This is a genomic window from Variovorax sp. J2P1-31, from assembly GCF_030317215.1.
Classification (GTDB): Bacteria; Pseudomonadota; Gammaproteobacteria; order Burkholderiales; family Burkholderiaceae_C; genus Variovorax.
The window spans coordinates 447767-502168 of sequence record NZ_JASZYA010000004.1 but is presented as its reverse complement, the minus strand read 5'-3'; the positions used below and the strand labels follow the sequence as shown (position 1 = coordinate 502168).

The 54402-nt window shown below is 70.6% G+C and carries 55 protein-coding genes and 2 pseudogenes (2 of these 57 only partly in view); 32 read left to right on the top strand and 25 right to left on the bottom strand.

Going from position 1 to position 54402, the window contains the following annotated elements:
- Positions 1-501, bottom strand: the beginning of a protein-coding gene (locus tag QTI20_RS27885; RefSeq protein ID WP_286555054.1) for an ATP-binding protein. It extends 1824 nt beyond the left edge of the window; only the first 501 of its 2325 coding nucleotides appear in the window; the start codon lies at positions 499-501; its stop codon lies beyond the left edge, outside the window.
- 114 nt (positions 502-615) lie between these two features.
- Here QTI20_RS27885 and QTI20_RS27880 point away from each other — a divergent pair, with 114 nt between their 5' ends.
- The 3 genes from QTI20_RS27880 to QTI20_RS27870 all read left to right on the top strand — a co-directional run bounded on the left by QTI20_RS27880 (position 616) and on the right by QTI20_RS27870 (position 4172).
- Positions 616-1815: a threonine ammonia-lyase gene (locus tag QTI20_RS27880; RefSeq protein WP_286555055.1), complete on the top strand. Its 1200-nt coding sequence runs from the start codon at positions 616-618 to the stop codon at positions 1813-1815.
- 90 nt (positions 1816-1905) lie between these two features.
- Positions 1906-2058, top strand: a complete 153-nt coding sequence (locus QTI20_RS27875) for a hypothetical protein (RefSeq protein ID WP_183028413.1) — start codon at positions 1906-1908, stop codon at positions 2056-2058.
- Positions 2059-2321: 263 nt separating this feature from the next.
- Positions 2322-4172 (top strand): phosphoenolpyruvate carboxykinase (GTP), encoded by a 1851-nt coding sequence (locus QTI20_RS27870; RefSeq protein WP_286555058.1) that lies wholly within the window; start codon positions 2322-2324, stop codon positions 4170-4172.
- Between the two features lie 72 nt (positions 4173-4244).
- Here the strand turns inward: QTI20_RS27870 and QTI20_RS27865 are convergent, their stop codons facing one another.
- The gene (locus QTI20_RS27865) at positions 4245-4790 is read right to left on the bottom strand and encodes a hypothetical protein (RefSeq protein ID WP_183028415.1); all 546 of its coding nucleotides are present in this window, start codon (positions 4788-4790) and stop codon (positions 4245-4247) included.
- 110 nt (positions 4791-4900) lie between these two features.
- Here QTI20_RS27865 and QTI20_RS27860 point away from each other — a divergent pair, with 110 nt between their 5' ends.
- Entirely contained in the window at positions 4901-5896 is a 996-nt protein-coding gene (locus QTI20_RS27860; protein WP_286555653.1) for a LysR family transcriptional regulator, read from the top strand.
- A gap of 7 nt (positions 5897-5903) precedes the next feature.
- Here QTI20_RS27860 and QTI20_RS27855 read toward each other — a convergent pair whose 3' ends face one another.
- Positions 5904-6077 (bottom strand): hypothetical protein, encoded by a 174-nt coding sequence (locus QTI20_RS27855; RefSeq protein WP_286555060.1) that lies wholly within the window; start codon positions 6075-6077, stop codon positions 5904-5906.
- A gap of 145 nt (positions 6078-6222) precedes the next feature.
- On the opposite strand from QTI20_RS27855, the gene QTI20_RS27850 reads away from it, so the two are divergent.
- The 3 genes from QTI20_RS27850 to QTI20_RS27840 all read left to right on the top strand — a co-directional run bounded on the left by QTI20_RS27850 (position 6223) and on the right by QTI20_RS27840 (position 8898).
- Positions 6223-7029 (top strand): metallophosphoesterase, encoded by an 807-nt coding sequence (locus QTI20_RS27850; protein ID WP_286555062.1) that lies wholly within the window; start codon positions 6223-6225, stop codon positions 7027-7029.
- Between the two features lie 56 nt (positions 7030-7085).
- Positions 7086-8315 carry a spore maturation protein gene (locus QTI20_RS27845; protein WP_286555064.1) on the top strand — a complete coding sequence of 410 codons (1230 nt, stop codon included), beginning with the start codon at positions 7086-7088 and terminating at the stop codon, positions 8313-8315.
- 139 nt (positions 8316-8454) lie between these two features.
- The gene (locus QTI20_RS27840) at positions 8455-8898 is read left to right on the top strand and encodes a flavin reductase family protein (RefSeq protein WP_286555655.1); all 444 of its coding nucleotides are present in this window, start codon (positions 8455-8457) and stop codon (positions 8896-8898) included.
- Here the strand turns inward: QTI20_RS27840 and QTI20_RS27835 are convergent.
- Genes QTI20_RS27835 through QTI20_RS27815 form a run of 5 tightly spaced genes read right to left on the bottom strand, consistent with a single transcriptional unit; the run spans position 8895 to position 13517 of the window.
- A complete protein-coding gene (locus QTI20_RS27835) occupies positions 8895-9809 on the bottom strand; it encodes an isopenicillin N synthase family dioxygenase (protein ID WP_286555066.1) in 915 nt (304 codons plus the stop codon). The genes QTI20_RS27840 and QTI20_RS27835 overlap by 4 nt on opposite strands.
- Before the next feature lie 13 nt (positions 9810-9822).
- Positions 9823-10650 carry an ABC transporter permease gene (locus QTI20_RS27830; RefSeq protein ID WP_286555067.1) on the bottom strand — a complete coding sequence of 276 codons (828 nt, stop codon included), beginning with the start codon at positions 10648-10650 and terminating at the stop codon, positions 9823-9825.
- Positions 10651-10660: 10 nt separating this feature from the next.
- A complete protein-coding gene (locus QTI20_RS27825) occupies positions 10661-11404 on the bottom strand; it encodes an ABC transporter ATP-binding protein (RefSeq protein WP_286555069.1) in 744 nt (247 codons plus the stop codon).
- On the bottom strand, positions 11401-12363 hold the full coding sequence (locus QTI20_RS27820) for an ABC transporter substrate-binding protein (RefSeq protein ID WP_286555070.1): 963 nt from the start codon (positions 12361-12363) through the stop codon (positions 11401-11403). The genes QTI20_RS27825 and QTI20_RS27820 overlap by 4 nt, the downstream gene beginning before the upstream one ends.
- 38 nt (positions 12364-12401) lie before the next feature.
- Positions 12402-13517, bottom strand: a complete 1116-nt coding sequence (locus tag QTI20_RS27815) for an aryl-sulfate sulfotransferase (RefSeq protein ID WP_286555071.1) — start codon at positions 13515-13517, stop codon at positions 12402-12404.
- Between the two features lie 129 nt (positions 13518-13646).
- Here QTI20_RS27815 and QTI20_RS27810 point away from each other — a divergent pair, with 129 nt between their 5' ends.
- The 5 genes from QTI20_RS27810 to QTI20_RS27790 are packed head-to-tail and all read left to right on the top strand — an operon-like array spanning position 13647 to position 18119.
- A complete protein-coding gene (locus QTI20_RS27810; RefSeq protein ID WP_286555073.1) occupies positions 13647-14600 on the top strand; it encodes a LysR family transcriptional regulator in 954 nt (317 codons plus the stop codon).
- A 49-nt stretch (positions 14601-14649) separates the two neighbouring features.
- Positions 14650-15552, top strand: a complete 903-nt coding sequence (locus tag QTI20_RS27805) for a DMT family transporter (RefSeq protein ID WP_286555074.1) — start codon at positions 14650-14652, stop codon at positions 15550-15552.
- On the top strand, positions 15552-16832 hold the full coding sequence (locus QTI20_RS27800) for an arsenic transporter (protein ID WP_286555076.1): 1281 nt from the start codon (positions 15552-15554) through the stop codon (positions 16830-16832). Before QTI20_RS27805 ends, QTI20_RS27800 begins: the two co-directional genes overlap by 1 nt.
- Positions 16829-17173 carry a hypothetical protein gene (locus QTI20_RS27795; RefSeq protein WP_286555077.1) on the top strand — a complete coding sequence of 115 codons (345 nt, stop codon included), beginning with the start codon at positions 16829-16831 and terminating at the stop codon, positions 17171-17173. The genes QTI20_RS27800 and QTI20_RS27795 overlap by 4 nt, the downstream gene beginning before the upstream one ends.
- A gap of 31 nt (positions 17174-17204) precedes the next feature.
- Entirely contained in the window at positions 17205-18119 is a 915-nt protein-coding gene (locus tag QTI20_RS27790) for a glutaminase (RefSeq protein WP_286555078.1), read from the top strand.
- A 5-nt stretch (positions 18120-18124) separates the two neighbouring features.
- Here the strand turns inward: QTI20_RS27790 and QTI20_RS27785 are convergent.
- Positions 18125-19081 (bottom strand): annotated as a pseudogene (locus QTI20_RS27785) (NAD-dependent epimerase/dehydratase family protein); the annotation flags it as partial.
- 96 nt (positions 19082-19177) lie between these two features.
- On the opposite strand from QTI20_RS27785, the gene QTI20_RS27780 reads away from it, so the two are divergent.
- From QTI20_RS27780 to QTI20_RS27770, 3 genes are all read left to right on the top strand, one after another.
- Positions 19178-20125, top strand: a complete 948-nt coding sequence (locus QTI20_RS27780; protein ID WP_286555079.1) for a LysR family transcriptional regulator — start codon at positions 19178-19180, stop codon at positions 20123-20125.
- Complete coding sequence (locus QTI20_RS27775) at positions 20122-20619, top strand: hypothetical protein (protein WP_183028429.1); 498 nt, start codon at positions 20122-20124, stop codon at positions 20617-20619. The genes QTI20_RS27780 and QTI20_RS27775 overlap by 4 nt, the downstream gene beginning before the upstream one ends.
- A 104-nt stretch (positions 20620-20723) precedes the next feature.
- Positions 20724-21308 (top strand): murein hydrolase activator EnvC family protein, encoded by a 585-nt coding sequence (locus QTI20_RS27770; RefSeq protein WP_286555081.1) that lies wholly within the window; start codon positions 20724-20726, stop codon positions 21306-21308.
- Between the two features lie 4 nt (positions 21309-21312).
- Here QTI20_RS27770 and QTI20_RS27765 read toward each other — a convergent pair whose 3' ends face one another.
- Together QTI20_RS27765 and QTI20_RS27760 are read right to left on the bottom strand one after the other, a co-directional pair.
- Positions 21313-21711 carry a hypothetical protein gene (locus tag QTI20_RS27765; RefSeq protein WP_286555083.1) on the bottom strand — a complete coding sequence of 133 codons (399 nt, stop codon included), beginning with the start codon at positions 21709-21711 and terminating at the stop codon, positions 21313-21315.
- A gap of 121 nt (positions 21712-21832) precedes the next feature.
- Positions 21833-22159 carry a hypothetical protein gene (locus QTI20_RS27760; protein ID WP_286555085.1) on the bottom strand — a complete coding sequence of 109 codons (327 nt, stop codon included), beginning with the start codon at positions 22157-22159 and terminating at the stop codon, positions 21833-21835.
- A gap of 168 nt (positions 22160-22327) precedes the next feature.
- Here QTI20_RS27760 and QTI20_RS27755 point away from each other — a divergent pair, with 168 nt between their 5' ends.
- Positions 22328-23797 (top strand): aminotransferase-like domain-containing protein, encoded by a 1470-nt coding sequence (locus QTI20_RS27755; RefSeq protein WP_286555086.1) that lies wholly within the window; start codon positions 22328-22330, stop codon positions 23795-23797.
- A gap of 15 nt (positions 23798-23812) precedes the next feature.
- Here QTI20_RS27755 and QTI20_RS27750 read toward each other — a convergent pair whose 3' ends face one another.
- Positions 23813-23938 carry a hypothetical protein gene (locus tag QTI20_RS27750; RefSeq protein ID WP_286555087.1) on the bottom strand — a complete coding sequence of 42 codons (126 nt, stop codon included), beginning with the start codon at positions 23936-23938 and terminating at the stop codon, positions 23813-23815.
- 95 nt (positions 23939-24033) lie between these two features.
- Here QTI20_RS27750 and QTI20_RS27745 point away from each other — a divergent pair, with 95 nt between their 5' ends.
- Entirely contained in the window at positions 24034-25050 is a 1017-nt protein-coding gene (locus tag QTI20_RS27745) for a M14 family zinc carboxypeptidase (RefSeq protein ID WP_286555088.1), read from the top strand.
- Complete coding sequence (locus QTI20_RS27740) at positions 25047-25850, top strand: alpha/beta fold hydrolase (protein ID WP_286555089.1); 804 nt, start codon at positions 25047-25049, stop codon at positions 25848-25850. The genes QTI20_RS27745 and QTI20_RS27740 overlap by 4 nt, the downstream gene beginning before the upstream one ends.
- On the opposite strand, the gene QTI20_RS27735 is transcribed toward QTI20_RS27740, so the two are convergent.
- Both QTI20_RS27735 and QTI20_RS27730 read right to left on the bottom strand, forming a co-directional pair.
- Positions 25810-27843 (bottom strand): alpha/beta hydrolase family protein, encoded by a 2034-nt coding sequence (locus tag QTI20_RS27735; RefSeq protein ID WP_286555090.1) that lies wholly within the window; start codon positions 27841-27843, stop codon positions 25810-25812. The genes QTI20_RS27740 and QTI20_RS27735 overlap by 41 nt on opposite strands.
- A 59-nt stretch (positions 27844-27902) precedes the next feature.
- On the bottom strand, positions 27903-28793 hold the full coding sequence (locus QTI20_RS27730; protein ID WP_286555091.1) for a LysR family transcriptional regulator: 891 nt from the start codon (positions 28791-28793) through the stop codon (positions 27903-27905).
- A gap of 36 nt (positions 28794-28829) precedes the next feature.
- On the opposite strand from QTI20_RS27730, the pseudogene QTI20_RS27725 reads away from it, so the two are divergent.
- Positions 28830-29024: pseudogene (locus QTI20_RS27725) on the top strand (hypothetical protein); the annotation flags it as partial.
- 104 nt (positions 29025-29128) lie between these two features.
- Here the strand turns inward: QTI20_RS27725 and mrdA are convergent.
- Positions 29129-31135: a penicillin-binding protein 2 gene (gene mrdA / locus QTI20_RS27720; protein ID WP_286555092.1), complete on the bottom strand. Its 2007-nt coding sequence runs from the start codon at positions 31133-31135 to the stop codon at positions 29129-29131.
- Between the two features lie 176 nt (positions 31136-31311).
- Between mrdA and QTI20_RS27715 the strand changes: the two genes are divergently transcribed.
- Positions 31312-31776 carry a CopD family protein gene (locus tag QTI20_RS27715; RefSeq protein WP_286555093.1) on the top strand — a complete coding sequence of 155 codons (465 nt, stop codon included), beginning with the start codon at positions 31312-31314 and terminating at the stop codon, positions 31774-31776.
- A 6-nt stretch (positions 31777-31782) separates the two neighbouring features.
- On the opposite strand, the gene treF is transcribed toward QTI20_RS27715, so the two are convergent.
- From treF to QTI20_RS27700, 3 genes are all read right to left on the bottom strand, one after another.
- A complete protein-coding gene (treF, locus tag QTI20_RS27710; protein ID WP_286555657.1) occupies positions 31783-33387 on the bottom strand; it encodes an alpha,alpha-trehalase TreF in 1605 nt (534 codons plus the stop codon).
- On the bottom strand, positions 33384-34616 hold the full coding sequence (locus tag QTI20_RS27705; RefSeq protein WP_286555095.1) for a CaiB/BaiF CoA transferase family protein: 1233 nt from the start codon (positions 34614-34616) through the stop codon (positions 33384-33386). The genes treF and QTI20_RS27705 overlap by 4 nt, the downstream gene beginning before the upstream one ends.
- A gap of 143 nt (positions 34617-34759) precedes the next feature.
- Positions 34760-35959 (bottom strand): acyl-CoA dehydrogenase, encoded by a 1200-nt coding sequence (locus QTI20_RS27700; RefSeq protein WP_286555097.1) that lies wholly within the window; start codon positions 35957-35959, stop codon positions 34760-34762.
- 258 nt (positions 35960-36217) lie between these two features.
- Here QTI20_RS27700 and QTI20_RS27695 point away from each other — a divergent pair, with 258 nt between their 5' ends.
- The 4 genes from QTI20_RS27695 (at position 36218) to QTI20_RS27680 (ending at position 41008) form a co-directional block, all read left to right on the top strand.
- Positions 36218-37120: a LysR substrate-binding domain-containing protein gene (locus QTI20_RS27695; protein WP_219215849.1), complete on the top strand. Its 903-nt coding sequence runs from the start codon at positions 36218-36220 to the stop codon at positions 37118-37120.
- A gap of 173 nt (positions 37121-37293) precedes the next feature.
- Positions 37294-38976: an ABC-F family ATP-binding cassette domain-containing protein gene (locus QTI20_RS27690; protein ID WP_286555099.1), complete on the top strand. Its 1683-nt coding sequence runs from the start codon at positions 37294-37296 to the stop codon at positions 38974-38976.
- Positions 38977-39007: 31 nt separating this feature from the next.
- The gene (locus tag QTI20_RS27685) at positions 39008-39661 is read left to right on the top strand and encodes an ABC transporter ATP-binding protein (RefSeq protein ID WP_286555100.1); all 654 of its coding nucleotides are present in this window, start codon (positions 39008-39010) and stop codon (positions 39659-39661) included.
- Between the two features lie 87 nt (positions 39662-39748).
- Positions 39749-41008 (top strand): MFS transporter, encoded by a 1260-nt coding sequence (locus QTI20_RS27680; protein ID WP_286555102.1) that lies wholly within the window; start codon positions 39749-39751, stop codon positions 41006-41008.
- On the opposite strand, the gene QTI20_RS27675 is transcribed toward QTI20_RS27680, so the two are convergent.
- A complete protein-coding gene (locus QTI20_RS27675; RefSeq protein ID WP_286555104.1) occupies positions 40998-41816 on the bottom strand; it encodes an aldolase/citrate lyase family protein in 819 nt (272 codons plus the stop codon). The genes QTI20_RS27680 and QTI20_RS27675 overlap by 11 nt on opposite strands.
- Before the next feature lie 151 nt (positions 41817-41967).
- Here QTI20_RS27675 and QTI20_RS27670 point away from each other — a divergent pair, with 151 nt between their 5' ends.
- The gene (locus QTI20_RS27670) at positions 41968-42369 is read left to right on the top strand and encodes a phage holin family protein (RefSeq protein WP_286555105.1); all 402 of its coding nucleotides are present in this window, start codon (positions 41968-41970) and stop codon (positions 42367-42369) included.
- Positions 42370-42375: 6 nt separating this feature from the next.
- Here QTI20_RS27670 and QTI20_RS27665 read toward each other — a convergent pair whose 3' ends face one another.
- The 3 genes from QTI20_RS27665 to QTI20_RS27655 all read right to left on the bottom strand — a co-directional run bounded on the left by QTI20_RS27665 (position 42376) and on the right by QTI20_RS27655 (position 46399).
- Entirely contained in the window at positions 42376-42852 is a 477-nt protein-coding gene (locus QTI20_RS27665; RefSeq protein ID WP_286555107.1) for a hemerythrin domain-containing protein, read from the bottom strand.
- A gap of 69 nt (positions 42853-42921) precedes the next feature.
- A complete protein-coding gene (locus QTI20_RS27660; protein ID WP_286555108.1) occupies positions 42922-45012 on the bottom strand; it encodes an acetoacetate--CoA ligase in 2091 nt (696 codons plus the stop codon).
- A 97-nt stretch (positions 45013-45109) separates the two neighbouring features.
- A complete protein-coding gene (locus tag QTI20_RS27655) occupies positions 45110-46399 on the bottom strand; it encodes an AsmA-like C-terminal region-containing protein (RefSeq protein WP_286555109.1) in 1290 nt (429 codons plus the stop codon).
- Positions 46400-46491: 92 nt separating this feature from the next.
- Between QTI20_RS27655 and QTI20_RS27650 the strand changes: the two genes are divergently transcribed.
- The 7 genes from QTI20_RS27650 to QTI20_RS27620 all read left to right on the top strand — a co-directional run bounded on the left by QTI20_RS27650 (position 46492) and on the right by QTI20_RS27620 (position 53271).
- Positions 46492-46914 (top strand): hotdog fold thioesterase, encoded by a 423-nt coding sequence (locus tag QTI20_RS27650; RefSeq protein WP_183028467.1) that lies wholly within the window; start codon positions 46492-46494, stop codon positions 46912-46914.
- Positions 46915-47017: 103 nt separating this feature from the next.
- Positions 47018-48304 (top strand): solute carrier family 23 protein, encoded by a 1287-nt coding sequence (locus QTI20_RS27645; RefSeq protein ID WP_286555111.1) that lies wholly within the window; start codon positions 47018-47020, stop codon positions 48302-48304.
- A gap of 134 nt (positions 48305-48438) precedes the next feature.
- On the top strand, positions 48439-49197 hold the full coding sequence (minC, locus tag QTI20_RS27640) for a septum site-determining protein MinC (protein WP_286555112.1): 759 nt from the start codon (positions 48439-48441) through the stop codon (positions 49195-49197).
- A gap of 53 nt (positions 49198-49250) precedes the next feature.
- On the top strand, positions 49251-50066 hold the full coding sequence (gene minD / locus QTI20_RS27635) for a septum site-determining protein MinD (protein WP_183028470.1): 816 nt from the start codon (positions 49251-49253) through the stop codon (positions 50064-50066).
- A gap of 2 nt (positions 50067-50068) precedes the next feature.
- Positions 50069-50344, top strand: coding sequence for a cell division topological specificity factor MinE (minE, locus tag QTI20_RS27630; protein WP_183028471.1), 276 nt, complete (start codon positions 50069-50071; stop codon positions 50342-50344).
- 107 nt (positions 50345-50451) lie between these two features.
- Complete coding sequence (locus QTI20_RS27625; RefSeq protein WP_286555113.1) at positions 50452-52902, top strand: GspE/PulE family protein; 2451 nt, start codon at positions 50452-50454, stop codon at positions 52900-52902.
- Between the two features lie 117 nt (positions 52903-53019).
- Complete coding sequence (locus QTI20_RS27620; RefSeq protein WP_183028473.1) at positions 53020-53271, top strand: hypothetical protein; 252 nt, start codon at positions 53020-53022, stop codon at positions 53269-53271.
- A gap of 28 nt (positions 53272-53299) precedes the next feature.
- Here QTI20_RS27620 and QTI20_RS27615 read toward each other — a convergent pair whose 3' ends face one another.
- From QTI20_RS27615 to QTI20_RS27605, 3 genes are all read right to left on the bottom strand, one after another.
- The gene (locus QTI20_RS27615; RefSeq protein ID WP_286555114.1) at positions 53300-53740 is read right to left on the bottom strand and encodes an RcnB family protein; all 441 of its coding nucleotides are present in this window, start codon (positions 53738-53740) and stop codon (positions 53300-53302) included.
- A 129-nt stretch (positions 53741-53869) separates the two neighbouring features.
- Complete coding sequence (locus tag QTI20_RS27610; RefSeq protein WP_286555115.1) at positions 53870-54247, bottom strand: hypothetical protein; 378 nt, start codon at positions 54245-54247, stop codon at positions 53870-53872.
- Between the two features lie 32 nt (positions 54248-54279).
- Positions 54280-54402, bottom strand: the final stretch of a protein-coding gene (locus QTI20_RS27605; RefSeq protein WP_286555116.1) for a cob(I)yrinic acid a,c-diamide adenosyltransferase. Its footprint extends 474 nt past the window's final position; the window shows 123 of its 597 coding nt (coding positions 475-597); its start codon lies off the right edge, out of view; its stop codon occupies positions 54280-54282.

Here is a 54402-nt window from a genome sequence, read left to right as displayed (position 1 = left end):
GAGCTGCAGCAGGCCGGCCAGCGCCTCGATGTTCTTCTCGACCAGCGTCGACTGCTTGCGCAGCGCATGGGTGAGCCAGTCGCGCGTGACCGACAGCACCGTGAGCAGGTCCTTGGGCTGGTCCTTGACGTATTCGTCGAGGTAGAAGAACAGCGTGCCTTCCTCATAGGGGCCGCGCCAGACGCCGTGGCGCTCCAGCAGCGTGCGGCCGTCGAAGGCCTCGACGCCCTTCCAGACCTCGTTGCCGGCGCAGCGGCGGCCGAGGAATTCGCGCAGGCGCTGCAGCACCGGGGCGGGCCACACCAGGTGGCGGCCGGTCAGCGAGAGCAGGCCGTTGAGGTCGCGGCGCACGTTGAAGCGCGGGCCCTGCTTGGCCGCGAGCGTGAGCACGAAGTGCGAACACATGAGCTCGAGCACCGGTGCTTCCTTGAGTCCGGGCGACGGCAGTGCCTGCCCGCGCAAGGGAGCAGTCACCGCATCGATACCCGCGCGCTTGACCATTCGACGACCTCCAGTGAAGGAATCCCAGCGCGACCATAACGCAGAGTTTTGCGTTGTGGAAGACAGCGCATCGGTAAATGTCCCGATGTTGCAATTCCCTCCACAATGCCATGCATGATCGGTATCCAAGACATCGAATGCGCCGCGGCGCGCCTGCAAGGTCAGCTGCTGGCCACGCCCTGCGTCGAATCGCGCACCCTGTCCGACATCGTCGGCGCCCAGGTGTTCCTCAAGTTCGAGAACCTGCAGTTCACCGCCTCCTTCAAGGAGCGCGGCGCCTGCAACAAGCTGGTCGACCTGTCGGAGAACGGCGTCCAGGGGGTGGTGGCCATGTCGGCCGGCAACCACGCCCAGGGCGTGGCCTACCACGCGCAGCGCCTGGGCATGCGCGCCACCATCGTGATGCCGCGCTTCACGCCGGGCGTGAAGATCGAGCGCACCCGCAGCTTCGGCGCCGAGGTGGTGCTGCACGGCGACACGCTGGACGCGGCGCGCGCCCATGCGGTGGAGCTGTCGGAACGCGACGGCCTGGCGCTGGTCCACCCCTACGACGACGAGGCCATCATGGCCGGCCAGGGCACGGTGGCGTTGGAAATGCTCGACGCCGTGCCCGACCTGGACATGCTGGTCGTGTCGGTCGGCGGCGGCGGGCTGATCGCCGGCATGGCGGTCGCGGCGCGGGCCCGCAAGCCCGGCATCGAGATCGTCGGCGTGCAGACCACGCGCTTCCCGGCCATGGTCAACGCCGTCCAGGGCACCCACCACCCGCAGGGCACCAGCACCATCGCCGAAGGCATCGCCGTGGGCACCCCCGGCGTGCTGACGCGCGCGGTGATCGAAGAGCACGTGGACGACCTGCTGCTGGTCGACGAGGGCGACATCGAGCAGGCGGTGCTGATGCTGCTGGAGATCGAGAAGACCCTGGTCGAGGGCGCGGGCGCGGCCGGCCTGGCGGCGCTGATCCGGCATCCGGCGCGCTTCCAGGGCAAGCGGGTCGGGCTGGTGCTGTCGGGCGGCAACATCGATCCGCTGCTGCTGGCCGCGATCATCGAACGCGGCATGGTCCGGGCCGGCCGGCTCGCCCGGCTGCGCGTGAGCGCGCGCGACGTGCCGGGCATGCTGGCCCGGATCACCACGACCGTGGCCGAAGCGGGCGCCAACATCGACGAGGTGCACCACCAGCGCGCCTTCACCATGCTGGCGGCCCAGAACGTGGACATCGAACTGGTGCTGCAGACCCGCGGGCGCGAGCACCTGGCTTCGGTGCTGTCCGCCTTGCGACAGGCGGGCTTCGAGGCCGAGGAGCAGCATTGACCTGCTCCGGGCAAGCCCTCGCAGGGCGGCCGGGGCCCCTTGGCTAAAATGCGGGCAGTCTTGCCTTGCCAGAATTCAAAGGAATCCCCCATGTCCAACCCTACGCCCGTCGAACCCGGCCACGCCGCCACCGTTGAAAAAGACGCGGTCGAGTCGGTAGTGCACCTGATGCCGATCGTGCTGCCGCTGGTCGGTGGCGTGCTGATGCTGTTGCTAGCCTCCATCGCCGTCTACATGGCTTGAAGGCTTGAGCTGACCTGCTGCGCGGACCGATCTCGCACCTGCGGTTCTCGCCGTACCGGAGTACGGCTGCGATCCTCGGCACAAGCTCGGACCGCTCGCGACGGTCATCTCAAGCCTTCGTGCCGTGCCTGATCTGGCTTTAGCGCAGACGCCTGCGCACCTGCGCCCCATCACCTCTCCGACGAAAACGTTTTTTCAAACGGCTCTCCCGCCGACTCCGAGCCCCGCTCGAAAAGACGAATTTTCAACTCCGGAGATTTTCGATGAACGCACCTGCAATGAATGGCCTGCCCATTCAGGCGCCCCCGCACGTCAGGAACGCCAGGCTGATCGCCTGGGTGGCCGAGATGGCCGCGCTGTGCAAACCCGACAACATCTACTGGTGCGACGGCAGCACCGCGGAATACGACCGCCTGTGCCAGCAGCTGGTCGACGCCGGCACCTTCAAGAAGCTCAACCCGGCCAAGCGCCCGAACTCCTTCCTCGCCACCTCCGACCCGACCGACGTGGCGCGCGTGGAAGACCGCACCTACATCTGCTCGGCCACCAAGGAAAACGCCGGCCCGACCAACAACTGGATGGCGCCGGCCGAGATGCGCGCCACGCTGCAGCCGTTGTTCGACGGCTGCATGAAGGGCCGCACGATGTACGTCGTGCCCTTCTCGATGGGCCCGCTGGGTTCGCCGATCGCGCACATCGGCATCGAGCTGTCCGACAGCCCCTATGTCGCGGTCAACATGAAGATCATGACCCGCATGGGCAAGGCCGTGTACGACGTGCTGGGCACCGACGGCGAATTCGTGCCCTGCGTCCACACCGTGGGCGCGCCGCTGGCCGCGGGCGAGCAGGACGTCGCCTGGCCCTGCAACAAGACCAAGTACATCGTCCACTACCCGGAAACGCGCGAGATCTGGAGCTACGGCTCGGGCTACGGCGGCAACGCGCTGCTGGGCAAGAAGTGCTTCGCGCTGCGCATCGCCTCGACCATGGGCCGCGACGAAGGCTGGCTGGCCGAGCACATGCTGATCCTGGGCGTGAGCAATCCCCAGGGCCAGAAGTACCACGTGGCGGCCGCCTTCCCCAGCGCCTGCGGCAAGACCAACTTCGCGATGCTGATCCCGCCAGCCGGCTTCGACGGCTGGAAGATCACCACCATCGGCGACGACATCGCCTGGATCAAGCCCCAGGCCGACGGTTCGCTGCGCGCCATCAACCCGGAAGCCGGCTACTTCGGCGTGGCCCCGGGCACCAACGAGCAGACCAACCCCAACTGCATGGCCAGCCTGCACCGCGACGTGATCTTCACCAACGTGGCGCTGACCGACGACGGCGACGTCTGGTGGGAAGGCATGGGCGAGGCCCCGGCCCACGCCATCGACTGGCAGGGCAAGGAATGGACGCCGGCCATCGCCAAGGAAACCGGCGCCAAGGCCGCGCACCCCAACGCCCGCTTCACCGTCGCCGCCACCAACAACCCGGCGCTCGACGAGGCCTGGGACGACCCCAAGGGCGTGAAGATCGACGCCTTCATCTTCGGCGGCCGCCGCTCGACCACCGTGCCGCTGGTGACCGAGGCGCGCAACTGGACCGAAGGCGTCTACATGGCCGCCACCATGGGCTCGGAAACCACCGCCGCCGCCACCGGCCAGGCCGGCGTGGTGCGCCGCGACCCGTTCGCGATGCTGCCCTTCATGGGCTACAACATGAGCGACTACTTCCAGCACTGGCTCGACCTGGGCAGGAAGCTCGAGGCCTCGGGCGCCACGCTGCCGAAGATCTACACCACCAACTGGTTCCGCAAGGGCGCCGACGGCAAGTTCGCCTGGCCGGGCTACGGCGAGAACATGCGCGTGCTCAAGTGGATGATCGACCGGATCGAGGACAAGGCCGCCGGCACCGAGCACGCCTTCGGCGTGTCGCCGCGCTACCAGGACCTGAACTGGACCGGCCTGGACTTCAGCACCGAACAGTTCGAGACCGTGACCAGCACCGACAAGGCCGCCTGGCTGGCCGAGCTGCAGCTGCACGGCGAGCTGTTCCAGCAGCTGGCGCACCACCTGCCCAAGGAACTGCCGGCCACCAAGGCCGAGATCGAGCAGCGCCTCGCGGCCTGAGATCGCCAGCCAGCGAGCGCCCACAAAAAAACCGCCCCTCGGGGCGGTTTTTTCATGGGGCCGGAGCCGCGATCAATAGTACTTGCCGAGGTTCACGCGGCGCATCGCTTCGTACAGCGTGGGCACCTTCACGTCGGCCGAGCGCTGGGCGACGATCGCGCGGGCCAGCTGGGCCGGCACCTTGGCGGGTTCGCCGGTCAGGGCTTCGTGACGGGTCACGGCGGCCTGGATGTCGTTCATGATGCGGGCGTCGTGCTGGGCGTAGGCCAGGAAGCGCGCATCGCTGCGGGCCGCTTCACGGCGCTGGGCATAGGCGCTCCAGCCGGCGGTGGCACGGGCGGCCAGGGTGCGGGCCGTGCCGGCGAAGAAGGCCAGCACCACGAAGGCGACGGCCCACATCACGAGCCAGGCGACGAGCAGGCCGCCTTCGTCGATGTTCGACACCAGCTTGTCGGCGACGACGAGCAGGGCCGAAACCACGGCGGCCAGCAGCAGGGCGGCGAGGCCGCGCGAGCCGTCGACGTCATGCGAGGCGGTACGGAAATGGTCAAAAACGGCTTCGGCGCGGGTGACGCCCGGGTGAGCCGCCGGTTGATCAACGTGGACAAAGCTGGTCATGAGAATTTCCCTCCAAAGGGGTGAATGGCCGAAGCCGATGGACTGAATATTAGGGGTTACCCTAGTGTTTCGCCAATTTATCTTCTTGATGTTTATCATTCACAACGATGATGAACGTCAACTTCCGCACGCTGGACCTCAACCTGCTGCGCGTCTTCGACGAGGTCATGGCCGAGCGCAACCTGACGCGCGCCGCCCGCAACCTGTCGCTGACCCAGCCGGCCGTGAGCAACGCGCTGCGGCGGCTGCGCGAGGTGCTGGGCGACGAGCTGGTGCGCCGCGCGGGCGCGGGCGTCGAGCCCACGCCGCGCGCGCTGGCGCTCTGGCCGACGGTGCGCGAGGCGCTGCTGCAGCTGCAGCACACGCTGGCGCCCAACGAGTTCGACGCCGCGGTGGCCGACACCACCTTCGTGCTGGCCATGGCCGACGCCACGGCCGCCGAGCTGATGCCGGGCCTGATGCAGATCCTGGAAGCCGAAGCGCCGGCGATCTCGGTGCGCGTGGTGCCGCTGACCACGCGCGACCCGCGGCAACTGCTGGAGAACGAGGAGGCCGACATGGCGGTCGGTTACTTTCCGGCCGTGATCGCCAGCCTCACGGCCCGCGGCCAGACCGGCGTGGCCGTGCCCTTCGAGGCCCAGCGCCTCTATGTGGGCCAGTACGTGTGCGTGATGCGGCGCGACCATCCGCTGGCGCAGAAGCCGCTGACGCTCGACGACTACTGCGCCGCGCGCCACCTGCTGGTGAGCTTCTCGGGCCGGCCCTACGGCTTCATCGACCAGACGCTGGCGGCGCTCGGGCGCGAGCGGCGCATCGTGGTCACGGTCAACCAGTTCTTCACCGCCGGCCGGGTGGTCGCGAATTCCGACCTGCTGACGGTGCTGCCGCGCCACTTCGTGAGCGTGACCGGCATCGATGCACAGCTGGTGCTGCGCGACCTGCCCTTCGACCAGCCGCTGGTCCACGTGGACGCGGTCTGGCATCGGCGCGCACAGCACGGCCATGCGCACGAATGGCTGCGCGCGGCGCTGGTACGCTCGGCGGCGGCGGCTTTCGCGCGCTCGCTGCTGGGGTCGGGCCCGGTGGCCGGGGCCGAAAAAAACTGAAGCGGGATCAGCGGACGACGCGCAGCCAGGCGCTGGCGGCTTCGCGCAGTTCCTGGGCGTGGTGGGCGTCGAGGCCGGCGCGCAGGTCGGCGCTTTCCATCAGCGTGGCGGCATAGCTGGCCGGCACCGGGGCGGTGGAGGAACGGAAGAAACTGGCCACTTGGGCGATCAGACTGGACATGGTGTTTGCGCGGCCTGCCCGCGCTGGTGTTTAAAGGATTGACTTAAGAATAAGGGTTATCCCTAGCTTTTCAACACGAACTTCATGCGCCTTGTGCATAGGGCGATCCGAAACCCGCCGCGGCCGCAGCCTCTAGACTGGGGCCATGAAGCTTCAACTGCTGTCCGACCTGCACCTGGAATCGCACCCGAACCTGCAGATCACGCCCGCGCCGGGCGCCGACCTGCTGGTGCTGGCCGGCGACGTCGGCTCCTACCAGGAGGGCTCCCGGCTGGCCGGCGACGACTTCGGCCTGGCCCGCTTCTCGCCGCGCCAAGGCTGGCCCACCCCGGTCTTCTATGTGCCGGGCAACCACGAGTACGACGGCGCGGACCTCGACGACACCCACGCCCGGCTGCGCGCGCTGTGCGCCGAACTGGACATCACCTGGCTCGAGCGCGAGACGGTGGTGCATGGCGGCGTGCGCTTCGTCGGCACCACGCTCTGGGCCGACTTCGACGCGCTGGTGGCGCCCACCGACGACCTGGGCGAGCGCCTGAAGAAGCGCGGCAAGGCAATGCGCGCGGCCGACTTCTACCTGGTCAAGGCCGCGGCCACGCGGGGCGGCCATCCCTTTCTCGCGGCCCAGCAAAGAGAGCACTCACTCGCGTGTCAGGACTGGCTGGCCAAGGCGCTGGCCGAACCCTTCGACGGCACCACCGTGGCCGTGACGCACTTCGCCCCCACCCTGGCCAGCGCCGATCCGCGCTACGGCCTGCGCCCGGGCACGGCCGGCTTCTGCAACAGCCTGGACGAACTGCTGCCCCGCGCGCAGCTGTGGTTGCACGGCCATCTGCACTGCGCCTTCGACTATGTGAAGGACGGCTGCCGCATCGTGGCCAACCCGCTGGGCTACGCGTCCAAGGGCGAACAGGAAGGCTTCCGGCCCGACCGGCTGATCGAGGTGCGCTGACGCCGCCCCCTATGATCGGCCGGCATCCGCCGAACGAAACACACGGGGAAGAACGCATGCTCAACGGCCTCTGGCTGGGCTTTTTCATGGTCGCAGCCGTGGCCGCGCTGGGGCGCTGGCTCATCGGCGGCGACCCGGCCGTGTTCGCCGCCATCGTCGAGAGCCTGTTCGCGATGGCTCGGCTGGCGGTCGAGGTCATGGTGCTGCTGTTCGGCACGCTCACGCTGTGGCTGGGCCTGCTGCGCATCGCCGAGGCGGCCGGGCTCGTGGCCTGGCTGGCCCGGCTGCTCGGGCCGCTGTTCCGGCGCCTGATGCCCGAGGTGCCGGCCGGCCATCCCGCGCTGGGCCTGATCACCATGAACTTCGCGGCCAATGCGCTGGGCCTGGACAACGCGGCCACGCCGATCGGCCTGAAGGCGATGCGCGAGCTGCAGACGCTCAACCCGCGGCCGGACACGGCCAGCAACGCCCAGATCCTGTTCCTGGTGCTCAACGCCTCCTCGCTCACGCTGCTGCCGGTGACGATCTTCATGTACCGCGCGCAGCAGGGCGCGCCGGACCCGACGATGGTCTTCCTGCCGATCCTGCTCGCGACCAGCGTGTCCACGCTGGTGGGCCTGCTGTCGGTCGCGCTGGTGCAGCGCCTGCGGCTGTGGGACCCGGTGGTGCTGGCCTACCTGCTGCCCGGCGCGCTGGTGCTGGGCGGCTTCATGGCGCTGCTGGCCACGCTGTCGTCGGCGGCGCTGGCCGCGCTCTCCTCGCTGATGGGCAACCTCGCGCTGTTCGGCCTGGTGATCCTGTTCCTGGCGGTCGGCGCCTGGAAGCGCGTGGGCGTGTACGAGCGCTTCATCGAAGGCGCCAAGGAAGGCTTCGACGTGGCGAAGAACCTGCTGCCCTACCTGGTCGCGATGCTGTGCGCGATCGGCGTGCTGCGCGCCTCGGGCGCGCTCGAGGTCGCTTTGAACGGCATCCGCTGGCTGGTGGTGCGAAGCGGCTGGGACACGCGCTTCGTCGACGCGCTGCCGACCGCGCTGGTCAAGCCCTTCTCGGGCAGCGCGGCGCGCGCGATGCTGATCGAGACCATGAAGAGCCAGGGCGTCGACAGCTTCCCGGCCCTGGCAGCGGCCGTGATCCAGGGCAGCACCGAGACCACCTTCTACGTGCTGGCCGTGTACTTCGGCGCGGTCGGCATCCAGCGCGCGCGGCATGCGGTGGGCTGTGCGCTGGCGGCCGAGTTCGCGGGCGTGGTGGCGGCCATCGGCGTGTGCTACTGGTTCTTCGGATAGCCCGTTCGCAAGTGCGGCCCGGGCGCATCGGCCAGAATAGCCTTCCGCCTCCTTCCATCTCCCCTCCTCTCTCGTGAACGCTCCCGCCCAGGCGCAGCCGCCCTCTTTCTCGGTCGATGAATTCCGCCAGGCGCTCGGCATGTTCGCCACCGGCGTCACCATCGTCACCGCGCGCGCCGCCGACGGTTCGCTGGTGGGCCTGACGGCCAACTCCTTCAACTCGGTGTCGCTGACGCCGCCGCTGGTGCTCTGGAGCCTGGCCGTCAGCGCGGGCTCGATGCCGGCGCTGAGCGCGGGCTCGCACTACGCGGTCAACATCCTGGCCGCGAACCAGAAGGAACTGGCCGAGCGCTTCGCGAAGAAGCGCGACGACCGCTGGCAGGGCGTGGAATTCACCGAAGGACTGGGCGGCGCGCCGTTGCTGGTCGGTGCCGCGGCGAGCTTCGAGTGCTTCAACCGCAGCCGCTACGACGAAGGCGACCACGTGATCTTCGTGGGCGAGGTGGAGCGCTGCAGCCACACGCCGGGCGCCTCGCCGCTGCTGTTCCACGGCGGGCGCTTCTACACCGAGCACCCGCTCTAGCTTTTCCCGTAGGTCGCGGCGAAGCGCTGCTGCAGGTAGTCGTCGGCCGTGATCGGCGCGTAGCGCGGCGCCTGGCCCGCGGGCACGCAGGACGGGATCGCGCTCACCAGCGCGTCCGGGTTCGGGTCGAGGAACACCGCGATCGAGTAGCGTTCGGCGGTCGGCGCGGCCACGCGGTGCGGCGTCGACACGTAGACGTCGTCGGTCCAGCGCATCAGGCAGTCGCCGACGTTGCAGACGAAGGCGCCGGGCAGCGCGGGCACGTCGAACCAGACGCCGTCGCGGCGCCGCACCTGCAGGCCGGCCACGCCGTCGGTCGCGAGCAGCGTGACGTTGCCGTAGTCGGTGTGGGTGCCGGCGCCGATCTGCGCGCTGGGCTCGGTGGTCGAGGGCATCGGGTAGTGCAGCAGGCGCAGCGTGGCCAGCGGGCGGTCGATCTTGTCGGCGAAGAAGTCCTCGGCCAGGCCCAGGTCGAGCGCGAAGGCGGTGTGCAGCCGCCGGCCCACCGCCAGCACCGCATCGAAGTAGGCCTGCACCGTCTCGCGGAAACCCGGCAGGTCCGGCCACGCGTTGTCGGGCCGCGTCCGGCCGTCGGTCCAGATCAGGTTGAAGGCTTCCTTGTGGTCGGCCGCGGTCTTCTCGTCCAAGGCTTCCACGCCCAGGCCGACGTAGCCGCGGTTGCTGCCCAGCTTGTCGATCGCCATCGCGCGCTTCGCCTCCGTCGGCTGTGCGAACAACCGCGCGCTCTGCGCGAAGGTGGCGGCGACCTGCGCCGGCGCCACGCCATGGCCGACGATGGCGAAGAAGCCGACCTCGCGGCAGGCGGTGCCGATGCGGCGCGCGACGGTGCGGCGCGCGGCCGCATCGTCCGAAGCCAGCGAGCTGATGTCGATGAGCGGGATGTCGTTCATGCCCGCATTGTGCTCAATGGCCGAGCGCGGACTCGTGCCAGTTCTTGAGCAGCCGGTTGCCGATCGCGCTCACCACCAGGAAGAACAGGAAGCCCAGCAGCGTCGCCGCGATCACTTCGGCGAAGAGCAGCGCGGTGTACATGCGACCCTGCGCGAACACGATCTGCACGCCGAGCCCGCCCTGCGCATTGCCCGAACCGATGATGAATTCACCCACGATCGCGCCGATGACCGACAGGCCGGCCGAGATGCGCAGCCCGCCGATGATGTGCGGCAGCGCGCCCGGCAGCTGCAGCTTCCAGAAGGCGGTGAAGCGGCTCCTGTTGTGCAGCGCGAACAGCTCGGTGAGGTTGCGCGAGGTCGAACGCAGGCCGAGCAGCGTGTTGTTGACGATCGGGAACAACGACATGATCAGGCTGATGATGACCACCGACAGATCGTTGTAGCCGAACCAGAGCACGATCAGCGGCGCGACCGCCACCACCGGCACGGTCTGCAGCAGCACCGCATACGGATAGATGCTGCGCTCGAGCAGCTTCGACTGGCTCAGCACCGCGGCCAGCGAGATGCCGCCCACGATCGCGAGCAGGTAGCCCAGGGTGGCTTCCTTGAGCGTGGTGAGCGTGGCGACGAGCAGCACGCCCGCGTTCTCGGCCACGGCCGCCGCGACCTCCTGCGGCGAAGGCACGAGATAACCCTTGCCGGCGTAGACGGTGGCGGTCAGCAGGGACCAGCCGGCCAGCGCGATCACCGCCACCAGCACCACGGGCCAGCCGTCGCGCAGCAGCGTGGCGACACGCGAAGGCACGCCCCGGGGGGCGTCGGGCAGGTTGGAAGACATGCGATTTCCTTCAGGCGTTGGGCTGGCGGCGCAGCGCGGCCGTGACCTCGCCGGTCAGGCGGGCGAACTCGGGCGTGGCGCGCAGCTCGGGCGCGCGCGGGAAGGCGAAGGGCACGTCGATCACCTCGAGGATGCGGCCGGGACGCGGCGACATCACGATCACGCGGTTCGACAGGTACACCGCCTCGTGCACGTTGTGCGTGACCAGCACGCCGGTGAAGCCGGCCTGCTGCCACATCGCCGACAGCTCTTCCTGCAGGATGTCGCGCGTGAGCTCGTCGACCGCCGCCAGCGGCTCGTCGAGCAGCAGCAGGCCGGGACGCAGAGCCAGCGCACGGGCCAGCGACAGCCGCATGCGCATGCCGCCCGAGAGCTGGTGCGGATACGACTGCTCGAAGCCGGCCAGGCCCACCAGCGCCAGCGCTTCGGCCGCGCGCGGCCGGTAGTCCTCGGGCTTGTGGCCTTCGAGCTCCATCAGCAGTTGCGCGTTGCGCTCGACGGTGCGCCAGGGCAGCAGCGCCGCTTCCTGGAACACGAAGGCGGTCTCGGTGTCGGCGGGCCGCCGGCAGGCACCGGTGCTGGTGGCGATCAGGCCCGCGACGATGCGCAGCAGCGTCGACTTGCCGCAGCCCGAGGGCCCGACGATGGACACGAACTCGCCGGCCCGCAGGTCGAAGTCGATCGCGCCCAGCGCCTGCAGGCCGCTGTCGAAGCGCTTGGAAACGCCCCTGAGCTCGACGGCGGCGCCGCTCATGATCCGCAGCCGGGCACCAGCGTGCGGTCGTAGGCCTGCTTCTCGTTGAAGTTGGCGGGCAGGAAGGCCACGCTGCGCAGCTGGGTCGCCAGCTCGGTCCAGCGCGCGTCGTTCATGCAGCCGATTTTGCCGAGGTCGTGCGAGAGCAGCTTCTCGATCATTTCCTTGTTGGCCGCGTCGTACACGGCCGGCGAGATCTGCTTGTTCATCTCCAACAGCATCGGCTTGATGCCCGAAGGGTTGCGCACGAAGTTGCTCCAGCCCTTCTGCACCGCGGCGAGGGTGGCCTTCACCAGCGCCGGGTTCTTCTGGATCATCTCGTCGGTGGTGAAGAGCACGTTGTAGGGCCGGTAGCCCAGCGACGCGAGCGAGATCGACTGCACCTTGATGCCGGCTTCTTCCATGCGCGCCGGCAGGTAGAGCGAGTAGCCCTGCTGCACCATCCTGGCGTCGTTGCGGAACAGGCTCAGGTCGCCGCTGACCGGGATCTCGCGCGTGTTCGCGAGCTTGTACTGCTTCTTGGTCCACTCCCAGTAGGCGTTGCCGATGTTGACCGCGAAGGTGCGGCCCTGCAGGTCGGCGATGCCCTTCACGGTTGGGTCGGCGTGGTAGACCAAAGCGTAGGGCACGTGGTCGAGGTGCGCGAACACCGCGCGCACCGGCGCGCCGCGCAGCCTGGCCAGCATCACGTCGTCGGCGTTGCCGATGCCGAACTCGGCCTGGCCCGAGGCGACCTGCGGGATGGTCTGGATCTTCGGGCCGCCCTGCAGCACGCTGATCCTGATGCCGGCCTCGGCGCCGAGCTTGTCCTGCTGCGCCTGCCAGTAGCCGGCCTGGTCGGGCTGCGCGAACCAGTTGGTGAGGATGCGCACGGGCTTGGCTTCCTGGGCGGCGGCGGTCAGCGAAACGGCGACCAGGGCCATCGCGAGGGCGGTGCGGCGAAAGAAGGTGGCGGTCATGGGATGTCCTGAATGAAAGAGAGAGGATCGGCGAGCCTTCAGGCCCGGAGCCAGGGCAGCTGGTCGGCCGAATAGCGCCAGGTCTGGAACACGCTGTTCAAGCGGCCGGGGCCGGTCTTGCGGGCCGCCGCATCGGGGTATTCGGCGAACCACGGCAGGATGTACTCCCACACCACTTCGCCCTCGGGGTTCACCTCGAACAGGCGGCCGGTGGCCGACTCGGTGATGTGCGTGTTGCCGTTCCACAGCCGCTGCGCATTGCCCATGAAGGCCGTGTAGAAGGCGTTGACCATCTCGTCGGCATAGGCCCAGACGATGCGGTTGTCGGCCGGGTCGATCTCGAGCACGCGCGAGAACGCGACATGCGCGCCGCTGCGGAAGTTGCCGTTGTCGAAGGCCAGGATGTGGCCGTTGGGCAGGGCCTGCGGCGCATGCTGGTGCGAGACCACGCTCGGCGGGATGTGCAGCGCGACCGCGCCGCTGGCCTTGTCGACGCCGATGATGCCGGCGGTGGTGCGCAGGCTCATCAGCACGCGGCCTTGGGCATCGACGTCGAGGCCGTTGACCAGCGGCCAGTGGTAGCGGCCGAAGCCGGGATGGATCGGGAAGTCCTCCGGCTTGAGGTGCTCCCACGACTTCCATTCCCAGACCAGCTCGCCCGCGCGGTTCACCTCGCGGATCACGTCGCCGTACATGGTTTCGTCGGCGCCATGGGCCGTGCCGCCGGGCACGCGTTCGGCGAAGCCCGCGGGCACCGGCGCGCAGGCCGCGTACAGCAGGTGGCCGTTGGCCAGCCACTTGGCGTCGTGGTGGTGGGCCGGGTCCTCGTAGTGCCAGACCACCTCGCCCGCGGGCGTGACCTCGGAGAAATCGCCGCCGTGCCACATCGACCAGGCCGCATAGAGATCGGGCGAATGCGCATGGTTGCCGTTGTAGCCCAGGTTGCCGTTCGGCAGGATCACCGCGTGGCGCCCGGCGCGCAGCGGCATCTTCCAGTGGTGGACCACCGCGCCGTCGATGCCGACCAGGTAGACGTGGCCGTCGGCCGTCTGCGGCGCGATCAGCGTGTAGCCGCCGGCCGAAGCCGCCGGGTCGTGGGCGATGAGGCCGACGCCGCGGCGGCGTTGGGTGACTTGGTCGACGGTGGTGGTCAAGGCGGCTCCTGAAGAAGGGGGCAGGCCGCGCGCTGCGGCCTGGGTCTGGAGCGGAATCTAGGCCTTTGCGCCCGTCTGGAAAATCTGATTCTTTTGAACAGCGCGTTTGGAAATTCCGTACAGTTTGGAATGGTCGCCATTTCCCAGTCCTTCCGCTGTTTCGACGAGGTCGCGCGACGCGGCTCCATCCGCAAGGCGTCCGACTCGCTGCACCTCACGCCCGCCGCGGTGCACCAGCAGATCCTCAACCTCGAGGAGCAGGTCGGCACGCCGCTGTTCGAGCGGCTGCCGCGCGGCATGCAGCTGACCAACGCGGGCGAGATCATGGTCGCCGCGGTGCGCCGCAGCCAGCGCGACTTCGACAGCGCGCTGGCCCACATCGAAGACCTGCGCGCGCTGCGGCGCGGCCACGTCAGCCTGGCGGTGTCGCATTCGTCGGCCGAGCAGTTGGTGCCCGACGTGATCGAGATCGCGATGCAGCGCTACCCCGGCGTGACCTACAGCGTGCGCTCGGGCAGCGGCGAGAACATCCTCAAGTGGGTGGCCACCGGCGAGGCCGACATCGGCTTCTGCCTGCGCCGCAAGCCGCCGCCGGGCGTGGAAGAGGTGCGCAGCTTTCCGCAGCAGCTGGGCCTGGTCACGCCGCCCGACCATGCGCTCACGCAGCTGGGCCGCGCGCCGCGGCTGCGCGACTGCCTCGACCATCCGCTGATCCTCATGACGCCCGACACCGAGCTGCGCGCCATGGTCGACCAGATCGACCACCGCGAGCACCGCAAGGCCCGGCCGCTGGTCGAGACCAGTTCGGTCGCGATGGTGCGGCGGCTGGTGCGCGGCGGCACCGGCATCGGCTTCCTGATCCCCGAGAACGTGGCCGAGGAGGTGGCCGCCGGCACGCTGGTGTGGCAGGGCCTGGCGGACGCGGCCGCCTGGTCGGCCGACTGCCTCTACCAGCGCAGCGGCCAGACCACCACCGTCGCGATGGGCATGTTCCTGGAATTCCTGGAGGTGCAGCTCACGGCCATCGGCAAGCGCTTCGAGGGCGCGGGCTCGCCGCTGGCGGCGGCCCGGTTCGCGGTCTAGGGCGGGCGGCTACGATCCCTGGCAGCCCCGCCCCTACCACCCGAGCCCCATGACCGATCGCAAGAGCCACCTCGACCCCCGTGCCACCACCCTGCTCGTGGCCTGCTGCGCCTTCTGGGGGCTGCAGCAGATCCTGATCAAGACCACGGTCACCGAGGTGCCGCCGATGTGGCAGGCTACCCTGCGCATGTGCGGTGCGGTCGCGCTGCTGTGGTTGTGGTGCCTGGCGCGCGGCGTGAAGCTGTTCGAGCGCGACGGCACCCTGTGGAGCGGGCTGCTGGTGGGCGCGCTGTTCGCGGGCGAGTTCCTCTGCATCTACACCGGGCTGCAGTACACGACGGCCTCGCGGCTCACGGTCTTCCTCTACTGCTCGCCCTTCGTGGTGGCGGTGCTGCTGCCGCGCTTCGTGCCGGCCGAGCGGCTGCACGGCGTGCAGTGGGCCGGGCTCGCGATGGCCTTCGCGGGCGTGCTGTTCGCGTTCAGCGAGAGCTTCACCCACGCCGCCAGCCCGACGCAGCTGCGCGGCGATGCGCTGGCGCTGCTGGCCGGCCTGCTCTGGGGCCTGACCACGCTCACGCTGCGCACCACGAAGATGGCCACCGCCAGCGCGGAGAAGGCGCTGTTCTATCAGATCGCGGTCACGGCCGCGGCCTCGCCGCTGATGTCGGTGCTGCTGGGCGAACAGCGCGGCTGGTCGTACTCGGGCTATGCCTGGTTCTCGATCGCGCTGCAGACCGTCATCGGCGCCTTCGCCAGCTACCTGACCTGGATGTGGCTGCTGCGGCACTACCCGGCCACGCGCATCTCCTCCTTCACCTTCCTCACGCCGCTGTTCGCGCTGGTGTTCGGCGTGGTGCTGCTGCGGGAGCCGCTGACACTGCAGCTGGTGCTGGCACTGCTCGGGGTCGGCGTGGGCATCCTGCTGGTCAACCGCAAGGCGCGCGCCGCGTGATGCCGGTGGCCATCACGGGCGCCCATCTCGCGACCTGGGCCATCGCGGCGCTGGCCACCGCCGCCGTGATCGTGCGGCCGGGCCGCTGGCCCGAGGCCGTGTGGGCCGTGGGCGGCGCGCTGGCGCTGGTGGGTGCGCAGCTGCTGCCCTGGCGCGAGGCGCTGCAGGCGGTGGGCAAGGGCCTGGACGTCTACCTGTTCCTGGCCGGGATGATGCTGATCTCCGAGCTCGCGCGGCGCGAGGGACTGTTCGATTTCCTCGCGGCACGCGCGGTGCACCATGCGCGCGGCTCGGCGCCGCGGCTGTTCTTCGGCATCTACGCGATCGGCGTGGTGGTCACGGTCTTCATGTCGAACGACGCCACCGCGGTGGTGCTCACGCCGGCCGTGTACGCGGCCGCGAAGAAGGCCGGCGCCAGGCCCCTGCCCTACCTGCTGGCCTGCGCCTTCATCGCCAACGCGGCCAGCTTCGTGCTGCCGATTTCGAACCCGGCCAACCTGGTGATCTTCGGCGAGCACCTGCCGCCGCTGGGCGCCTGGTTCGGCCAGTTCGCGCTGGCCTCGGTGGCCTCGATCGGCGTGACCTACGCGGTGCTGCGCTGGCTGCAGCGCGACGCATTGGCCGCGCCGATCGCGCAGGACATCGCACAACCCGAACTCTCGCCGGCCGGCCGCTGGGCAGGCGCGGGCATCGCCCTGGTGGCGGTGGTGCTGGTCGCGACCTCGGCACTGGGCGGCCCGCTGGGCGCGACCACGCTGGCGGCCAGCGCGCTGGCCTGCGCCGGCGTGCTGCTGCGCGAACGCAGCGCGCCCTGGGCGCTGCTGCGCGGCGTGTCGTGGAGCGTGCTGGCGCTGGTCGCCGGCCTGTTCGTGCTGGTCGAGGGGCTGGTGCATTCGGGCCTGATCCCGCTGCTGAGCCATGCCCTGCGCGAGGCCGCATCCGCCTCGCCCACCGGCACCGCCTTCGGCAGCGGCGCGCTGGTGGCCGTGCTGTGCAACCTGATGAACAACCTGCCGGCCGGGCTGATGGCCGGCTCGGTGCTGGCCAGCGCCGACGCCGCGCCGCTGCTGCGCAGCGCGGTCGCGATCGGCATCGACCTGGGGCCCAACCTCTCGCTCACCGGTTCGCTGGCCACGCTGCTGTGGCTGGTGGCGATCCGGCGCGAAGGCGAGAACGTCACGGCCTGGCAGTTCCTGCGCGTGGGCGCGCTCGCGATGCCGCTGGCGCTGGCGGCCGCGCTGGGCGCGCTGTACCTGCAGCACCGGCTCTGGGGCGGATGAACACGCTGGTCGGCCTGCTCGCCTGGTTGCTGATCGGCCTCGCCGTGGCGCCGCTGCTGGTGCTCGGTCTCTACGTGCTGGCCGACCGGCTGGGCCTGCGCATCGCCGAACGCCTGCTCGATGCGCTGCTGCCGCTGCTCACGCTGCAGTGGCTGGGCGGCGGCCTGCTGAACATCGTGGGCGGGCTCGCGATCTGTGCGCTGGGGGCCTGGGCCGTCGTGCACGACGGCGGGCTCGTGGGCTGGGGGGCAGGCGCGCTGCTGGTGCCCTTCGGGCTCTGGCGCACGCTGCGGGGCGTGGGCGTGACGCGGGCCTTCATTGCACCGCGGGACCCGCCCTGAACGGTCGCCCCGGCTCCCGCAGAATCGAGCCATGCAATTCCAGCCCATCCTCGACCAGATCAACGAAGAGATCCGCCCGCTGCTGGGCCAGGCCGGCACCGTGGCCAGCTACATCCCGGCGCTGGCGCGCGTGCCGGCCGCGCAGTTCGGCATCGCGCTGCGCACCTGCGACGGGCAGCAGGCTGCGGCGGGCGATGCAGCCGTGCCCTTCTCGATCCAGAGCGTGTCCAAGCTCTTCACGCTGACGCTGGCGATGCAGCGCATGGGCGAGGACCTGTGGCAGCGCATCGGCCGCGAGCCCTCGGGCAATCCCTTCAACTCGCTGGTGCAGCTGGAGAACGAACAGGGCAAGCCGCGCAACCCCTTCATCAATGCGGGCGCCATCGCGGTGGCCGACCGCCTGTTGAGCCACGGCGACGCGCAGCGCGACATCCTCGCGCTGATGACCAGCCTGGCCGGCGAGCCGATCGCCTTCGACGAGGAAGTGGCGGACTCGGAGGCGGCCACCGGCTATCGCAACATCGCGCTGGCCAACTTCATGAAGAGCTTCGGCAAGATCGACCACCCGGTCGATGCGGTGCTCGACGTCTACTTCCACCAGTGCGCGCTGCGCATGAGCTGCACGCAGCTCGCGCGCGCCGCGGCCTTCCTGTGCCGCGACGGCGCGCATCCGCAGGACGGCCTGCCTGCCATCACCTCGGAACGGCAGACGCGCCGCATCAACGCGCTGATGCTGACCTGCGGCACCTACGACGCGGCCGGCGACGTCGCCTTCTCGATCGGCCTGCCCTGCAAGAGCGGCGTGGGCGGCGGCATCGTCGCGGTGGTGCCGGACCGGCTCACGCTGGCCGTGTGGTCGCCCGCGCTCGACGCGACGGGCAATTCGCTGCTGGGCATGAAGGCGCTGGAACTGTTCGTGGCCAAGACGGGGCTGTCGGTGTTCTGAGCGCCCAGGCAGCCCATGCCCTCCAGCGCGGCCTCGACCGCCGCATCGAGCGGCGTGTGCGGCTCGTGGCCCAGGAAGGCGAGCAGCCTCGCGTTGTCCATGGCCACGGGCGTGCGCCACAGGTAGCGCATCTCGCGCAGCTCGCGGAAGGTGGTGACGAAGGGCGAGGCCAGCGTGAGCAGCCACCACGGGAAGGCCGACACCCGCACCGCGGTGCCCAGGCGCCGGGCCGCGACGCGGCGGATGGCTTCGGCCATGCGCGTGCCGTCGGCGTCCCAGTGGCCCGCCATGTGGAAGCGTGCGAAGGCCGGCAGCCGGTCGCGCCGCGCCAGCAGTTCGACCATGGTGCGCGCGACGTCGGGCAGGTAGGACCACTGGTGGCCGACGCCACGGCGGCCCGGATCGCTCACGGCGCGCAGCGGCCGGCCCGGCTTCACCAGCCCTTGCGAGAACCAGTTGTTGCCGGCGCGCGGCCCGAAGAAGTCGCCGGCGCGCACGATCAGCACGCGCGCGCCCTCGCGGCTCGCGGCCTCCAGGCGCCGCTCCATCTCGACGCGGATCGCGCCCTTGCGCGTGCGCGGGTGCTGCGGCGCATCCTCGGCCAGCAGCGGGAAGGCGTTGGGGCCGTAGTTGTAGACCGTGCCGGGCAGCACCAGGGTGGCGCCTTCGGCCTTCGCCGCGGCGATGCTGTGGTCGAGCATCGGCAGCACCAGGCTCGCCCAGCCGCGGTAGCCCGGCGGGTTCACCGCGTGCACGATCACCGCGCAGCCCGCGGCGGCGCGGCGCACGGCCTGCGCGTCCATCGCGTCGCCGGCGAGCCAGGCGATGCCGTCCCTCGTCCCTTCGGTCGCGCCGCGCCGCAGCGCCCGCACCTGCCAGCCCGCATCGCGCAGCTGGCGCGCCACCTCGCCGCCGATGCCGCCGCTCGCACCCAGCACCAGGACCGTGTCGTTGCTTGCCATGAAGTTCTCCTGAAAGCGTTGTCGATGGAGGAATTCTGGGCCGCCGTGGGTTCCATGGGAATTGCCGAACATGGTGCAGCAGCTATACATTTCCGTATGATCTCGAACATCGGCTGGGAGCTCTACCGCACCTTCCTGGGCGTGCTGCGCGAGGGCTCGCTCTCGGGTGCCGCGCGCGCGCTCGACATCACGCAGCCCACGGCCGGGCGCCATGTGGCGGCGCTCGAAGCCGCGCTGGGCACCGTGCTGTTCACGCGCTCGCAGGTGGGGCTGCTGCCCACCGAGGTGGCGCTGTCGCTGCGCACCCATGCCGAGGCCATGGAGAGCACGGCCGCCTCGCTGCAGCGCGCGGCCACCCCCCAGGGCGAGGGCGCGCGCGGCGTGGTGCGGATTTCGGCCAGCGAAGTGATCGGCGTCGAGGTGCTGCCGCCCATCGTGGCGCGGCTGCGCGAGACGCATCCGCTGCTCAAGGTGGAGCTGGTCGTGACCAACCGGCTGCAGGACCTGCTGCGGCGCGAGGCCGACATCGCGGTGCGCATGGTGCGGCCGAAGCAGGAACAGCTGCTGGCACGCCGCATCGGCGACATCCTGCTGGGCCTGCATGCGCACCGCGACTACCTCGCGCGCCACGGCACGCCGCGCCGGCCCGAGGACCTGGCCGGGCACACGGTCATCGGCTACGACCAGCCCACGCCCTTCATCCGCCAGGCCGGCAAGGCGCTGCCGGGCTTCCACCGCGACACCTTCTCGCTGCGCACCGACAGCGACCTGGCCCAGCTGGCGCTGATCCGCGCGGGCGCGGGCATCGGCATGTGCCAGGTCGGGCTGGCCCGGCGCAGCGAGGCGCTGGTGCGGCTGATGCCGCGCACCGTCTCGCTGCGGCTCGACACCTGGGTCACGATGCACGAGGACCTGCGCCACAGCCCGCGCTGCCGCGTGGCCTTCGATGCGCTGGTCGAAGGACTGCAACAGTACGTGGGTATGACGACGGCACCCGGCGCACAGGGGAAAATGGCCCGCACAAGAACACCCGCATCCGAATGACCGACTCGACCGACCCGACAGATTCCGACACCCTCCCCCTGCAGGAAGCCCGCCTCTGGCGCGACGACAACTGGACCGCCCGCATCGTCAAGAACGAGGAGGACGACGGCTGGGCCGTCGCCATGACCCGCCACGGCGACCCCGAACCCGCGCTGGTCGGCCCCTGGACCATGGGCCGCGACAAGAAGAACCCCAAGCCGCTCGACACGCCGGCCTTCCACACGCTGGTCAAGACCGCCAACGAGGTGCTGCGCCGGCACGAGCAGCAGCTGCACGCGCAGCTCAACAAGCAGGTCAGCGTAGGCCATGGCGCCGATCGCATCCGCGTGGCGCTGCGGATCGTGCCGGATGAGGACAATCCCTATGCCGTGTTGAGCGCGCAGGACGACACTGGCGAGACGCTCGGCGAAACCCGGGTGGCACCGAATTTCAAGCTCAGCGCCACGAGCGCCGAAGCCTGGATCGAGAGCGGCTACGCGCCGCGGCCGCGCTGAGCGGCCGCCAGCACCGCCGACACGCATTCGACGCAAGCGCCGGAACGTCCTCGCCTCGGCGAGGTCACAAGGCATTCTTCCACCCACAACGAACGGGCCTGAACATGCATCTTCTTCGTCTGACGTCCACGCGCCTTCGCTCGGGTCTGTGCCTCGCCGCCATCGCGGCCCTCGCCGCCTGCGGCACCACCACGCCGCTGCCGCCCTTGCCGCCCCTGCCCTCGGCCCCGGTGCAGCCGCCGGCACCGCCCGCGCCCGTGATCCGCCCGGCCCCGGCACCGCTCGTGCCCGCGCCGGCGCCGCAGGCCTCCAACCCGAACGCGAGCTTCGGTCGCCCCGCCCTGGGCCCGGTGCTGGCCCGCTTCGACGGCGATGCGGTCAAGGGCATCGACATCGGCGGCCGCCTGGGCGAACCGATCCAGGCCGCGCGCGACGGCCGCGTGGTGCTGATCAGCAGCGCGCTGCCGGCCTACGGCACGATGGTGATCCTCAAGCACGACGACGACTTCATCACCGCCTATGCCCATGTGAGCAAGGCCTTGGTCGCCGAAGGCGAGACGGTGACGCGCGGCCAGCCGATCGCGGAGATGGGCCAGAGCGGGACCGACCGCGTGAAGCTGCGCTTCGAGATCCGCAAGGGCGGCGCGGCGGTGGACCCCGAGCCCTACCTCAACGGCAGCGCCCACTGAGCCTCTAGCAGCGCCCCTTCTTGGCCTGGCCCGGCGGGCAGTGATCGTGCCCATGCCCGTGGTCATGCCGGTCGTACCGGCGTTCCTCCCGGCGCCGCTCCTCGCGGCGTTCGGCGCGCCGTTCGGCCCGGCGCCAATCGCCTTCACGCCAGCGCCAGCCGTCGTCCACGCGCACCCAGGCGCCCGGCGCATAGGCGTAGTCGCGGCGCGCGGCCTGCCAGTAGCCGCCGCGCCAGGCGTAGTCGCGCCCGTTCCACTGCCAGTGGCCCGGCACCCAGACCTGGCCCGCGCGCGGACCGGGCATGCGCTCGTAGCGCGGCGGCGGCGGCGCGGCCTGCACCACGCCGGGCAGGTTGATGTTGACCGAGACCTGCGCGGTGGCAGGCAGGACAGCCGCGGCCATGAGGGCGGCAAGCAGAAGGTGACAGCGTTTCATCGTGGAATTCCTTATCGCGATCGCGGGTCGTCCTACAACGTCTGACGCCCGGCGCGCGCCCTCAGGATATTCCATGAGGGCCGACCGCCTAGCGCAGCGCCGTCGCGGGGCGTGCGGCCGTCCGCCGGAACACCGCCCACCAGGGCGAAGGCGGCAGCGGCGCATGGCAGCGCCACTCGGCCGCCTCGCCTTCGGCCGCCAGCACGCACCAGCCGCCCTGCGCGAGCCGGTGGCTCTGGCCTTCGGACAGGCGCAGGGTCGGCCGCACCACGCTGCCGCCGATCCAGCGCATGGGCTCGTGCAGGGTCAGCGTGCCGGCCGCCACCTGCAGCACGGTGCCGGCGTCCAGCGCCAGCTGCAGGGACTGGCCGGGCCGCAGCCGCGGGGCCGGAGAAGAGGAAGTCGCAGAGGTCATCGAAAGCTCCTTGGATCGAGCCTCCATGTTCGGCAGCGCGGCCCTTCCGTAACAGGCACAGCGCCCGGCATTGCGACCGGAACAGCGCCGCCGAAGCCTGATCTGTTATGGTCGTTTTGGCGGAAACTGCATCTGTTTTCACCGCCACACCCAGGCCAGCATCGCCCCATGTCCCTCTCGACGACCGCGTCGGCCGCGCCGCCGCTCTACCGCCGCCTCGCCACGCACTACCGCGACGCGATCGAGGCCGGCTCGCTGCAGCCGGGCGAGCGCATGCCCTCGCTGCGCGGCCTGATGCGGCTGCACGACATCAGCCTGTCGACCGCGCTGCAGCTGTGCCGCACGCTCGAATCCGACGGCTGGGCCGAGGCGCGCGAGCGCTCGGGCTACTTCGTGCGCCGGCCGCAGCGGCTGCACATGGCGCCGATGGACGAGCCCTCGGCCCATGCGCCGCCCGATCCGGCGCGCTACGTGGGCATCCACGGCCGGGTGTCGGCCTTCGTGGCCCAGCGCCGCGCGGCCAACGTGAAACTCAACCTGTCGATCGCGCGCGCCGCGCCGCAGTTCTATCCGGCCGAGGAGCTGCGCGCCGCGATGACGCGCGCGCTGCGCCTCAAGCCGGCGCTGATCTCGGGCGTGCCGCCGCTGCAGGGCGACCCGCACTTCCGCAGCGTGCTGGCCAAGCGCGCGGTCGCGGCCGGCATGGCGCTGTCGCCCGAGGAACTGCTGATCACCAACGGCTGCATCGAGGCGCTCAACCTCGCGCTGCGCGCGGTGGCGCAGCCGGGCGACACCATCGCGGTCGAATCGCCCACCTTCTACGGCCTGCTGCAGGTGCTCGAGAGCCTGGGCCTGCGCGCGCTCGAGATCCCGACCAGCCCGCAGACCGGCCTGTCGATCGGCGCGCTCGAGCTCGCGGCCCAGACCTATGGCGACATCAAGGCGGTGGTGGTGGTGCCGCACCTGCAGAACCCGCTGGGCAGCGTGATGCCCGATGCCCACAAGGAACAGCTGGTGGCGCTGTGCGAGGCACAGCACATCGCGCTGATCGAGGACGACACCTACAGCGAGCTGCTCGACGTCGACACGCCGCCGCGCGCGATCAAGTCCTGGGACCGCAGCGGCAACGTGATCCATTGCGCGTCGATGCACAAGATCCTCGCGCCGGGCCTGCGGCTGGGCTGGATCAGCGCCGGCCGCTGGCAGGCGCGCGTGGAGATGCTCAAGTACACGCAGAGCCGCAACAACGAGGTGCTGTCGCAGCTGGGCGCGGGCCAGTTCATGGGCACGGGCGCCTACGACCGCCACCTGCGCCGTCTGCGCACCGCGCTGCGCGGGCAGCGCGAACGCACGGCCGAAGCCATCGCACGCTACTTTCCAGAGGGCACGCGGATCAACCTGCCCAACGGCGGGCTGCAGCTGTGGGTGGAACTGCCCAAGGGCTGCGCCTCGGCCGCGGTGTTCGACGCGGCGCTGCAGCAGGAAGGCATCGTGGTGGCGCCGGGCTACCTGTTCTCCAACGGTTCGCGCAGCGACCACTTCATGCGGCTGAACTGCGGCTGGCCCTACGACGAAGAGATGGATGCGGCCCTCAAGAAGCTGGGCCGGATCGTGCGCACCGTGGCCGACGCGGGCTGAATTTCAAAAGAACGCTCAGCGATGGCGCTGCCGGCGGCGCGAACGCGCGAGCGCGATCGACTCGGCCAGGCCCCAGGCCAGCGCACCCGCGATCGCGCGCAAGCCGTGGGTCGTCATCATCAGCTGGGGTGCAAAGCGCATGGAAAGCCTCGTGGAAAAGAGTGGTGACCGGGTGCCAGCCTAGGGGCCTCGTGTGACGCTTTGATGGCAGCGCGGGGGGCTATCCTGCAGGCATCTTGCGCCCTTCCGACCTGCCCGAACTGCTCGAACTCCAGGCCCTCGTCGACCTCGCCGGGCCGTCGATGGAACGCCGCGTGCTGTGCGAGGTCGAGGTCGGCGAGGAGCGCTTCGAGGTGCAGGCCTTCCTGCTCGGCAGCACGCGCAGCGACGTGCCCGCGGTCGGCATCTTCGGCGGCGTGCACGGCCTCGAGCGCATCGGCGCGCAGGTCACGATCGCCTACCTGCGCAGCATCGTGACGCGGCTGCAGTGGGACACCACGCTGCAGCGGCAACTCGAGACGCTGCGCCTGGTCTTCCTGCCGATCGTGAACCCCGGCGGCCTGTGGCTCAACACCCGCGCCAACCCGCGCGGCGTGGACCTGATGCGCAATGCGCCCGTCGATTCGCAGGAGCGCGTGCCCTGGCTGCTCGGCGGCCAGCGCCTGAGCGCCACCCTGCCCTGGTACCGCGGCGTCGAGGGCGCGGCGATGGAGGCCGAGAGCGCCGCGCTGTGCGCGCTGGTCGAGAGCGAACTGCTGAGCCGCCCCTTCAGCATCGCGCTCGATTGCCACTCGGGCTTCGGCCTGAGCGACCGGCTGTGGTTTCCCTATGCCCACACGCCGCAGCCCATGGCGCACCTGCCCGAGATGCATGCGCTGGGCGAGCTGATCGACCTGAGCCTGCTGCACCACCCCTACGTGCTCGAGCCGCAGAGCCGCCAGTACATGGCGCACGGCGACCTCTGGGACCACCTCTACCTCGCGGCCTGCGCGCGGCCCGACACGCTGTTCCTGCCGCTCACGCTGGAGATGGGTTCGTGGTTGTGGGTGAAGAAGAACCCGCGCCAGCTGTTCTCGCGCCACGGCATCTTCAACCCGGTGATCGCGCACCGCCAGCAGCGCGTGCTGCGCCGTCACATGTGGTGGATGGACTTCATCACGCGCGCGGCCAGCAGCCATGCGCAGTGGGTGCCGGTGGACGAGGCGCGGCGGCGCCACCATGCGCAGGCGCTGGCGCGCTGGTACGCCGCATGACGCCCGCGCCGACCGCCCCCACCTGGGTGCTGCTGCGCGGCCTCACGCGCGAGGCCGGCCACTGGGGCGCGCTGCCCGCGCTGCTGCCCGCCGCGCTGCCCCCCGGCGCCCGCGTGCTGACCCTCGACCTGCCGGGCGCGGGCGCGCTGCATGCACTCGCGAGCCCGGCATCGATCCGCGCCACCATGGAACACTGCCGCGCGCAGTTGCGGGCGCTGGGCATCGCGCGCTGCCACCTGCTCGCGATGTCGCTGGGCGCGATGGTGGCGGTCGAATGGGCGCACCGGCATCCGCAGGAGATCGAGAGCGCGGTGCTGGTCAACACCAGCCTGCGGCCCTTCAGCGCCTGGCACCAGCGGCTGCGGCCGCGCCACTACGCGGCCCTGCTCGGCGTGCTGTGGCCCTGGCGCGATGCGCGGGCGCGCGAGGCCACGGTGCTGCGGCTCACCAGCCGCCACCACGCCACCGGCACCGCCGCGCCCGGCATCGTGGCCGACTGGGTCGCGCTGCGCGAACGGCATCCGGTGTCGACCGCCAACGCGCTGCGCCAGCTCTTCGCGGCCGCGCGCTACCGCGCCCCGGCCGAGGCGCCACGCGTGCCGCTACAGGTGCTGGTCGGCGCGGGCGACGGCCTGGTCGACCCGGGCTGCTCGCGCCGGCTGGCGCAGGCTTGGCGCTTGCCGATCGTCGAACATCCGACGGCGGGGCACGACCTGGCGCTGGACGATCCGCGCTGGGTGGTGGCGCAGGTGGGGCGCTTCAGTCCAGGTTCTTCCGCAAGAACTGCTCCACCTCGGTGAGGAACTGCTCGCGGTCCTGCTGGCGGCTGAGCGCATGGTCGCCCAGCGGCAGTTCGACGTAGCGCACGTCGGTGCGGCCGGCCTTCTGCAGGGCGTCGGCCATGTCGCGCGACTGGGCCACCGGCACCGTGGCATCGTTGGCGCCGTGCACCAGCAGCACCGGCACGCGGATCTCGGCCGCGCGCAGCGCCGGCGAGGTCTGGCGCAGTTGCGCGCGATCGCCCCACCAGGTGCCGATCTCGGCCTCGGCGTTGACGGCGTAGCCGACGAACTTCTGCGAATGCGCGAGCAGGTCGCGCAGGTCGGCCGGGCCGGCCAGGCTCACGGCGCAGCGGTAGAGCGCGGGGTCCTTCACGACGCCCATGAGCGCCGAGTAGCCGCCGTAGCTGCTGCCCGCGATGCACACGCGAGCGGCGTCGGCGATGCCCTGGTCGACCATCCAGCGCAGGCCGTCGGCCAGGTCGTCCTGCATCTCCAGGCCCCAGCGGCGGCGGCCGGCCTCGCGGAAATCCTGGCCGTAGCCGGTCGAGCCGCGGAAGTTCAGCTGCAGCACCGCCCAGCCGCGGCTGGCCATGAACTGCGGCCAGTACGCGTAGCTGCCGTTGTCGGCCGCGGCAGGGCCGCCATGCGGCAGCAGCACCGTGGGCAAGGCGCGCGCGGGCCGAGTTTCAGGCGCGACGCCCGGCGGCAGCGTGAGGTAGCCCTCGAGCGCCAGGCCGTCGCGGCTGCGCAACGCGACCTGCCGGGGCGTGGACAGCGCCTGGCCGTCCAGCGCGGGATGGTTGCGGCCGAAAGGCTCGACCTGGCCGTTCGCCCAATCGACCATGAAGTACTCGGGCGGCCGGGCCGCCTCGCTGGCCACCACGATGCTGCGCTGGCCCGCCTCGTCGCTGCCGAGCACCTTGAGGGCGCGTCCCGGCAAGGCGGCCGACAGCAGTTCGCCGCGTCGGCGGGCCTCCGGGTCCCAGTACAGGACATGGGCGGCGTCGGTGACGTACTCGGCACCGACGACGCGCCCCGTGGCGGGGTCGCGCAGCAGCGTGGCGCGCACGTCGAGCCGGGGATCGGCCTGCAGGGTCTCGCGCGCGAAGGCCGGGTCGTGCAGGTCGATGCGCACCAGCGCATCGCGGCCATCGACCGGTGCCAGCGCATAGAGAAAGCGCGGATCGGCATCGAAGCCCAGCGGCGTCAGCGCATGCACGCGCGTCTGGGCCGCATCGGTGGCGTCGTAGCGCGTCAGCGCGGTCCATTCGGCGGGGCGCGCGGGCGAGGCCGTCGGCCTGACCATCACGCGCGCGATGGTGCCGCTCGTGCCGTAGCCCAGCCGCACTTCGCCCTCCCGGTCGGTGAGCCAGGCATGGATGCCGCCGAGGTTGCGCTGCGCGAGCCGCGATCGCCCGCTGCGCACGTCCAGGCGGTAGACATCGGGTTGGCCCGGCTCCCGGGTGTCCAGGGCCAGCAGCACGGTCTCGGGTTCGCCGCGCAGCCCGGTGAGGACGCTGTCGTGGACCTGCGGCATGCGCCGCATCCGATTGGAGAAGCCGTCGTCCAGTATCGAACGCGTGAGGTCGGCCTTGAGGTTGCCACCGTCGGCGTCCATCGCGATCAGCCGCGTCTCCTGCGTACGCACGCCGCGCAGGTCCTCCGAGAAATGCGCGCCGACGAGCAGGCGCTGGTTGCCGGCCCAGCGCAGCGACCAGAAGGTGTACTTGGCGTTGTCGGTCTTGAACAGCACCTTCGGTTTCTCGCCGAAGCGGGTCACGACCACATAGCTCATGCCGTCGACGTTCTGGACCATGGCGGCCGCCCGGCCGTCGGGCGACAGGCTGGGATGCCGGATCGCGGGCAGCGCGGCGAAGGCCGCCAGCGGCACGCTCGCGCGGGCCATGGCGGCATCGGCCACGGTCGTCGGCCCCTCGGCCGCGCAGGCCGCGCCCAGGCCGCAGGCCCAGGAGACCGCAAGGGAAAGAAGGCGCTGACGCAAGACGGGCATGGTGATTTTCTGGACCGGAAAAAAGAGCCGGGGGCAGTGTATCGAGCCGGCGCGCGCGCTCAGCGCTGGCGGAAGCGCGTCAAGGTCTCGACCACCCGTTCGGTCGCGCCGTCCATCGCCCCCTTGTCGCGGTGCGCGATGCCCAGCCGCCGCGTGAGCGGCGGGCTCAGCGGCAGGATCTGCACGCGCTCGTGCCACGAGGCGTCGGTGCTGGGCGTCAGGGGCAGCATCGCGGCGCCGTAGCCCGCGGCCACCAGGCCGCGGATGGCGACGTCGTAGTTGAGTTCGATGCGTGCACGCGGCGCGTGGCCCGCGTTCGCGAACCACTCCATGGCCAGCCGGTACATGTGGGTGCGCGCGTCGTTGAAGATCAGCGGCTGCGCGGCCAGCCAGGCCGGGCTCACGCGCCGGGGCGCCTTCCATCTGGGCGGCACGAAGGCCATCATCGGCTGGCTGCGCCAGGGCGTGACGACCAGGCCGCGCAGCGGTGGCTGCGGCACCGCCACCAGGCCGATGTCCAGCGTGCCCTGCGCCAGCCGCGCCATCGCGTCGGCCGAGCCCAGGATGCTCACCTCGACGTCGATGCCCGGATGGCTGGCCTGCAGCGCCTCGAGCACCTGCGGCAGCAGGTCGATCACCACGCCGGTGGAGGTGCCCAGGCGCACGCGGCCGAGCCGGCCTTCGGCCTGGCGGTGCACGGCTTCGACGGCTTCGTCCGCATCGCGCAGCAGCCGGCGCCCGCGTTCGACCAGCGCCGCGCCCGCGGGCGTCACGGTCACGCTGCGGCTGCCGCGCGCGACCAGCGTCGCGCCCAGCCGCGACTCGAGCTCGCTGATGTGCAGGCTCACGGTGGGCTGCGCGAGGTGCAGCGCCTGCGCGGCGGCCGAGAAGGTGCCGAGGTCGGCGATGGCGATCAGCGTGCGCAGCTGGTCGAGGTTGAGTTGGCGCATGGGGGTCCTTTGTCGCTCGATCAGGAAAGCTGATTGATGGCCTCAGAAATCTCAACTTCCACAATAGCACCTGGAAGCAGAAGATCGCGGCTCACCCCACCCTGGAGCCTTTCGATGACCCGCCCGTCCGCCGCCCGCCCCTCGTCCGCCCTGCTCGCCGGGCTGCGCCGCTGGGTGGCGCGCCGGCGCGCCGCCGCCATCGAACGGCGCGACGTGCTGGCGCTGCGCGGCATGAGCGACCGCGAGCTCAACGACCTGGGCATCGGCCGCAGCGAGATCCAGGAATGGTCGCGCGGCCGGCCGCCGAGCGCGCGGCCCGGCACCGAGGCCGCGCCTCAGGCCGGTCGCGTGGCTTCGGACGGCGAGCCCTCGACTTCGTCGGCCGGCGCTGCATCGGCGTCGTCGAATGGCCAGACCTCTTGGACCGGCAAGGGCGTGCCGATCGGCGCGCCGGCCTTGCCTTCCCTGACCGCCGCCATGTCGGCCTCGTTGGGGTACAGGCCCGAGATCCAGTAGTCGAACACGCGACGCACCATCGGTGCGGCATGCGCCGCGCCGAAGCCCGCGTTCTCGACGATGACCGCCACCGCGATCGTCGGGTCGGCGGCCGGCGCGAAGGACATGTAGAGCGAATGATCGCGCTGGCGCGGGTCGAGCGCCTTGCCGCTCGCGCGCGCGGCCGCGCTGAGCGTCACCGCCTGCGCGGTGCCGGTCTTGCCGGCCGAGGCATAGGCCGCCCCGGCGAAGACGCGGGTGCCGGTGCCGCCCTGGGTCACGGCCACCATGGCGTTGCGCACCACCTCGACATGCGCGCGTGCGTAGCCCAGGTCTTCGCCGGGTGGCTGGATCTTCTTCACCACCGCGCCGGTGATCGGGTCCTGGATGGCGCGCACCAGGTGCGGCGTGTACTTCACGCCGCCGTTGGCGAGCGTGGCGTTGGCCGAGGCCAGCTGCAGCATGGTGAAGCTGTTGTAGCCCTGCCCGATGCCCAGCGAGATGGTCTCGCCCGGGAACCAGGTCTTCATCGAGGCCTTCCGGTAGGCGTTGCGCTTCCATGCGGTGCTCGGCAGCACGCCGCGGCTCTCGCCCGCGAGGTCGATGCCGGTCACCTGCCCGAAGCCCAGCGGCTTCATGAAGTCGTGGATCCTGTCGACACCCATCTCGTTCGCCAGCGAATAGAAGTAGGTGTTGCTGGAACGCTGGATCGCCCGGTGCATGTCGACGCCGCCGAGCCCGCCCTCGTGGCTGCGGAAGTTGCGGCCACCGAAGGTGTAGAAGCCCGGGTCGTTCTGCACCACGTGGGCCGCGCGTGTGCCGGTCTCGAGCGCGCCCAGGGCCATGAAGGGCTTGTAGGTCGAGCCGGGCGGATAGGTGCCGCGCAGCGCGCGGTTGAGCAGCGGCTTGTCGAGCGATTCGTTGAGCGCCTTCCAGTTCTCGACGTCGATCCCCTCGACGAAGAGGTTGGGGTCGAAGCTGGGCTTGCTGACGAAGGCCAGGACCTCGCCCGTGCCCGGGTCGATCGCGACCAGCGCGCCGCGGCGTTCGCCGAACATGTCCTCCACCAGCTTCTGCAGCTTGATGTCGAGCGACAGCATCACGGTGCGCCCCGCGGCCGACGGGTGGCTGGACAAGCGCCGCACCGCATAGCCGCCCGCGGAGGTCTCCATCAGCTCGGCGCCGGTCTGGCCGTGCAGTTCCTTCTCGTAGCTCTGTTCGATGCCCAGCTTGCCGATGTGGTCGGTGCCGCGGTAGTTGGCCTTCTCTTCATCGTCCCAGTCGTCCATCGCGGTCTTCTCGCGCTGGTTGATGCGCCCGATGTAGCCGATGACATGCGCGCCGGTCTCGCCGTGCGGGTAGGTGCGCAGCAGGCGTGCCTTGATCTCGATGCCTGGAAAGCGGTAGCGCTGCGCGGCGAAGCGGGCCATTTCCTCCTCGCTGAGCCGGCTGCGCAGCAGTACGGCGTCGAAGCGGCGCGACTCGCCGAGCTGGCGCCTGAACTGGCGCAGCTCGCGCGGCGACAGCGGCACGAACGCCTGCAGGTCGGCCAGGGCCGCATCGATGTCGCCGGCCTTGGAAGGTGTCAGTTCGAGCGTGTAGGCCGCCTCGTTCGAGGCCAGCACGATCCCGTTGCGGTCGACGATCAGGCCGCGGTTCGGCACCACCGGCACGATGGCCGTGCGGTTGCTTTCGGCTTGCCGGGACAGGTCCTCGTGCTGCGTGACCTGCAGGTAGACGAGCCGGGAGGAGAGCAAGCCGAAGCCGAACAGCACGACGCCGGCGATCACGAAGACGCGGCGACGGAAGCGCATTTGATCGGCAACGGCGTTGCGGATTTCTGTCATGGAAGCGGGGGGAGAAAGAAGAAAAAGGCGCCGAGGCGCGCAAGTGCTGCGCCCGGCCTGAGGGGCATAGGAGCGCGAGGCCGCACTGTGGTTCCCCGGTCTCTGCATCCTTCTGCGCTTCGGCCGGCTCTAAGGGCATTGCACACGCCGGCCATCGCGATGGTCTACGCTGCGCCATGTTCCTCACGACCTCACTCTTCCTCCTGCTGCACCTGCTCGCCGTGACCTTCTGGGTCGGCGGCATGGCAGTGATGCATTTCGCGGTGCGTCCCGCGGCCGTCGCCACGCTCGAGCCGCCGCAGCGCCTGCCCTTCATGGCCGCGGCGCTCTCGCGCTTCTTCGTCGGCGTTTCCATCGCGGTGGCCACCGCGCTCGCCAGCGGCCTCGCGCTGGTGATGGCGGCCGGCGGCTTCGCACGCGTGCACTGGAGCGTGCACGGCATGTTCACGCTGGGGCTGGTGATGATGGCGCTGTTCCTGCACATCCGCTTTGCGCCCTACCCGCGCCTGCAACGCGCGGTGGCGGCCAGGGAATGGCCGGTGGCCGCGGCGCAGCTGAACACCATCCGCAAGCTGGTGGCGGTCAACCTGTCGATCGGTGTCGCGGTGTTCGTGCTCGCGATCGTGGGCCGCGCACTCTGAAACGCGTCATCGGTGCAGCGGCTCCGCCGCATGCGCCACGCAGCCATGCGCTGTGTGCTGCGGATGGGCCGCCAGCAGCGTGCGCGTGACGCCGTTGGTCCAGCCGAAGCCGTCCTGCAGCGGGTACTCGCCGCCACCCCCGCCGGCCGAGCGCTGGTGTTCCTGCTGGCGCAGCGCGTACTTCTCGACCAGCTTGCCCTCGCGCTCGTAGACGGCGGCCACCGTGGCCAGCCAGCGCTTGCCGATGGTGCCGGCCAGCGCGTGGTGGCCATGGCGCGCGAAGCCGTCGATCGCCATCCACTGCAGTGCCGCCCAGCCGTTGGGCTGGTCCCACTGCTGGTCGCTGAAGCGTTCGGTGGTCGACAGGCCGCCGGGCGCGAGCAGGCGCTGCCGCACCGTCTGCGCCAGCGCGTCGGCCTGCGGGCCATCGACCAGGTCCGCGAACAGCGGCGCGACGCAGGCCGCGGTCAGGCCCTGGCGTTGCCGGCCCCGGCGCCAGTCGTGGTCGAAGAAGGCGCCCTGTTCCACGTTCCACAGCCAGCGCGTGACCGCATCGCGGCGGCGCTGCGCCTGCTGCGTGAAGGCCTGCGCGGTCGCCGTGTCGCCGGCCTGCGCGGACAGCGCGGCGATGGTGGTCTCGAGCTTGAACAAAAAGGCGTTGAGGTCGACCGGCACGATGTCGGTGGTGCGGATGCTGGCCAGCACCGGCGCCTCGCCTTCGTCGAGCCAGCGCGTGCTGAAGTCCCAGCCCGATTCGGCCGCGGCGCGCAGGTGGCGGTAGACCTCGGCCGGCTCGCGGCCGCTGGCCTGGGCGGTCGCCACGTCCTCGGCCCAGGCCTCTTCGCGCGGCGTGTCGCGCGCGTCCCAGTAGCGGTTGAGCAGCGCGCCGTCGGGCAGCCGCACCACGCGCGCCTGCGCGCCGCCGGGCGCGAGGCCCTCGCCGCCGCGCATCCACCAGGCATGTTCGAGGCGCAGCTGCGGCAGCTGCTCGAGCGGATCGGTCACGCCCAGCCGCGCCGCGAGTTCGACCATGCAGGCGAACAGCGGCGGCTGCGAACGGCTCAGGTAGTAGGTGCGCGTGCCGTTGGGCACATGGCCATGGTCGTCGATCAGGTGCGCGAAATTGCGCACCATGTCGCCGACCAGATCGTGTCGCCCGCTGGCCGCGAGCCCGAGCATCGTGAAGTACGAATCCCAGTAGTAGAGCTCGCCGAAGCGCCCGCCCGGCACCACGTAGGGGTGCGGCACCTGCAGCAGCGAACCGTGGGCCGGATGCTGGTGCGGATGGCGCGTGAGCACCGGCCACAGGTCGTCGATGTGGGCCGCGATCGGCTGGCCGGGCACCGAGACGTAGTCGCTCGGTGCCGGATGCTGCTCCTCGAAATGCGCGGCCACGAAGGCCCGCAGATCGAAGCCCGACGTGCCGCATTGCGCGCGGTAGGCCGCGAGGATGGCGGCCGGCTCGCCGCGCGGCGCGCAGTCGACGAAGGTCTTGCTGTCGGGGAACACGCGCGCACCCTGCACCGCGGTGAAGAGCTCCGCGTAGCGGTCCGCGGGCGTCAGCGCATCGGGCGCCGGCGCCGCGGACGCGAGGCGGGCGGACGCCGTCAGAGCACCCCGCCGGCGCGCAGCGCCGCGATCTTTTCCGCACCGAGGCCGAACTCGGCCAGCACCTCGTCGGTGTGCTGGCCCAGCGCGGGCGGCGCATGGCGCAGCACCGGCGGCGTGGCCGACAGGCGCAGCGGGCTCGCCACGCCGGTGATGCTGGCGATGCCGTCGCCCGCATCGCGCGGCAGCGTCACGGCCAGGCCACGCGCCTTGACCTGTTCGTCGTCGAAGGCCTGCGCGATGTTGTTGATCGGGCCGCAGGGCACGGCCTTGTCTTCCAGCAGCGCGATCCAGTCGGCGGTGCTGCGCGTGCGCGTGACCGCCTGCATCTGCGGGATCAGCACCTCGCGGTGCGTGACGCGCAGCGTGTTGCTCGCGAAGCGCGGATCGGCGGCCCACTCGGCATGGCCGGCGGCTTCGCAGAAGCGCGCGAACTGGCCGTTGTTGCCGATGGCCAGCAGCATCGAGCCGTCCTGCGTCTGGAAGTCCTGATAGGGCGCGAGGCTCGGATGGCTGTTGCCCTGGCGCTGCGGCACCACGCCCGCGTTGAGGAAGGCGCTGGCCTGGTTGGCCAGGATCGCCATGCCCACGTCGAGCAGCGCCATGTCGATGTGCTGGCCTTCGCCGGTGCGATGGCGCACCTCGAGCGCGGCCAGGATGGCCGTGCTGGCGTAGACGCCGGTGAACAGGTCGGTCAGCGCCACGCCCACGCGCAGCGGGCCGCCGCCGGGCACCTCGTCGGGCCGGCCGGTGATGCTCATCATGCCGCTGGTGGCCTGGATCATCAGGTCGTAGCCGGCGCGCTGCGCGTGCGGGCCGTCGTGGCCGAAGCCGGTCACGCTGCAGTAGATCAGCCGCGGGTTGGCCGCGCGCAGGGTCTCGTGGTCGAGCCCGTACTGCTTCAAGCCGCCGGTCTTGAAGTTCTCCACCACGATGTCGCTCTGCGCGGCCATCTGCTGCAGCAGGGCCTGGCCCTCGGGCGTGGCCATGTCGACCGTGACCGAGCGCTTGTTGCGGTTGCAGGCGGTGAAGTAGGTGGCCTGGTCGGTGTCCTTGCCGTCCGCGTCCTTGAGGAAGGGCGGGCCCCAGCCGCGCGTGTCGTCACCGACGCCGGGGCGTTCGATCTTCACGACATCGGCGCCGAGGTCGGCCAGGATCTGCGTGCACCAGGGGCCCGCGAGCACGCGGGAGAGGTCGAGGACTTTGAGGCCGTCGAGGGCTGCGGGGGTCATGGAGATTCAGGAATGCGGGGACAGGACGCAGAGCTCGCAAAGGTTGCGCAGAGGTCGCAGAAGGGAAACCGGAAAAATTTCTTCGGCTTCTTCCGCGACTTCTGCGTCGCCTTGGTATTTCTTCTGCGTCCGGCTGTCCGGTTTCAGTTCGCGAAAGCGGCGATGCCGGTGATCGCGCGGCCCAGGATCAGCGCATGGATGTCGTGCGTGCCTTCGTAGGTGTTCACGACTTCCAGGTTCACCAGGTGGCGCGCCACGCCGAACTCGTCACTGATGCCGTTGCCGCCCATCATGTCGCGCGCCAGGCGGGCGATGTCGAGGGCCTTGCCGCAGTTGTTTCGCTTGAGGATCGAGGTGATCTCGACCGAGGCGATGCCCTCGTCCTTCATGCGGCCCAGGCGCAGGCTGCCCTGCAGGCCCAGCGCGATCTCGGTCTGCATGTCGGCCAGCTTCTTCTGGATCAGCTGGTTGGCCGCGAGCGGGCGGCCGAACTGCTTACGGTCCAGCGTGTACTGGCGGGCGCGGTGCATGCAGTCCTCGGCGGCGCCGAGTGCGCCCCAGGAGATGCCGTAGCGCGCGCTGTTGAGGCAGGTGAACGGGCCCTTCAGGCCCTGCACTTCAGGGAAGGCGTTCTCTTCGGGGCAGAACACGCCGTCCATCACGATCTCGCCAGTGATGCTGGCGCGCAGGCCGACCTTGCCGTGGATCGCGGGAGCGCTCAGGCCCTTCATGCCTTTCTCGAGCACGAAGCCGCGGATCGGGCCGACCGTGCCGCTCTCGCTGACTTCCTTGGCCCAGACCACGAACACGTCGGCGATGGGCGAGTTGCTGATCCACATCTTGGCGCCGCTCAACGAATAGCCGCCCGGCACCTTCTTGGCGCGCGTGGCCATGCTGCCGGGGTCGGAGCCGTGGTCGGGTTCGGTCAGGCCGAAGCAGCCGATGAACTCGCCGGTGGCGAGCTTGGGCAGGTACTTCTGCTTCTGCGCCTCGGTGCCGAATTCGAAGATCGGCACCATCACCAGCGAGCTCTGCACGCTGGCCATCGAGCGGTAGCCCGAATCGACGCGCTCGACTTCGCGCGCGATCAGGCCGTAGGCCACGTAGTTGAGGCCCGGGCCGCCGTACTGTTCGGGAATCGTCGGGCCCAGCAGGCCCAGCGCGCCCATTTCGCGGAAGATGGCGGGATCGGTCTCGCCGGTGCGGAAGCCCTCGGTCACGCGGGGCAGCAGGCGTTCCTGGCAGTAGGCATTGGCCGCATCGCGAATCATGCGTTCTTCGTCGGTCAGCTGCTGATCGAGCAGGAGGGGATCGTCCCAGTGGAATTGCGCTTTGGCGGCCATGTGCTGTCTCCGGAAGAAGAGGGAAAAGACGGGAAATGAATGGCTCGATCCTAGCCTCGGCACCGGGTCGGCGCAAACGAGCAATACTCAGCCAGATATGCATTGCACGAATACCTTAACCAAGGCCACCTGGCTCGGAAGCGCCCCGTTGCCACGCGTGAGACACCGCGGAACCGGCTCCGCCGGGCCGCTGGTGTCGCCCCCGGAAGGGGGTTGGCGAAGCGACACGCAGTGCGCGAAGACTGGGGGAGAGCCTTAATGCGCAGAAAGATCCCGCCGCTGCAGACCCTGGTCTGCTTCGATGCCGCCGCGCGCCACGAGAGCTACACGCGCGCCGCGCAGGAGCTCGCGCTCACGCAGAGCGCGGTCTCGCGCCAGATCGGCGCGCTGGAGGCCTTCCTCGGCGTCACGCTGTTTCGGCGCACGCGGCACGGCGTGGCGCTCACGCCCAGCGGTGCCGCCTATGCGCGCCAGACCGCCAAGCGGCTCGAGGCCATGGAGCGCGACACGCTCGACGCCATGGCCGACCAGGGCGCCGGCGGCTCGCTGGCACTGGCGGCGGTGCCCACCTTCGCCACGCGCTGGCTGATCCCGCGGCTGCCGGCCTTCGCACGCCAGCAGCCCGAGGTGGTGGTGCACATCGAGACCCGCACCCGCCCCTTCCTGTTCGCCGATGCCGAGTTCGACGCGGCGATCTATGCGGGCACGCCCGCGCAGGTGGCCAACTGGGCCGGTACGCATACCGCCCTGCTGCTGCGCGAAGACGTGGTGCCGCTGTGCAGCCCGCGGCTGCTGCCGCACGGCCAGGCCGTGACGCCCGACGCCATCGCGCGGATGCCGCTGCTGCAGCAGAGCACCCGGCCCGAGGGCTGGCGCCAGTGGTTCGATGCGCAGCAGGTCGATGCGCCGCGCGCGCGCACCGGGCCGCGCTACGAGCTGTTCTCGATGCTGGCCGCGGCCGCCACCCAGGGCCTGGGCGTGGCGCTGATGCCGACCCTGCTGGTCGAGGACGAACTCGCGCGCGGCGAACTCGTCGTGGCCTGCGCGCAGGTGCTCTCGGGCCAGCGGAACTACTACCTGGTCACGCCCGACCGCGGCGAAGGCCGGCCGCTGCTGGGCCTGTTCGCCGAGTGGCTGGTGGGCCAGGCGCGCGGCGCCTGAACGCGCGCGCAAGGAACTTTCGCCACCGCCACACGCTCCGACCGGCCCCGCCACCCCACGAGCCCCGTCACGCGCCATGTGATCCCTGCCAGTCGTCCTCATCAAGAAGCACCGCCCCCGCACGCCCAGAGCGTCCCGGACCGCGGCCTCTCCCTTTCTTGTCAGGAGCCTGCATGGTTGTCCTTCATGACGATGCGCACATGGCGTGCGTCCCGGCCTCGGCCGATGCCTCGGCCCTTCCCGGGTCTTCCCTTTTCTCGCTGCGCCACCTGGGCTTCACCCTGCCCGACGGACGCGCGCTGTTCCACGACCTGAACGCCGAGCTGCACGCCGAACGCATCGGCCTCGTCGGCCGCAACGGTGCGGGCAAGAGCGTGCTGGCCCGGCTGTTGGTCGATCGCCTGACGCCCGGTTCGGGCCGCGTCGTGCGCGGCGGCAGCGTGGCCTGGGTGCCGCAGGAGGTCGGCGCCACGGCGGGCACATGCGTGGCGACGGTCGCGGGCCTCGCGCCGCTGTTCGACGCGCTCGCGCGCATCGAGGCCGGCGGGCTCGACCCCGCCGACTTCGCGCTGCTCGAAGGCCGGTGGGACATCGCCGCCACCTTCGCCCAGGCGCTGGCCGAGGGCGGGCTGGCGCCGCTGCGGCCCTCGGACCCGGCCGACCGGCTCAGCGGCGGCGAGCGGACCCGCGTGGCGCTGGTCGGCGCCTTCCTGTCGGGCGCCGATGCGCTGGTGCTCGACGAGCCGACCAACCATCTGGATGCCGGCGCGCGCCATTGGCTTCGCGCGAAGCTCGCCGCATGGCCCGGCGCGGCCGTGGTCGTGAGCCACGACCGCGAACTGCTCGAAACCGTGGACGCGATCCTGGAACTCGGCCCGGACGGCCTCACGCGCCATGGCGGCAACTTCACGCGCTATGCGCAGCAGCGCGCGCAACAGTCGGCCGCGGCGGAGGCCGCGCTGCAGCACGCGCGCACCGAGAAGAAGGCCGGCCTGCGTGCCCTGCGCGCGCAGCACGATGCCCAGCAGCAGCGCACGGCCCGCCAGCAACGCGACGCCAAGACGCGCAACCTGCCGGCTTTGGTGCTGGGCCGCATGAAGGACGCGGCGCAGGCCAGCGCCGGCAAGGCGAACGCACGCCGCAGCAACACCGCCGACCGGCTGGCGGGCGCGGTCCGGCAGGCGCTCGCGCGCACCGAGCCCGCGCCGGCGCTCGCGCTGATGCTGCCGGCGACCACGGTGGCGGCCGGCAAGCGCGTGCTGACGCTGGACGACGCGGTGCCGCCCTTCCCGCCCGGCGCCGCGCCACTGTCGCTGGCGCTCGCCGGCCCGTTGCGCGTGGCGGTGCAGGGCCCCAACGGCTGCGGCAAGACCACGCTCCTGAAGATGCTGGCCGGCGAGATCGCGCCCGTCTCCGGCGATTGCCGCATCGGCGTGCCGCACGCCTGGCTGGACCAGCGCGCCGACAGCCTGCTGCCGCGCCACCGGTCGGTGCTGGAACGCCTGCAGGCCTTGCACACGCCGCTGCCCGAGGGCGTGCTGCGCAGCCACCTGGCCTGGCTGGGCCTCGGGCCCGCGCAGGTCGGCATGCCCTCGGGCGCGCTGAGCGGCGGCGAGCGCATGAAGGCCGCGCTGGCCTGCGCACTGTGGGGCGGCGAGCCCGCGCAGCTGTTGCTGCTGGACGAGCCCACCAACCACCTCGACCTGGCGTCGGTCGAGGCGATGGAGCAGGCGCTCGCAGGCTACCCGGGCGCGCTGGTCGTGGCCTCGCACGATGCGCGTTTCCTCGCGGCGCTGGCGCCCACCCACGCGCTGCGCTTCGACGGCAAGGGCTGGCTGCTGGAGACGATTGCGTGATCCGGCGCCAGGTTGCGGTACGGTGCGGGCCATGACAACGGCCCCTTCTCTCCTTCCCACCCTCCCCACCCTCGCCATCGACCGCCTGCGCTTCGCCTACCCCGGTGAGCCGCCGCTGGTGGCCGACTGGTCCGCCGCCATCGGCCCCGGCGTGACGCTGCTGCACGGCGACACCGGCAGCGGCAAGTCGACGCTGCTGCGCATGCTCGCGGGCCAGGTGCCCGCCAGCGCCGGCACGCTGACGCTGTGCGGCGCATCGCTGCCCGGCGACGCGGCGGCCTACCGGCGCCACCTGTTCTTCATCGAGCCCGGCACCGACGCCTTCGACGCCATGACCGGCCGCGACTGCGCGCTGTCGCTGCGCCGCGCCGACCTGCCGTTCGACGAAGCGCGCTGGGCGGCGCTGGTCGAGGGCTTCTCGCTCGCGCCCCACATCGACAAGGCGATGTACATGCTCTCCACGGGCTCCAAGCGCAAGGTCTGGCTCGCGGCGGCCCTGGCCTCGAAGCACCCGCTCACGCTGCTCGACGAGCCGACCGGTGGGCTCGATGCGGCCTCGATGCGCTGCCTGTGGCGCACCCTCGCCGAGATCGCGGCCGAGGGCGACCGCGCCGTCATCGTCGCGAGCGGCGAGCGCATCGGCGAGGTGCCGCTGGCCGCCACGCTCGCGCTGCCCTTCGCCTGACGCGGCCACAATGGGTGCCAAAGGCGGGGCCGGCAACGGCCACCGCCGCCCCAGCCACACCAGATGGCGAACCCAGAGACAAGCCGCATGACCACGACCGCCGCCGCCCCGCGCCACCTGCCCGATTCGCGCTACGCCCTGTGGCGGCTGCTGGTCACGCTGCTGATCATGACCGTGGGCAGCAGCGGCATGTACGTGGTCTCGGTCGTGATCCCCGCGGTGCAGGCCGACTTCGGCATCGACCGCGCGCAGGCCTCGCTGCCCTACACGCTGCTGATGATCGGCTTCGGCGTGGGCGGCATGCTGATGGGCAAGGTGGCCGACCGCTTCGGCGTGATGTGGCCTTTGCTGGGCGGCGCGGTCGCACTCGGGCTGGGCTACGTGGCCTGCGGCCTGGCGTCGAACATCGTGGTCTTCATCGCGGCGCAGGCGGTGCTGGTCGGGCTGCTCGGCAGCTCCGCCGCCTTCGCGCCGCTGGTGGCCGACACCTCGCTGTGGTTCGTGAAACGGCGCGGCATCGCGGTGGCGGTGTGCGCCAGCGGCAACTACATCGCCGGTGCCGTCTGGCCGCCGATCGCGCAGCACTTCGTCGAGACCGTGGGCTGGCGCCAGACCTACCTCGGCATGGGCCTGTTCTGCGGTCTCGCGATGGCCGGCCTGGCGCTGTTGATGCACGCGCGGCCACCGGCCCTCTCGATGGCGATGCCGAGCGCCGTCGCCGGCCGGCCGGTGCCCGGCCTGCGCCCCTTCGGCCTGAGCCTGGGCACCGCCCAGGGCCTGCTGTGCGTGGCCGGCGTGGCCTGCTGCGTCGCGATGGCGATGCCGCAGGTGCACATCGTGGCCTACTGCACCGACCTGGGCTTCGGCGCGGCGCGCGGCGCCCAGATGCTCTCGCTGATGCTGGCCTGCGGCATCGCGAGCCGGCTGATCTCGGGCGCGATCTGCGACCGCATCGGCGGCCTGCGCACGCTGCTGCTGGGCTCGGGCCTGCAGTGCGTGGCGCTGCTGCTGTTCCTGCCCTTCGACGGGCTGGTGCCGCTGTTCGTGGTGTCGGCGATGTTCGGCCTGTTCCAGGGCGGCATCGTGCCCTCGTACGCGATCATCGTGCGCGAGCATTTCCCGCCCGCCGAAGCCGGCGCGCGCGTCGGCACGGTGCTGATGTGCACGCTGCTGGGCATGGCGCTGGGCGGCTGGATGTCGGGCAAGGTGTTCGACCTCACCGGCAGCTACCACGCGGCCTTCCTCAACGGCATCGCGTGGAACCTGCTCAACATGTCGATCGCGGCGACGCTGCTGTGGCGCGTCTCGCGGGGCGCGACCGGGCGCGCCGCCGCCCTCAGTAGCTGATCTTCGCGGCCGGCACGGCTCCCCCGGCGCCGAAGCGCGTGGCGATGGCCTCGGCGCCGCGCGCGAGGATCTGCAGGTCCATCGCGACCGCCACGAACAGCGCGCCGAGGTCCAGGCACTCGCGCGCGCGCGCCTCGTCCACCAGAAGGATGCCCGGCGCCTTGCCGCAGGCGCGGATGCGGGCGATGGCGCCGTCGATGGCCGCGCGCACTTCCGGATGGCCGGCATTGCCCGGATGGCCCATGCTGGCCGACAGGTCGGCCGGGCCGATGAACACGCCGTCGACCCCGTCGACGCTGGCGATCTCCTCGAGCCGGTCGAGCGCCTCGCGGGTCTCGACCTGCACCAGCAGGCACAGCTCTTCATGCGCATGCTGTGCGTAGCCCTGCGTGCGGCCGTAGTTGGAGGCCCGCATCGAGCCGCCCATGCCGCGGATGCCTTCGGGCGCGTAGCGCATGGCGCGCACCGCGGCGCGGGCCTCGTCGGCGTTCTGCACGAAGGGCAGCAGCAAGGTCTGGGCGCCGATGTCGAGGTAGCGCTTGATCAGCATCGGGTCGTTCCACGCAGGCCGCACCACGGCCGACGACGCGCGCTCGCCGGCCGGCACCGCCGAGGCCGCGCCCTGCAGCTGCTGGAGCATGCGCGGCACGTCGGTGGGCGCGTGCTCGGTGTCGAACAGCAGCCAGTCGTAGCCGGCACCGGCGACGATCTCCGCGATGTAGGGGTCGGGCAGGCTGCACCACAGCCCGATCTGTGCCCGGCCTTCGGCCAGCGCGCGCTTGAAATGGTTGACGGGGAGTTGCGACATCCGGCCACCATAGCCGATCGCCCCGCGCGGTGCCGGCGAAATCCGGCGGGGCGCCATGCCATTGCGAACGGGCCCGCGGCGCGTGCCGGCGACGCGCGAGAATCGACGCACCGCCTTCTCACCCAATCCACAAGCAAGAGAGAAAACGTCCATGCTGCAGAACCTGACCCCCTTCCTGGTCCACTGGGCCATCACCGGCCTGTCGCTGTGGATCGCCAGCTACCTGTTCCGGGGTCTCAAGTTCGACAGCACCGGGGCGCTGGTGGTGTCGGCCCTGCTGCTGGGCTTCGCCAATGCGGTGGTCAAGCCGCTGCTGATCGTGCTCACGCTGCCGCTGACGCTGCTGACCTTCGGCCTGTTCCTGCTGGTGATCAACGCGCTGATGATCCTGCTGGTGTCGGCCCTGGTGCGCGGCTTCAAGGTCTCGGGCTTCTGGACCGCCTTCTTCGCGAGCATCTTCATCTCGCTGCTGAGCATCGCGATCGGCGCGATGGTCGGCGGCAGCGACCCGGCGACGAACATCCAGATGCCCAGCAGCGGCACCTGGCTGTAGCGCGCCTCAGGCCGTCGCGCAGGCGGCCGAGCCGCAGCCCGTCAGCGGCACCGCCGGCAGCCCCTGCGGCATGCGCACCTGCTGCGTGGCCGCATCGAAGCCCACGCCGCGCAGGTGCAGCGCCAGCGCGGCATCCATGGTCTGGGCGTGCTGCACGAACCACACGGCAAGCTCGCGCGCCATCCGGCGGATCGCCTCGGTCTCATTCTTCAGGCCCTGCACCAGGCCCTCGCGCATCACCTCCAGCACCACGCGATGCTGCACCGTGTGGCAGTTGGCCGACGAGAAGCCGGTGCTGCGCATCCACGCGTCCTCGGTGCCGAAATGATCGACCGTGTGCTCGATCAACGCGCGCCAGGCCGGCACCAGTTGCGCGTCCTCGGCGCCCTCGACCTGCGCCAGCAGTTCGACGAATTCCTGGTGCGTCTGGTCCATCGGGGGCAGGTCCAGCGACAGCGACTCGGACCATTGCAATGCAGCCATGAGGCTCTCCTTGTGCGGAAAACCTCAGGCTATCGGTACGCGCCGTGAACCGGTTTGACGCAGCGCAAGCTAGTGAGATGCCGCCTGCGCCCGCTTCGCCGCCAGCGCCACATACCAATCCAGGCTGCCCGGATTGGCCATGGCCTCGCGGTTGACCACCTTCTCGATCGGCTGACCCAGCAGCAGCTTCTTGATCGGCAGCTCCTGCTTCTTGCCCGAGAGGGTGCGCGGGATCTCGGCCACCTGGAAGATGTCGTTGGGCAGGAAGCGCGGCGACAGCGAGGTCTTGATCGCGTCGTTGATCCTGGCGCGCATCGCGTCGTCGAGTGCGACGCCGGGGCGCAGCACCACGAACAGCGGCATGTAGCTGTCGCGGCCCAGGTACTCGAGGTCGACCACCATCGAATCGAGCACCTCGGGCAGGCCCTCGACCGCGCTGTAGATCTCGCTGGTGCCCATGCGCAGGCCCTGGCGGTTGATGGTGGCGTCGCTGCGGCCGTAGATGATGCAGCCGCCGTCCTCGCCCACCTTGAGCCAGTCGCCGTGGCGCCAGACGCCGGGGTAGGTGTCGAAGTAGCTCGAGAGGTAGCGCGGCCCCGGCTCGACGCCGGGCCGCCCCAAGTCGGAGCCGGACCCCCTCGGGGGGTGGGCGGCTTCGCCGCCCGGGGGCTGCACGATCGGCTCGTCGCCCCAGAAGTACAGCGGCATCGAGGGGATGGGCTGCACGCAGACCAGCTCGCCGACCTCGCCGATCACCGGCTGGCCCTGCTCGTTCCAGGCCTCGACCGCGTGGCCGACCTGGCGGCACTGCATCTGGCCCGGCACTTCGGGCAGTTCGCGGTTGCCGCCGACGAAGGCGCCGCAGAAGTCGGTGCCGCCCGAGATGTTGCACCACCAGATGTCTTTCGAGCCCGCGGCGCGGAACTGCGCGCTGCCCCAGCGCTGCACCTCCTCCGACAGCGGCGAGCCGGTGCTGCCCAGCACGCGCACGCGCGACAGGTCGCCGCAGGCCGAGGCCTCGACGCCGGCCTTCATGCAATGCGTGAAGTAGGCCGCGCCGGCGCCGAAGAAGGTCACGCGGTGCTTGGCGACGAAGCGCCAGAGCACGCTCCAGTCGGGCTTCTCCTTGCTGCCGGCCGGGTTGCCGTCGTAGAGCACGATGGTGGTGCCCGCGGCCAGGCCCGCGAGCTGGCAGTTCCACATGACCCAGCCGGTGGAGCTGTACCAGTGGAAGCGTTCGCCGAAGTTGTTGGCGCCGTAGCTGGCGCCGAAGTCGTTGTGCAGCCCGCAGGCGTACATGGTCATGATGATGCCGCCCTGCCCGTGCACGATGGGCTTGGGCAGGCCGGTGGTGCCGCTGGAGTAGACGATCCAGATCGGATGGTCGAAGGGCAGCCACTCGGGCTCGAAGGCCGCGACCTCGGCGTCGTCGCGCGCGATGGCCTCGGTCCAGTCGGCGTCGGCCTCGATCTGCGCCGCAGCGAAGGGCGTGCGCAGCAGCAGCAGCTTGCGCACGCTGGGCAGCTGGCCGCGCAGTTCCTGCACGATCGCACTGCGGTCCAGCGCCTTGCCGCCGTAGTGCACGCCGTCGGCCGCGATCAGCAGCGTGGGCTCGATCTGGCGAAGGCGGTCGACCACCGCGGCCGTGCCCATGTCGGGCGCGCACACGCTCCACACCGCACCGATGCTGGTGCAGGCCAGGAAGGCGACCATGGTCTCGGGGACGTTGGGCAGGTAGGCCGCGACGCGGTCGCCGCGCCGCACGCCCAGCGCGCGCAAGCTGAGCGCCGCCGAAGCGACCTGGCGCCGCAGCTCGGGCCAGCTCATCTCGCGCACCTGGCCGCGCTCGTCGTCGCTCACGATCGCCGGCATGCCCGCGGCGTGGGCCGCGTCGACATGGCGCAGCACCTCGCGCGCGTAGTTGACCTGTGCGCCGGGGAACCACACGGCGCCGGGCATGCGGTGCTTGGCCAGCACCGCGCTGTAGGGCGTGGGCGAGTGCATGCCGGCGTAGTCCCAGATGCTCTGCCAGAAGGCGTCGAGCTCGGTGGTCGACCAGCGCCACAGCGCGTCGTAGTCGTCGAAGCGCAGGCCGCGATGGTCACGCAGCCAGTCCTGGTAGAGACGGAGTTGGGGAACGTTCGGTGGTGCTGGATTCATGAGGATTCGAAGCTTACGGCGCGCACCGCCGCCGCGCCCCACGGGAATGCCCGATGGCGCCGCGCGGCTGTCCCGCGCGCGACGCGCTGCACCCGCATCAGGGCGCGCGCGGTCCCCGGGGTGCGGGCTTCTTCTTGTCGCCGCCGAACAGCCGCTCGACCTGCTGGCCGATGCGCGCGCCGATGGCCGTGCCCACGCCCGGCAGCACGGCGGTGCCCACGGCCGCGCCGGTAAGCGCACCGCCGGTCAGCGAGAGTTCGGGGTCGTCGAGCGTGCCGCCGAGCTTGAGCGGCACGCCGACCACGCCGTCGACGATGTCGACCGCCACCTCGCCGTCGAGCTTGCGCAGGAAGATGCGCGCGCTGCCCGTGGCCGTGAGCACGCCGGAGCGCGCCTTGAGATCGCTGTACTGCAGCCGCGTGCCGTCGCCCGTGGCCTGGGTGTCGAGCGTGCCGGTGAGCGAGTCGAGCGGCGTGCGCCCGCCCCGGCTGGTGCCCGCGCTGCGGATCGCCTTGGCCAGGTCGAAGCGGGTCAGCGTGGCCGGCTGCACCGTGAAACGCGTGCGGGTGTGGGCGCTGCGCCAGAGCGCGCCCGGGTCGGCGCCGGTGGCGCGCAGCTCGGTGCGCCCGTTGACCTTGCCGGCCACCGGCGTGGAGCGCCCGAAGCTCTTCATCAGCTGCTCGATGTCGACGTTGCGCGGCTCGAGCTCGCCGGTCAGCAGCAGGCTGCCGTCCTGGGCGGTCTCGAGCGCGGTCTGGCCGTTCCACGTGCCGCCGCCCACGTCGATCAGCGTGCGCCAGCGGTCGGTCTGGCCTTCGCGCTCGAGCCGCAGCCGGACCGGGCTGGAGGCATCGGCGGCCCGACGCAGCTCGGCGCTGCGCGGACGCCAGTTCGGATCGAAGTCGATCTGGCCGTCGTAGGCCAGCGCGATCTCGCGCCGGTCGACCCAGGTGACGTCGGTGAAGCGGACCTGCGCCACGGGCACGGTGTCCAGCGACCAGGCGCCGCCCGCGGGCGTCGCCGCCGCATCGCCCTGGCCGCGGAAGGCCCGCACCGATTGGCGCGGCAGCACCACGCCGTCGGCCTCGGCCCCGTCGATCCGGATCCGGCGCTCGAGCAGCGCGCGCCAGGGGGCGCGCAGCTCGAGCCGGCGCACGCGGATCGGCGCGTCCTGCACGGTCGCCACCTCGGCGAGCACGAGGCGCGGCGCCGGCAGCACCGACCAATGCAGGCTGCCGATGCGCAGGCCGATGCCGGTGCGCTGCTCGAACTCCGCCTGCGCGCGCGCGGCCAGCTCGGCGTCGCTCGGCACCCACCAGGCGAGCAGGCCGGCCGCCACCGCGAGCGCGGTCGCGCCACCTGCCAGCCAGAGCACCGAGCGTTTCATGCGGCGAGCTTAGCCGCGCGGGGGCGACAGGCCGTGTAGTCGCGGGGCGCGTCCTGTCGCTATAGTTTTGACCATCTTTCTCTGGAGTCTCCATGGCCATCTGGCAAAAACCCCTCTCGCTCGACATGATGGCGAAGGCTGCGGTCAACACCGCGTCCGCCCACCTGGGCATCGAATTCATCGAGATCGGCGACGACTTCCTGCGCGGCCGCGTGCCGGTGGACCAGCGCACGGTGCAGCCCTTCGGGCTGCTGCACGGCGGCGTGTCGGTGGTGCTGGCCGAGACGCTGGGTTCGATGGGGGCCTACTATTCCTCGCCCGAAGGCCATGCGGCGGTGGGTCTGGACATCAACGCCAACCACCTGCGCTCGGCCCGCAGCGGCTGGGTCACGGGCACCGCGCGGCCGGTGCACCGCGGCCGCACGGTCCAGGTCTGGCAGATCGACCTGACGAACGAAGCCGGCGAGCTGACCTGCGTCTCACGCATCACGATGTCCATGCTGCTGCCCCGCTAGGCGCGGCACGCGCCGTCCTCGCTGCGCCGATTCGCTCGATTCCAGGCCACCAAAGCGCCTCGGAGCGGGCATCATCGGGCGCACTACAAACGAGGAGAAATCAATGTCCGGAATCTTCCAATGGCGTGAGGTGCAGGCCACCGAGGGCGCGGTCGTCGCGCCCGACGAGCGGCTGCCCTGGCCGCAGACCGCCGCGATGGGCGTGCAGCATGTGATCGCGATGTTCGGTGCCACGGTGCTGGCGCCGATCCTGATGGGCTTCAACCCCAACATCGCGATCCTGATGAGCGGCATCGGCACCCTGCTCTTCTTCTTCATCACCGGCGGGCGCGTGCCCAGCTACCTGGGCTCGAGCTTCGCCTTCATCGGCGTGGTGATCGCGGCCAGCGGTTACGGGGGCTCGGGGCCCAACGCCAACCTGGCGGTGGCGCTGGGCGGCATCGTGGCCTGCGGCGTGCTCTACATCCTGATCGGCGCGCTGGTGCAGGCCATCGGCACCGGCTGGATCGAACGCTTCATGCCGCCGGTGGTGACCGGCGCCGTGGTGGCGGTGATCGGGCTCAACCTGGCCAACGTGCCGATCAAGAACATGGCGGCGAACAACTTCGACGCCTGGATGCAGGCTGTGACCTTCCTCTGCGTGGGCCTGGTGGCGGTGTTCGCGCGCGGCATGGTGCAACGGCTGCTGATCCTGGTCGGGCTGATCCTGGCGACCGTGGTCTATGCGGCGCTGACCAACGGCCTGGGCCTGGGCAAGCCGATGGACCTGAGCGGCATCGCTAACGCGGCCTGGTTCGGCGCGCCGGTGTTCACCGCCCCGGTGTTCACCGGCAGCGCGATGCTGCTGATCGCCCCGGTGGCGATCATCCTGGTGGCCGAGAACCTGGGTCACCTGAAGGCCGTGACGGCCATGACCGGGCGCAACCTCGACCCGCTGATCGGCCGCGCCTTCATCGCCGACGGCGTGGCGACGGTGGTCAGCGGCTCGGCCGGCGGCACCGGCGTGACCACCTATGCCGAGAACATCGGCGTGATGGCCGCCACCCGCATCTACTCCACCGCGGTGTTCGTGGTGGCCGCGCTGATCGCGCTGGTGCTGGGCTTCTCGCCCAAGTTCGGCGCGCTGATCCAGGCCATCCCGCTGCCGGTGATGGGCGGCGTGAGCATCGTGGTGTTCGGCCTGATCGCGGTCGCGGGCGCCAAGATCTGGGTCGACAACAAGGTCGACTTCTCGCAGAACCGCAACCTGATCGTGGCGGCGATCACGCTGATCATCGGCACCGGCGACTTCACGCTCAAGTTCGGCCAGTTCGCGCTGGGCGGCATCGGGACCGCCACCTTCGGCGCGATCATCCTGTGGGCCCTGCTGGGCCGCGCGCGCAACGCCTGAAGCGGCACCGGGCACGGCCCGAGTTGAAACGCGATGCAAGAAATGTGTGGGTCGGCGGGGCTGAAGCCCCAACGGCCCCACCCGGCACAGCGGCAGGCCGTTAGACTTCAACGCTTTTCGGACGACCTTTTCACATGGCCGATGCTTCCGCCGCGCGCACCAAGGCGGTATTCGAATTCAAGAGCGCCACGCTGCCGCTGGTGGCGCTGATCCTCAAGACGACGGACCTCGGCGTGCTGACGACGGCGCTCGACGCCCAGTTGGCCGACTCCCCGGACTTCTTCGAGCAGGAGCCGGTGGTCATCGACCTGTCCCAGCTGCCCGAGGACGACACGGCCGCCCCGCTCGACTTCACGGTGCTGCGCGACCTGCTCGCGCGCCACCAGACCCAGCCCATCGCCGTGCGCGGCGGCAACGACGAGCAGAACGCCGCGGCGCGCGCCGCCGGCCTGTCGATCGCCGCGATGCCGGTCACGCCCACCCCGCGCGCGCCCGCGCCGCCTTCCGCGGCCCCGGCCAGCGAGGCGCCGCAGATCGTGCGCGAGGTGCAGGTGCCCGCCAACGGCACGCTGGTCATCGACCGGCCGCTGCGCTCGGGCCAGCAGGTCTACGCCCGCGGCGGCGACGTGATCGTGATGGCGGTGGTGAACTTCGGCGCCGAGGTCATCGCCGACGGCAACGTGCATGTCTACGCACCGCTGCGCGGCAAGGCCATCGCGGGCGCGCGCGGCAACACCGAGGCCCGCATCTTCACCACCTGCATGGAAGCGCAGCTGGTGGCGATCGCCGGCATCTACCGCACCTCCGAAATCGCGCTGCCGGCCAACCTGGCGGGCAAGGCGGTCCAGATCCATCTGGACGACAAGAAAATTCTCATGGAGCCGATCCTCTGATCGCCGCTCCCGCAGCAGCAACTGAACAACCGGATTACGAAAGAGGAACGGCAATGGCCAAAATTGTGGTGGTGACCTCGGGCAAGGGCGGCGTCGGCAAGACGACCACGAGCGCAAGCTTCGCGTCGGGCCTGGCCCTGGCGGGCAAGAAGACGGCCGTGATCGACTTCGACGTCGGCCTGCGCAACCTCGACCTGATCATGGGCTGCGAACGCCGCGTGGTGTACGACCTGATCAACGTGATCCAGGGCGAGGCCAACCTGAACCAGGCGCTGATCAAGGATAAGCAGTGCGACAACCTGTTCGTGCTGGCCGCCTCGCAGACGCGCGACAAGGAAGCGCTGACCGAGGAAGGCGTCGAGAAGGTGCTCAAGGACCTGGCGGCGATGGACTTCGACTACATCGTCTGCGACTCGCCCGCGGGCATCGAGACCGGCGCCATGATGGCCATGCACTTCGCCGACGAGGCGCTGATCGTGACCAACCCCGAAGTCTCCTCGGTGCGCGACTCGGACCGCATCCTGGGCATGCTGGGCAGCAAGACCCAGCGCGCCAAGGACGGCGGCGAGCCGATCAAGGAGCACCTGCTGATCACCCGCTACAACCCGAACCGCGTGGCCGGCGGCCAGATGCTGTCGCTGGAAGACATCCAGGACATCCTGCGCATCAAGCTGATCGGCGTGATCCCGGAATCGGAAACCGTGCTGAACGCCTCCAACCAGGGCATCCCCGCGATCCACGACAAGGGCACCGACGTGTCGGAAGCCTACAGCGACGTGGTGGCGCGCTTCCTCGGCGAAGACCGCCCGATGCGCTTCATCGATGCGGAGAAACCCGGCTTCTTCAAGCGCATCTTCGGAGGCAAATGAGCATGTCCTTCCTTTCCTTTCTTCTCGGCGAAAAGAAGAAGACGGCCAGCGTCGCCAAGGAACGCCTGCAGATCATCCTGGCCCACGAGCGCTCCAGCCTGAGCGCCAAGCGGCCGGAGTACCTGGCCGACCTGCAGCGCGAACTGGTGGCGGTGATCTCCAAGTACGTGTCGATCAGCCCCGAGGACATCAAGGTCCACCTGGAACGCCAGGACGACCTCGAAGTGCTGGACATCAAGATCGAACTGCCCGAAAGCACGGCCGTTCCGGCCCGCTGAGGCTTTCTTCGCTTCGACGGCGCGCATCCGCGCGCTAGAGTCGGGGGGCAGGGAGGGGCAAAGCCGCCACGACACACGATGGCGCAGGACGACCCCTGGAGTTGCAGATGACGACATTGAAGCCCCTGGAGTGGGAACCGCCGAAGAAGGCGGCAGCGGCCGAATCGGCCGAGGCCGAAGGTTTTCTGTGGCCGCGCCCGCCGGGCGCCGCCTATCCGCCGCCCAGCGTGCAGACCGAACCGCTGCCCTGCGAGATCCGCGGCACCAACGGCCAGCATGCGGCCGGCCGCATGACCTTCTTCATTCCCGACCAGGCCGTGGCCCTGGTGCAGCTGCCACGCGCGCGCACCACGGTGCCGCTGCGCTTCGACCAGTTCCGCTCGATCACGCTGACCACGCCGCTCGTGCCGCTCGCCACGCCCGCGGTGGACCCGCAATCGGGCGTGCCGCGCGAGCCGGCCAGCGCCGCCGTGCGCGTGATCATGAAGGACGGCACCGAGCGCCAGAGCCGCACGGTCGGCCATGTGGAAAGCCCGTTCGGCCTGTTCCTGTTCCCGCCGGCCGGTGAGGACGGCGGCGTGCTGCGCGAGTTCCTGCCGCGCTCGGCCTTCGCCCGCTTCGAGGTCGACGCCCCGTCCGACGACAGCGATCCGGCCCAGGCGCTGGCCACGCCGCTGCTGTCGCGCATCGTCACCACCGGCGGCGAGCTGGTGGAGGCTTTGCAGCACCAGGCACGCATGCCGATGGTGCGCATCGGCGAGGCGCTGATCTCGCTGGGCATGGTGAGCGCCGACGACCTGCGCGACGCGCTGGCCCACCAGCAGAAGGACCGCGGCGTGCCGCTGGGCGAACTGCTGGTGCGCCGCGGCGTGGTGTCGCGGGCCGACCTGCAGGTGGCGCTGACGCGCAAGATGGGCTATCCGCTGGTCGACCTCGACGTGTTCGTGCCCGAGCCCGAGGCGCTGCGCAAGATCGCCTATGCCGCGGCCCAGCGCCTGCAGGTGATGCCGCTGATGATGAGCGAGGGCCGGCTGGTGGTGGCGCTGGACGATCCGGCCAACCGGCGCGCGGCGGTCGACGAGGTCGAGTTCATCGCGCAGATGAAGGTGGCGCCGGTGCTGGCGCAGTGCCGCGACATGGAGCGCAGCCTGCACGCGGCCTACGAGAAGATCGGCGCGGCCTCGGACAGCCGCTTCTCGCAGGCGCTGCGCCCGATCGAGTTCGAGCCGGGCGACACCACGGCGCTGGTCGAGTCGCTCGAGAAGGAAGGCGAGGACCGGGTCGACGAGGACGCGCCGATCGAGCAGTCCGACAACTCGCTGGTCAAGCTGATCAACCGGATGATCCTCGAGGCGCACTCGGGCGGCGTGTCGGACATCCACATCGAGAGCTACCCGGGCCGGGAGAAGATCCGCATCCGCTTCCGCAAGGACGGGCTGCTGCGCACCTACCTCGAGCTGCCCTCGAACTACCGCAACGCGATGATCGCGCGCATCAAGATCATGTGCGACCTCGACATCAGCGAGCGCCGCAAGCCGCAGGACGGCAAGATCAACTTCGCCAAGTTCTCGCCCCAGCACCGCATCGAGCTGCGCGTCGCGACCATCCCCACCAACAGCGGCCTGGAAGACGTGGTGATGCGGATCCTGGCCTCGGCCAAGCCGATCGCGCTCGACCGGCTGGGCCTGTCGGAGCTCAACCTGGAGCGCCTGCGCCACGCGGTCGAGCGGCCCTACGGCATGGTGCTGTGCGTGGGCCCCACGGGCTCGGGCAAGACCACCACGCTGCACTCGGCGCTGAGCCACATCAACGTGCCCGAGCGCAAGATCTGGACCGCCGAGGACCCGATCGAAATCACCCAGCCCGGCCTGCGCCAGGTGCAGGTGAACCCGCGCATCGACTGGACCTTCGCCAAGGCGCTGCGGGCCTTCCTGCGGGCCGACCCGGACGTGATCATGGTGGGTGAAATCCGCGACGAGGAGACGGCCAAGATGGCGGTCGAGGCCTCGCTCACGGGCCACCTGGTGCTGTCCACCCTGCACACCAACAGCGCGCCCGAGACCGTGACCCGCCTGCTCGACATGGGCATGGACCCGTTCAACTTCGCCGATTCGCTGCTGGCCGTGCTGGCCCAGCGGCTGGTGCGCCGGCTCTGCACGCACTGCCGCACGAACCGCGACGCCACCGACGCCGAGATCGAGGAGCTGATGGGCGACTACCTGCGCGCCTACGGCGAGGCCGAACAGCCGCCCGAGACGAGCGAAGAGGTGCTGGCGCGCTGGACCGCGCGCCACGGCCAGAACGGCCGCTTGCAGATGTACGCCAGCCCGGGCTGCTCCTTCTGCGACCAGACCGGCTTCAAGGGCCGAGCCGGGCTGCACGAGCTGATGGTGATCTCACGCGAGCTGCGCCACCTGGTGCAGACCGGCGCCCGCGCCGAGGCGCTGCAGGCGACCGCGCTGCGCGAGGGCATGCGCACGCTGCGCCAGGACGGCATCGACAAGGTGCTGGCCGGGCAGACGACCATCGAGGAAGTGCGGTCCACCAGCAACGTCTGAACCCCGCCGCGGGGCTTCTGTGTGCCAAGGTACACAGCTGCGCAAATAAGTTGAGGAGACTGTCACCTGCAAGAGGTACATTGGACTTCATTCCTCAGCTTCCGGAACGGATTCGCCATGGCATCGAACCAGCAGACGCGCGTTGAGTTGAAGGCGGCAGCCGCCGCCGTGGTGCGCGAACGATTGCGCCAGGCCCTGCCGCTCACGGTCGAACGGCTGAACCACCGCCAGGCCGACCTGATCGAGGACAGCGACATCGAGGCCTATGTAGGCCTCAACTGGCTCGAATGGCACGGCGGCGGCCTGCGCCTGACCATCACCGGGCGCAACGTGTGCGCCCAGATGACCACCGCGCCGGCCTCGGTCTGATCCCGGGCCGGCGGGCGCCGCCGCTTGCTTACTGCGCGGCGATGATCTGCGCAATCACGCCGGTCGCGATGGCGGCGAGCACGAAGTCGCCACCCACACCGACCCACTGGTAGCCGCGCGGCGGCTGCTGCAGCCGATGGCCGCGCCAGTCGTCCACCACGTAGTTGCGGCCACGGTATTCCGGCGGCACCCGGCCACCGCGACGCCATTCGACATGCGGCTGCGGATAGCCGCGGCGATCGGCGAAGCGGCCGTCACGGTAGTCCTGCCGGTCGTAGCGCTGCTGGTTGTAGCGCTGGTCCTGGCGTTGCTCGTGGGGGCTCTTGATGTAGAGCTGCCCCGGGCGCGGTGGGCCGCGATAGTCCCGGTCGTCGCCTCGGCGATCCTGGGCGAAGGCGCTTCCGGCCATGCACAGTGCGAGCACGCCGGCCACGAGGGTGGTGACGCGCTTGGATCTGTTGTTGTTCATCTGGAACTCCTTCTGCGTTGGATGAGGGTTTCAGTATCGGCAGTCCGCGTGTCGCGCAGCCACGGTGCAGATGCGCATCGCGTGAAGGCGGTAAGCGCAGGTGTCCGTACGCGATACGCCCGCGGCGCCTCAGGAAGGCGCCATTTGCGTGCTTTGCGGGCCCACGGGCGGCGGGGCCGGATGGCGCGTGCCGCCCGGCAGCTTGCGGCCCAGCGACTCGCCGGCCCGGCGCACCGGCCGGCTGGCGCGCTCGGACACGTTGTCGACGCCACGGCGGGTCGCGCCTTCGGCGCGGTCCACCCCACGGCCCGCGGCATCGGCGCCGCGCTTCGCGCTGCCCAGCACCGTGCCGTCGCGCGGCGGCGGCGGTTGGAGGGTCTGCGCGCGCTGGGCGCGCGGCGGGTTGTCGGCGGCCTGGGCCTGGGCCGCGGCGGGCAGCCCCAGCGCGAGGCCCAGCAGGGCGCCCAGGAACCAGGCGGTTGAAAGCGAAGAAGCTGAGGAGTTCATCGGAACGCTCCTTGAGGACGACGGGGACAGGATCAGGTCGGCGATGCCTTCGCATCCTGCGCGTCCTCGGCCGCGGCGCGCGTCAGACGTTCGCTCTTCCAGTACACATCGTCGCCACCGTCGATCCGGTTGAGCACCCGCGCCAGCACGAACAG

Excerpts from the sequence above, each read along its gene's own strand:
- QTI20_RS27880 (WP_286555055.1), top strand. The coding sequence starts at position 616 with ATGATCGGTATCCAAGACATCGAATGCGCCGCGGCGCGCCTGCAAGGT.
- QTI20_RS27875 (WP_183028413.1), top strand. The coding sequence starts at position 1,906 with ATGTCCAACCCTACGCCCGTCGAACCCGGCCACGCCGCCACCGTTGAA.
- QTI20_RS27870 (WP_286555058.1), top strand. The coding sequence starts at position 2,322 with ATGAACGCACCTGCAATGAATGGCCTGCCCATTCAGGCGCCCCCGCAC.
- QTI20_RS27865 (WP_183028415.1), bottom strand. The coding sequence starts at position 4,790 with ATGACCAGCTTTGTCCACGTTGATCAACCGGCGGCTCACCCGGGCGTC.
- QTI20_RS27860 (WP_286555653.1), top strand. The coding sequence starts at position 4,901 with ATGAACGTCAACTTCCGCACGCTGGACCTCAACCTGCTGCGCGTCTTC.
- QTI20_RS27855 (WP_286555060.1), bottom strand. The coding sequence starts at position 6,077 with ATGTCCAGTCTGATCGCCCAAGTGGCCAGTTTCTTCCGTTCCTCCACC.
- QTI20_RS27850 (WP_286555062.1), top strand. The coding sequence starts at position 6,223 with ATGAAGCTTCAACTGCTGTCCGACCTGCACCTGGAATCGCACCCGAAC.
- QTI20_RS27845 (WP_286555064.1), top strand. The coding sequence starts at position 7,086 with ATGCTCAACGGCCTCTGGCTGGGCTTTTTCATGGTCGCAGCCGTGGCC.
- QTI20_RS27840 (WP_286555655.1), top strand. The coding sequence starts at position 8,455 with ATGTTCGCCACCGGCGTCACCATCGTCACCGCGCGCGCCGCCGACGGT.
- QTI20_RS27835 (WP_286555066.1), bottom strand. The coding sequence starts at position 9,809 with ATGAACGACATCCCGCTCATCGACATCAGCTCGCTGGCTTCGGACGAT.
- QTI20_RS27830 (WP_286555067.1), bottom strand. The coding sequence starts at position 10,650 with ATGTCTTCCAACCTGCCCGACGCCCCCCGGGGCGTGCCTTCGCGTGTC.
- QTI20_RS27825 (WP_286555069.1), bottom strand. The coding sequence starts at position 11,404 with ATGAGCGGCGCCGCCGTCGAGCTCAGGGGCGTTTCCAAGCGCTTCGAC.
- QTI20_RS27820 (WP_286555070.1), bottom strand. The coding sequence starts at position 12,363 with ATGACCGCCACCTTCTTTCGCCGCACCGCCCTCGCGATGGCCCTGGTC.
- QTI20_RS27810 (WP_286555073.1), top strand. The coding sequence starts at position 13,647 with ATGGTCGCCATTTCCCAGTCCTTCCGCTGTTTCGACGAGGTCGCGCGA.
- QTI20_RS27805 (WP_286555074.1), top strand. The coding sequence starts at position 14,650 with ATGACCGATCGCAAGAGCCACCTCGACCCCCGTGCCACCACCCTGCTC.
- QTI20_RS27800 (WP_286555076.1), top strand. The coding sequence starts at position 15,552 with ATGCCGGTGGCCATCACGGGCGCCCATCTCGCGACCTGGGCCATCGCG.
- QTI20_RS27795 (WP_286555077.1), top strand. The coding sequence starts at position 16,829 with ATGAACACGCTGGTCGGCCTGCTCGCCTGGTTGCTGATCGGCCTCGCC.
- QTI20_RS27790 (WP_286555078.1), top strand. The coding sequence starts at position 17,205 with ATGCAATTCCAGCCCATCCTCGACCAGATCAACGAAGAGATCCGCCCG.
- QTI20_RS27780 (WP_286555079.1), top strand. The coding sequence starts at position 19,178 with ATGATCTCGAACATCGGCTGGGAGCTCTACCGCACCTTCCTGGGCGTG.
- QTI20_RS27775 (WP_183028429.1), top strand. The coding sequence starts at position 20,122 with ATGACCGACTCGACCGACCCGACAGATTCCGACACCCTCCCCCTGCAG.
- QTI20_RS27770 (WP_286555081.1), top strand. The coding sequence starts at position 20,724 with ATGCATCTTCTTCGTCTGACGTCCACGCGCCTTCGCTCGGGTCTGTGC.
- QTI20_RS27765 (WP_286555083.1), bottom strand. The coding sequence starts at position 21,711 with ATGGCCGCGGCTGTCCTGCCTGCCACCGCGCAGGTCTCGGTCAACATC.
- QTI20_RS27760 (WP_286555085.1), bottom strand. The coding sequence starts at position 22,159 with ATGACCTCTGCGACTTCCTCTTCTCCGGCCCCGCGGCTGCGGCCCGGC.
- QTI20_RS27755 (WP_286555086.1), top strand. The coding sequence starts at position 22,328 with ATGTCCCTCTCGACGACCGCGTCGGCCGCGCCGCCGCTCTACCGCCGC.
- QTI20_RS27750 (WP_286555087.1), bottom strand. The coding sequence starts at position 23,938 with ATGCGCTTTGCACCCCAGCTGATGATGACGACCCACGGCTTGCGCGCG.
- QTI20_RS27740 (WP_286555089.1), top strand. The coding sequence starts at position 25,047 with ATGACGCCCGCGCCGACCGCCCCCACCTGGGTGCTGCTGCGCGGCCTC.
- QTI20_RS27735 (WP_286555090.1), bottom strand. The coding sequence starts at position 27,843 with ATGCCCGTCTTGCGTCAGCGCCTTCTTTCCCTTGCGGTCTCCTGGGCC.
- QTI20_RS27730 (WP_286555091.1), bottom strand. The coding sequence starts at position 28,793 with ATGCGCCAACTCAACCTCGACCAGCTGCGCACGCTGATCGCCATCGCC.
- mrdA (WP_286555092.1), bottom strand. The coding sequence starts at position 31,135 with ATGACAGAAATCCGCAACGCCGTTGCCGATCAAATGCGCTTCCGTCGC.
- QTI20_RS27715 (WP_286555093.1), top strand. The coding sequence starts at position 31,312 with ATGTTCCTCACGACCTCACTCTTCCTCCTGCTGCACCTGCTCGCCGTG.
- QTI20_RS27705 (WP_286555095.1), bottom strand. The coding sequence starts at position 34,616 with ATGACCCCCGCAGCCCTCGACGGCCTCAAAGTCCTCGACCTCTCCCGC.
- QTI20_RS27700 (WP_286555097.1), bottom strand. The coding sequence starts at position 35,959 with ATGGCCGCCAAAGCGCAATTCCACTGGGACGATCCCCTCCTGCTCGAT.
- QTI20_RS27695 (WP_219215849.1), top strand. The coding sequence starts at position 36,218 with ATGCGCAGAAAGATCCCGCCGCTGCAGACCCTGGTCTGCTTCGATGCC.
- QTI20_RS27690 (WP_286555099.1), top strand. The coding sequence starts at position 37,294 with ATGGTTGTCCTTCATGACGATGCGCACATGGCGTGCGTCCCGGCCTCG.
- QTI20_RS27685 (WP_286555100.1), top strand. The coding sequence starts at position 39,008 with ATGACAACGGCCCCTTCTCTCCTTCCCACCCTCCCCACCCTCGCCATC.
- QTI20_RS27680 (WP_286555102.1), top strand. The coding sequence starts at position 39,749 with ATGACCACGACCGCCGCCGCCCCGCGCCACCTGCCCGATTCGCGCTAC.
- QTI20_RS27675 (WP_286555104.1), bottom strand. The coding sequence starts at position 41,816 with ATGTCGCAACTCCCCGTCAACCATTTCAAGCGCGCGCTGGCCGAAGGC.
- QTI20_RS27670 (WP_286555105.1), top strand. The coding sequence starts at position 41,968 with ATGCTGCAGAACCTGACCCCCTTCCTGGTCCACTGGGCCATCACCGGC.
- QTI20_RS27665 (WP_286555107.1), bottom strand. The coding sequence starts at position 42,852 with ATGGCTGCATTGCAATGGTCCGAGTCGCTGTCGCTGGACCTGCCCCCG.
- QTI20_RS27660 (WP_286555108.1), bottom strand. The coding sequence starts at position 45,012 with ATGAATCCAGCACCACCGAACGTTCCCCAACTCCGTCTCTACCAGGAC.
- QTI20_RS27655 (WP_286555109.1), bottom strand. The coding sequence starts at position 46,399 with ATGAAACGCTCGGTGCTCTGGCTGGCAGGTGGCGCGACCGCGCTCGCG.
- QTI20_RS27650 (WP_183028467.1), top strand. The coding sequence starts at position 46,492 with ATGGCCATCTGGCAAAAACCCCTCTCGCTCGACATGATGGCGAAGGCT.
- QTI20_RS27645 (WP_286555111.1), top strand. The coding sequence starts at position 47,018 with ATGTCCGGAATCTTCCAATGGCGTGAGGTGCAGGCCACCGAGGGCGCG.
- minC (WP_286555112.1), top strand. The coding sequence starts at position 48,439 with ATGGCCGATGCTTCCGCCGCGCGCACCAAGGCGGTATTCGAATTCAAG.
- minD (WP_183028470.1), top strand. The coding sequence starts at position 49,251 with ATGGCCAAAATTGTGGTGGTGACCTCGGGCAAGGGCGGCGTCGGCAAG.
- minE (WP_183028471.1), top strand. The coding sequence starts at position 50,069 with ATGTCCTTCCTTTCCTTTCTTCTCGGCGAAAAGAAGAAGACGGCCAGC.
- QTI20_RS27625 (WP_286555113.1), top strand. The coding sequence starts at position 50,452 with ATGACGACATTGAAGCCCCTGGAGTGGGAACCGCCGAAGAAGGCGGCA.
- QTI20_RS27620 (WP_183028473.1), top strand. The coding sequence starts at position 53,020 with ATGGCATCGAACCAGCAGACGCGCGTTGAGTTGAAGGCGGCAGCCGCC.
- QTI20_RS27615 (WP_286555114.1), bottom strand. The coding sequence starts at position 53,740 with ATGAACAACAACAGATCCAAGCGCGTCACCACCCTCGTGGCCGGCGTG.
- QTI20_RS27610 (WP_286555115.1), bottom strand. The coding sequence starts at position 54,247 with ATGAACTCCTCAGCTTCTTCGCTTTCAACCGCCTGGTTCCTGGGCGCC.